The organism is Prochlorococcus marinus str. MIT 9312, assembly GCF_000012645.1.
Lineage (GTDB): Bacteria > Cyanobacteriota > Cyanobacteriia > PCC-6307 > Cyanobiaceae > Prochlorococcus_A > Prochlorococcus_A marinus_L.
In genome coordinates, this window is record NC_007577.1 from 1,018,487 (window position 1) to 1,076,157 (window position 57,671).

General features: G+C 31.4%; 62 protein-coding genes and 2 tRNA genes (1 of these 64 cut by a window edge). 22 read left to right on the forward strand and 42 right to left on the reverse strand.

What is annotated here, in order from left to right:
- The 3 genes in view from bioB to PMT9312_RS05695 are tightly spaced (at most 11 nt apart) and all read left to right on the forward strand, a layout consistent with a single transcriptional unit that may run on beyond the window.
- Positions 1-175 carry the end of a biotin synthase BioB gene (bioB, locus tag PMT9312_RS05685; protein WP_011376654.1) on the forward strand. 833 nt of this gene lie to the left of the window's left edge, so 175 of the gene's 1,008 nt are visible here — the last part of the coding sequence; its start codon lies beyond the left edge, outside the window; it ends in the stop codon at positions 173-175.
- A complete protein-coding gene (locus PMT9312_RS05690) occupies positions 172-1,104 on the forward strand; it encodes a rhodanese-related sulfurtransferase (RefSeq protein WP_011376655.1) in 933 nt (310 codons plus the stop codon). The genes bioB and PMT9312_RS05690 overlap by 4 nt, the downstream gene beginning before the upstream one ends.
- A gap of 11 nt (positions 1,105-1,115) precedes the next feature.
- Entirely contained in the window at positions 1,116-1,616 is a 501-nt protein-coding gene (locus PMT9312_RS05695) for a hypothetical protein (protein ID WP_011376656.1), read from the forward strand.
- Here the strand turns inward: PMT9312_RS05695 and lipA are convergent.
- Both lipA and recR read right to left on the reverse strand, forming a co-directional pair.
- Positions 1,613-2,512, reverse strand: coding sequence for a lipoyl synthase (gene lipA, locus PMT9312_RS05700; RefSeq protein ID WP_011376657.1), 900 nt, complete (start codon positions 2,510-2,512; stop codon positions 1,613-1,615). The genes PMT9312_RS05695 and lipA overlap by 4 nt on opposite strands.
- 3 nt (positions 2,513-2,515) lie before the next feature.
- Positions 2,516-3,115, reverse strand: coding sequence for a recombination mediator RecR (gene recR, locus PMT9312_RS05705; RefSeq protein ID WP_011376658.1), 600 nt, complete (start codon positions 3,113-3,115; stop codon positions 2,516-2,518).
- 103 nt (positions 3,116-3,218) lie between these two features.
- Between recR and psbP the strand changes: the two genes are divergently transcribed.
- The gene (gene psbP / locus PMT9312_RS05710; RefSeq protein ID WP_011376659.1) at positions 3,219-3,776 is read left to right on the forward strand and encodes a photosystem II reaction center PsbP; all 558 of its coding nucleotides are present in this window, start codon (positions 3,219-3,221) and stop codon (positions 3,774-3,776) included.
- A gap of 15 nt (positions 3,777-3,791) precedes the next feature.
- Here the strand turns inward: psbP and PMT9312_RS05715 are convergent, their stop codons facing one another.
- From PMT9312_RS05715 to PMT9312_RS05755, 9 genes are all read right to left on the reverse strand, one after another.
- Positions 3,792-5,564 (reverse strand): ABC transporter ATP-binding protein, encoded by a 1,773-nt coding sequence (locus tag PMT9312_RS05715; RefSeq protein WP_011376660.1) that lies wholly within the window; start codon positions 5,562-5,564, stop codon positions 3,792-3,794.
- 10 nt (positions 5,565-5,574) lie between these two features.
- Positions 5,575-5,865, reverse strand: coding sequence for a hypothetical protein (locus PMT9312_RS05720; RefSeq protein WP_011376661.1), 291 nt, complete (start codon positions 5,863-5,865; stop codon positions 5,575-5,577).
- 9 nt (positions 5,866-5,874) lie between these two features.
- Positions 5,875-7,656: a DEAD/DEAH box helicase gene (locus tag PMT9312_RS05725; protein ID WP_011376662.1), complete on the reverse strand. Its 1,782-nt coding sequence runs from the start codon at positions 7,654-7,656 to the stop codon at positions 5,875-5,877.
- 138 nt (positions 7,657-7,794) lie between these two features.
- Positions 7,795-9,495 (reverse strand): AAA family ATPase, encoded by a 1,701-nt coding sequence (locus PMT9312_RS05730; protein WP_011376663.1) that lies wholly within the window; start codon positions 9,493-9,495, stop codon positions 7,795-7,797.
- Between the two features lies 1 nt (position 9,496).
- Positions 9,497-13,123, reverse strand: coding sequence for a UvrD-helicase domain-containing protein (locus PMT9312_RS05735; protein ID WP_011376664.1), 3,627 nt, complete (start codon positions 13,121-13,123; stop codon positions 9,497-9,499).
- Between the two features lie 12 nt (positions 13,124-13,135).
- Positions 13,136-13,609, reverse strand: a complete 474-nt coding sequence (locus tag PMT9312_RS05740) for a methyltransferase family protein (protein WP_011376665.1) — start codon at positions 13,607-13,609, stop codon at positions 13,136-13,138.
- A gap of 3 nt (positions 13,610-13,612) precedes the next feature.
- Positions 13,613-16,795, reverse strand: coding sequence for an exodeoxyribonuclease V subunit gamma (locus PMT9312_RS05745; protein WP_011376666.1), 3,183 nt, complete (start codon positions 16,793-16,795; stop codon positions 13,613-13,615).
- Positions 16,796-16,812: 17 nt separating this feature from the next.
- On the reverse strand, positions 16,813-17,130 hold the full coding sequence (locus tag PMT9312_RS05750; RefSeq protein WP_011376667.1) for an MgPME-cyclase complex family protein: 318 nt from the start codon (positions 17,128-17,130) through the stop codon (positions 16,813-16,815).
- Positions 17,131-17,138: 8 nt separating this feature from the next.
- Positions 17,139-17,855 (reverse strand): pyridoxine 5'-phosphate synthase, encoded by a 717-nt coding sequence (locus PMT9312_RS05755; protein ID WP_011376668.1) that lies wholly within the window; start codon positions 17,853-17,855, stop codon positions 17,139-17,141.
- Between the two features lie 160 nt (positions 17,856-18,015).
- Here PMT9312_RS05755 and PMT9312_RS05760 point away from each other — a divergent pair, with 160 nt between their 5' ends.
- From PMT9312_RS05760 to grxD, 4 genes are read left to right on the forward strand one after another with little or no spacing between them, the layout of a single operon-like run.
- Positions 18,016-18,630, forward strand: a complete 615-nt coding sequence (locus PMT9312_RS05760) for a lysophospholipid acyltransferase family protein (RefSeq protein WP_036923956.1) — start codon at positions 18,016-18,018, stop codon at positions 18,628-18,630.
- Positions 18,631-18,673: 43 nt separating this feature from the next.
- The gene (locus PMT9312_RS05765) at positions 18,674-19,189 is read left to right on the forward strand and encodes a hypothetical protein (RefSeq protein ID WP_011376670.1); all 516 of its coding nucleotides are present in this window, start codon (positions 18,674-18,676) and stop codon (positions 19,187-19,189) included.
- Between the two features lie 12 nt (positions 19,190-19,201).
- Entirely contained in the window at positions 19,202-19,432 is a 231-nt protein-coding gene (locus tag PMT9312_RS05770) for a BolA family protein (RefSeq protein WP_011376671.1), read from the forward strand.
- Between the two features lie 3 nt (positions 19,433-19,435).
- The gene (gene grxD / locus PMT9312_RS05775; RefSeq protein WP_011376672.1) at positions 19,436-19,759 is read left to right on the forward strand and encodes a Grx4 family monothiol glutaredoxin; all 324 of its coding nucleotides are present in this window, start codon (positions 19,436-19,438) and stop codon (positions 19,757-19,759) included.
- 48 nt (positions 19,760-19,807) lie between these two features.
- Here grxD and PMT9312_RS05780 read toward each other — a convergent pair whose 3' ends face one another.
- Entirely contained in the window at positions 19,808-20,077 is a 270-nt protein-coding gene (locus tag PMT9312_RS05780) for a DUF6761 family protein (protein ID WP_011376673.1), read from the reverse strand.
- Between the two features lie 86 nt (positions 20,078-20,163).
- Between PMT9312_RS05780 and PMT9312_RS05785 the strand changes: the two genes are divergently transcribed.
- Entirely contained in the window at positions 20,164-20,901 is a 738-nt protein-coding gene (locus tag PMT9312_RS05785) for a response regulator transcription factor (RefSeq protein ID WP_011376674.1), read from the forward strand.
- Here the strand turns inward: PMT9312_RS05785 and PMT9312_RS05790 are convergent.
- Genes PMT9312_RS05790 through PMT9312_RS05805 form a run of 4 tightly spaced genes read right to left on the reverse strand, consistent with a single transcriptional unit; the run spans position 20,898 to position 24,522 of the window.
- On the reverse strand, positions 20,898-21,404 hold the full coding sequence (locus PMT9312_RS05790) for a hypothetical protein (RefSeq protein ID WP_011376675.1): 507 nt from the start codon (positions 21,402-21,404) through the stop codon (positions 20,898-20,900). The two genes, PMT9312_RS05785 and PMT9312_RS05790, sit on opposite strands and share 4 nt — an antisense overlap.
- A gap of 11 nt (positions 21,405-21,415) precedes the next feature.
- Complete coding sequence (crtH, locus tag PMT9312_RS05795; protein WP_011376676.1) at positions 21,416-22,960, reverse strand: carotenoid isomerase; 1,545 nt, start codon at positions 22,958-22,960, stop codon at positions 21,416-21,418.
- 24 nt (positions 22,961-22,984) lie between these two features.
- The gene (trmFO, locus tag PMT9312_RS05800; RefSeq protein WP_011376677.1) at positions 22,985-24,397 is read right to left on the reverse strand and encodes a methylenetetrahydrofolate--tRNA-(uracil(54)-C(5))-methyltransferase (FADH(2)-oxidizing) TrmFO; all 1,413 of its coding nucleotides are present in this window, start codon (positions 24,395-24,397) and stop codon (positions 22,985-22,987) included.
- Positions 24,398-24,408: 11 nt separating this feature from the next.
- Positions 24,409-24,522: a photosystem II protein Y gene (locus tag PMT9312_RS05805; RefSeq protein WP_011376678.1), complete on the reverse strand. Its 114-nt coding sequence runs from the start codon at positions 24,520-24,522 to the stop codon at positions 24,409-24,411.
- Positions 24,523-24,698: 176 nt separating this feature from the next.
- On the opposite strand from PMT9312_RS05805, the gene PMT9312_RS05810 reads away from it, so the two are divergent.
- Both PMT9312_RS05810 and PMT9312_RS05815 read left to right on the forward strand, forming a co-directional pair.
- Positions 24,699-24,770: transfer RNA gene (locus PMT9312_RS05810), tRNA-Lys, on the forward strand.
- Between the two features lie 522 nt (positions 24,771-25,292).
- Complete coding sequence (locus tag PMT9312_RS05815) at positions 25,293-25,400, forward strand: high light inducible protein (RefSeq protein WP_011132751.1); 108 nt, start codon at positions 25,293-25,295, stop codon at positions 25,398-25,400.
- Between the two features lie 388 nt (positions 25,401-25,788).
- Here the strand turns inward: PMT9312_RS05815 and PMT9312_RS10035 are convergent, their stop codons facing one another.
- The 7 genes from PMT9312_RS10035 to PMT9312_RS05845 form a co-directional block, all read right to left on the reverse strand.
- Positions 25,789-25,923: a hypothetical protein gene (locus tag PMT9312_RS10035; protein WP_263890796.1), complete on the reverse strand. Its 135-nt coding sequence runs from the start codon at positions 25,921-25,923 to the stop codon at positions 25,789-25,791.
- 130 nt (positions 25,924-26,053) lie between these two features.
- On the reverse strand, positions 26,054-27,208 hold the full coding sequence (locus PMT9312_RS05825; RefSeq protein ID WP_011376680.1) for a porin: 1,155 nt from the start codon (positions 27,206-27,208) through the stop codon (positions 26,054-26,056).
- Between the two features lie 165 nt (positions 27,209-27,373).
- Complete coding sequence (locus tag PMT9312_RS05830) at positions 27,374-28,489, reverse strand: carbohydrate porin (RefSeq protein WP_011376681.1); 1,116 nt, start codon at positions 28,487-28,489, stop codon at positions 27,374-27,376.
- 206 nt (positions 28,490-28,695) lie between these two features.
- Positions 28,696-28,860, reverse strand: coding sequence for a hypothetical protein (locus PMT9312_RS09805; protein WP_193741829.1), 165 nt, complete (start codon positions 28,858-28,860; stop codon positions 28,696-28,698).
- 441 nt (positions 28,861-29,301) lie between these two features.
- Positions 29,302-29,991, reverse strand: coding sequence for a hypothetical protein (locus PMT9312_RS05835; RefSeq protein ID WP_011376682.1), 690 nt, complete (start codon positions 29,989-29,991; stop codon positions 29,302-29,304).
- Between the two features lie 141 nt (positions 29,992-30,132).
- Positions 30,133-30,645, reverse strand: a complete 513-nt coding sequence (locus tag PMT9312_RS05840) for an adenine phosphoribosyltransferase (RefSeq protein ID WP_011376683.1) — start codon at positions 30,643-30,645, stop codon at positions 30,133-30,135.
- A 451-nt stretch (positions 30,646-31,096) separates the two neighbouring features.
- Positions 31,097-32,776, reverse strand: coding sequence for a hypothetical protein (locus PMT9312_RS05845; protein ID WP_011376684.1), 1,680 nt, complete (start codon positions 32,774-32,776; stop codon positions 31,097-31,099).
- Positions 32,777-33,069: 293 nt separating this feature from the next.
- On the opposite strand from PMT9312_RS05845, the gene PMT9312_RS05850 reads away from it, so the two are divergent.
- Positions 33,070-34,035: a hypothetical protein gene (locus PMT9312_RS05850; RefSeq protein ID WP_011376685.1), complete on the forward strand. Its 966-nt coding sequence runs from the start codon at positions 33,070-33,072 to the stop codon at positions 34,033-34,035.
- 139 nt (positions 34,036-34,174) lie between these two features.
- Positions 34,175-34,251: transfer RNA gene (locus PMT9312_RS05855), tRNA-Pro, on the forward strand.
- A gap of 156 nt (positions 34,252-34,407) precedes the next feature.
- Here PMT9312_RS05855 and PMT9312_RS05860 read toward each other — a convergent pair.
- Entirely contained in the window at positions 34,408-34,722 is a 315-nt protein-coding gene (locus PMT9312_RS05860; RefSeq protein ID WP_011376686.1) for a hypothetical protein, read from the reverse strand.
- A gap of 203 nt (positions 34,723-34,925) precedes the next feature.
- Between PMT9312_RS05860 and PMT9312_RS05865 the strand changes: the two genes are divergently transcribed.
- Positions 34,926-35,312 carry a hypothetical protein gene (locus tag PMT9312_RS05865; RefSeq protein ID WP_011376687.1) on the forward strand — a complete coding sequence of 129 codons (387 nt, stop codon included), beginning with the start codon at positions 34,926-34,928 and terminating at the stop codon, positions 35,310-35,312.
- 95 nt (positions 35,313-35,407) lie between these two features.
- Here PMT9312_RS05865 and PMT9312_RS10105 read toward each other — a convergent pair whose 3' ends face one another.
- The 7 genes from PMT9312_RS10105 to PMT9312_RS05895 form a co-directional block, all read right to left on the reverse strand.
- Positions 35,408-35,929, reverse strand: a complete 522-nt coding sequence (locus PMT9312_RS10105) for a J domain-containing protein (protein WP_011376688.1) — start codon at positions 35,927-35,929, stop codon at positions 35,408-35,410.
- Between the two features lie 520 nt (positions 35,930-36,449).
- The gene (locus tag PMT9312_RS05875; RefSeq protein ID WP_011376689.1) at positions 36,450-36,809 is read right to left on the reverse strand and encodes a hypothetical protein; all 360 of its coding nucleotides are present in this window, start codon (positions 36,807-36,809) and stop codon (positions 36,450-36,452) included.
- A gap of 1 nt (position 36,810) precedes the next feature.
- Positions 36,811-36,993, reverse strand: a complete 183-nt coding sequence (locus tag PMT9312_RS05880; protein ID WP_036924236.1) for a hypothetical protein — start codon at positions 36,991-36,993, stop codon at positions 36,811-36,813.
- Positions 36,994-37,056: 63 nt separating this feature from the next.
- Positions 37,057-37,536, reverse strand: a complete 480-nt coding sequence (locus tag PMT9312_RS05885; RefSeq protein ID WP_011376690.1) for a hypothetical protein — start codon at positions 37,534-37,536, stop codon at positions 37,057-37,059.
- On the reverse strand, positions 37,533-38,399 hold the full coding sequence (locus tag PMT9312_RS05890; protein WP_011376691.1) for a hypothetical protein: 867 nt from the start codon (positions 38,397-38,399) through the stop codon (positions 37,533-37,535). Before PMT9312_RS05890 ends, PMT9312_RS05885 begins: the two co-directional genes overlap by 4 nt.
- Positions 38,400-39,000: 601 nt before the next feature.
- Entirely contained in the window at positions 39,001-39,126 is a 126-nt protein-coding gene (locus PMT9312_RS09595; protein WP_011376692.1) for a DUF1651 domain-containing protein, read from the reverse strand.
- 167 nt (positions 39,127-39,293) lie between these two features.
- Positions 39,294-39,428, reverse strand: a complete 135-nt coding sequence (locus tag PMT9312_RS05895) for a high light inducible protein (RefSeq protein ID WP_011376693.1) — start codon at positions 39,426-39,428, stop codon at positions 39,294-39,296.
- 324 nt (positions 39,429-39,752) lie between these two features.
- On the opposite strand from PMT9312_RS05895, the gene psbA reads away from it, so the two are divergent.
- On the forward strand, positions 39,753-40,835 hold the full coding sequence (gene psbA, locus PMT9312_RS05900; protein WP_011375791.1) for a photosystem II q(b) protein: 1,083 nt from the start codon (positions 39,753-39,755) through the stop codon (positions 40,833-40,835).
- Between the two features lie 111 nt (positions 40,836-40,946).
- Here the strand turns inward: psbA and PMT9312_RS05905 are convergent, their stop codons facing one another.
- Genes PMT9312_RS05905 through PMT9312_RS05925 form a run of 5 tightly spaced genes read right to left on the reverse strand, consistent with a single transcriptional unit; the run spans position 40,947 to position 43,851 of the window.
- Positions 40,947-41,735 carry a hypothetical protein gene (locus tag PMT9312_RS05905; RefSeq protein ID WP_011376694.1) on the reverse strand — a complete coding sequence of 263 codons (789 nt, stop codon included), beginning with the start codon at positions 41,733-41,735 and terminating at the stop codon, positions 40,947-40,949.
- 4 nt (positions 41,736-41,739) lie between these two features.
- Positions 41,740-41,958: a hypothetical protein gene (locus tag PMT9312_RS05910; RefSeq protein WP_036923971.1), complete on the reverse strand. Its 219-nt coding sequence runs from the start codon at positions 41,956-41,958 to the stop codon at positions 41,740-41,742.
- Between the two features lie 3 nt (positions 41,959-41,961).
- Positions 41,962-42,738, reverse strand: a complete 777-nt coding sequence (locus PMT9312_RS05915; RefSeq protein ID WP_011376695.1) for a hypothetical protein — start codon at positions 42,736-42,738, stop codon at positions 41,962-41,964.
- Positions 42,739-42,741: 3 nt separating this feature from the next.
- Complete coding sequence (locus PMT9312_RS05920) at positions 42,742-43,326, reverse strand: N-acetyltransferase (protein ID WP_011376696.1); 585 nt, start codon at positions 43,324-43,326, stop codon at positions 42,742-42,744.
- A 15-nt stretch (positions 43,327-43,341) separates the two neighbouring features.
- Complete coding sequence (locus PMT9312_RS05925) at positions 43,342-43,851, reverse strand: hypothetical protein (RefSeq protein ID WP_011376697.1); 510 nt, start codon at positions 43,849-43,851, stop codon at positions 43,342-43,344.
- A gap of 399 nt (positions 43,852-44,250) precedes the next feature.
- On the opposite strand from PMT9312_RS05925, the gene PMT9312_RS05930 reads away from it, so the two are divergent.
- From PMT9312_RS05930 to PMT9312_RS05945, 4 genes are read left to right on the forward strand one after another with little or no spacing between them, the layout of a single operon-like run.
- Positions 44,251-47,223: a hypothetical protein gene (locus PMT9312_RS05930; RefSeq protein WP_011376698.1), complete on the forward strand. Its 2,973-nt coding sequence runs from the start codon at positions 44,251-44,253 to the stop codon at positions 47,221-47,223.
- A complete protein-coding gene (locus PMT9312_RS05935) occupies positions 47,220-48,860 on the forward strand; it encodes a hypothetical protein (protein ID WP_011376699.1) in 1,641 nt (546 codons plus the stop codon). The genes PMT9312_RS05930 and PMT9312_RS05935 overlap by 4 nt, the downstream gene beginning before the upstream one ends.
- 1 nt (position 48,861) lies before the next feature.
- Entirely contained in the window at positions 48,862-50,310 is a 1,449-nt protein-coding gene (locus PMT9312_RS05940; RefSeq protein WP_011376700.1) for a reverse transcriptase family protein, read from the forward strand.
- A 10-nt stretch (positions 50,311-50,320) separates the two neighbouring features.
- Positions 50,321-50,884, forward strand: coding sequence for a hypothetical protein (locus tag PMT9312_RS05945; RefSeq protein ID WP_011376701.1), 564 nt, complete (start codon positions 50,321-50,323; stop codon positions 50,882-50,884).
- Between the two features lie 53 nt (positions 50,885-50,937).
- Here the strand turns inward: PMT9312_RS05945 and PMT9312_RS05950 are convergent, their stop codons facing one another.
- The 5 genes from PMT9312_RS05950 to PMT9312_RS05970 form a co-directional block, all read right to left on the reverse strand.
- Positions 50,938-51,360: a hypothetical protein gene (locus PMT9312_RS05950; RefSeq protein WP_011376702.1), complete on the reverse strand. Its 423-nt coding sequence runs from the start codon at positions 51,358-51,360 to the stop codon at positions 50,938-50,940.
- Between the two features lie 13 nt (positions 51,361-51,373).
- Positions 51,374-52,561 (reverse strand): hypothetical protein, encoded by a 1,188-nt coding sequence (locus PMT9312_RS05955; protein ID WP_011376703.1) that lies wholly within the window; start codon positions 52,559-52,561, stop codon positions 51,374-51,376.
- Between the two features lie 50 nt (positions 52,562-52,611).
- Positions 52,612-53,706, reverse strand: a complete 1,095-nt coding sequence (locus PMT9312_RS05960) for a WGR domain-containing protein (RefSeq protein ID WP_011376704.1) — start codon at positions 53,704-53,706, stop codon at positions 52,612-52,614.
- A gap of 114 nt (positions 53,707-53,820) precedes the next feature.
- Positions 53,821-54,426, reverse strand: a complete 606-nt coding sequence (locus PMT9312_RS05965) for a hypothetical protein (RefSeq protein WP_036923975.1) — start codon at positions 54,424-54,426, stop codon at positions 53,821-53,823.
- 139 nt (positions 54,427-54,565) lie between these two features.
- Complete coding sequence (locus PMT9312_RS05970) at positions 54,566-54,988, reverse strand: hypothetical protein (RefSeq protein ID WP_011376706.1); 423 nt, start codon at positions 54,986-54,988, stop codon at positions 54,566-54,568.
- A gap of 435 nt (positions 54,989-55,423) precedes the next feature.
- Between PMT9312_RS05970 and PMT9312_RS05980 the strand changes: the two genes are divergently transcribed.
- The 3 genes from PMT9312_RS05980 (at position 55,424) to PMT9312_RS05985 (ending at position 56,410) form a co-directional block, all read left to right on the forward strand.
- Complete coding sequence (locus PMT9312_RS05980) at positions 55,424-55,717, forward strand: hypothetical protein (protein WP_011376707.1); 294 nt, start codon at positions 55,424-55,426, stop codon at positions 55,715-55,717.
- A gap of 307 nt (positions 55,718-56,024) precedes the next feature.
- Positions 56,025-56,210 (forward strand): hypothetical protein, encoded by a 186-nt coding sequence (locus PMT9312_RS09480; RefSeq protein WP_011376708.1) that lies wholly within the window; start codon positions 56,025-56,027, stop codon positions 56,208-56,210.
- An 11-nt stretch (positions 56,211-56,221) separates the two neighbouring features.
- Complete coding sequence (locus PMT9312_RS05985) at positions 56,222-56,410, forward strand: hypothetical protein (protein ID WP_011376709.1); 189 nt, start codon at positions 56,222-56,224, stop codon at positions 56,408-56,410.
- A gap of 312 nt (positions 56,411-56,722) precedes the next feature.
- On the opposite strand, the gene PMT9312_RS05990 is transcribed toward PMT9312_RS05985, so the two are convergent.
- On the reverse strand, positions 56,723-56,977 hold the full coding sequence (locus tag PMT9312_RS05990) for a hypothetical protein (RefSeq protein ID WP_011376710.1): 255 nt from the start codon (positions 56,975-56,977) through the stop codon (positions 56,723-56,725).
- Positions 56,978-57,671: the final 694 nt, after the last annotated feature.

Here is a 57,671-nt window from a genome sequence, read left to right on the forward strand (position 1 = left end):
AAAAGAAGCCCAAATTTTATGTTTTCAATGTGGGGCAAATTCAATTTTCTATGGAGATGAGTTACTCACAACTTCAAATCCATCATTTCAATCAGACAGAAAACTTCTTAAAGAGGTAGGAGTATCATTTAACAAAGATTTTGAAACTCGTGAAAAAACATTATTTTCTTTATGAAAGGCAAAAATTATAAAATAGTTTCTCTTTACTCTTTCTTCCCATTTCAAGAAAACTTAATTATTGATCTAAAAAGTAAATTATTAGAAATCGGATATGAAAACGATCTTTCAGGATTATTAATTTTTGCAAGTGAGGGCATTAATGGAACTATTTGTGCTGAGAAAAATGTAATTGATATTGTGATCAATTTACTTAATAAATATGCAGATAATAGAAATTTAAATATTAAAGTAAACTTTTCAAAAAAGAAAGTCTTCAAAAAATTAAAAATAAAAATCAAGAAAGAAATAGTTACCATGGGTGTCCCTGAAATAAACCCTTCAGAAAATAATGGGACCTATATTGACTCAGCTAATTGGAATAAGTTAATTAAAAATCAAAATACAATAGTCATTGATACTAGAAATCATTATGAGGTTTCTGTAGGTACATTTCAGAACTCTATAAACCCAAATACAAGAAACTTTAGCGAATTCCCCAAGTGGGTAGATGATCAATTAGATACCCATTTAGAAAATAAAGAGTCTACAAATATAGCAATGTTTTGTACCGGAGGAATAAGATGTGAAAAAGCTACTAGTTTGCTTAAAAAGAAAGGTTATAAAAATATTTATCACCTACAAGGGGGCATCCTTCAATACCTAGATGATATACCAAAAGAAAAAAACTTATTTGAAGGTGAATGTTATGTTTTTGATAAAAGAGTTGCTTTAGATCAAGAATTAGAAAAAGGCTCCTACTCAATTTGTCATGCATGTGGAATGCCAGTTTCAATTCAAGATCAAGAAAGAAAAGAATATAGAAAGGGTATCCAATGTCATTTCTGCATAGACCAATTCAGTGATGATGATAGGAAAAGATTTGAAGAAAGACAAAAACAAATCGATAGATTAAAAGTGGGAAATCATAAAATCTTTAAGGACTAATTTTCAAAATCATGAAAGTTGAAGAATTAGAAAAATTAGCAGGTAACATTGGATTATTAATTAAAATTCAAGTTAGAGAAACTCTGGGATTATGTTTCTTTAGAATCGTTATAGCAGAACAGAAAGATAACATAATTAAGATTTGGGCAGAAATGAAAGGTTGGACTTATTTAAATAAACAAGGTATTCAGCTTGATACATTAAGAATCCTTAGTAAGGCTCCTGCTTTTGTTTCGGAATTAATATGGGCAACAACAATGGCTTGGGCAATTGAAAAAAAATCAAGCAACAAAGTAAGACTTTTAGCTATTTTTGATAGTGAAGGATATAGTAAAAAACTTGTAAGATATTTCAAGTTAATAGGATTCAAAATTGTAAAAGAAGTTGGTTCTAGCCCAGTAGATCTTTTATTAAGATTGGTTTGGGGAGGTGCAGGTACACTTATGAACGGGGAATGTATTTCCATATTGAAAAAATTTGAAAAGAAACTCTCTTTAATTGAAAAAAGTTAACCCGCATGATAACTGCTTCTAACTAAAGGGCCAGAAGATACTTTTTTGAATCCTAATTCCTTAGAGAAGCGATATAAATATTCAAACTCTGATGGATCCCAATATTTCTTAACTTCCAAATGATTGAATGAGGGCCTTAAATATTGGCCAATTGTAATTTGATCACAATCTATTTTTTTAAGATCATGAATTGTATTTTTTATTTCATCCAATGTTTCACCAAGACCTAACATAATGCCTGATTTAGTTTGAATATGAGGAGCAATATCTTTTGACTTTTTTAGTAAACTAAGGGATTTTTTGTAATTTGCACCCCTCCTAACTTCTTTTTGCAGTCTTTCAACAGTTTCAAGGTTATGATTAAAGCATATTGGATCTTTTTCTAAAATCATCTTCAATCTCTCAGTCTGAAGGTTATTAGTTTCATCAAAATTTTTGCCCCCACCCCATAAATCAGGAGTTAAAACCTCTATTTTAATTGTTGAATCAATTTTTCTGATCTCATCAATTGTAGATATAAATAAATTTGCACCATGATCAGGGAGATCGTCTCTAGCTACAGATGTCAAAACAACATATTTTAAATTTAGTACTTTCACTGCTTCAGCGACTTGAGTACATTCATCAATATTGACAGAACTAGGTCTACCTTTATTTACCTGACAAAAAGCACATGAACGAGAACATATCGATCCACCCAGTAAGAAAGTGGCTGTTCCTGAGGCATAACATTCTGCTCTATTAGGACATCTTGCTTCTTCACAAATAGTATGAAAATTTGATTTTTTGATGAGTGTTTGTATTTTTTCGAATTCTGAAGCTTTACTAATAGGAAATTTAATCCAAGAGGGAAGTCTTAAGATTTTTTCTTTCTTGATTAGATTATTGTCTCTCATTGTCTAATTAAGTTTTGTTCTTCCTTCTAACGCCCTTGCAAGTGTAACTTCATCTACATATTCAAGTTCACTGCCCATTGGTAGGCCATATGCAATCCTCGTAACTTTAGTAAAAGGAGCTAACAATTTTCCAATATAAAGACTTGTTGTATCTCCCTCAACACTGGGGGTCAATGCCAATATGATCTCATCTATTTCAGATTTACTAACTCTTTCTACCAAACTTCTTATTTCTAAGAGTTCGGGACCAACAGAATCCATTGGAGATATTAAACCACCAATAACATGGTAAACACCTTTAAATTCTCTGGCGCGCTCCAAAGCAAGCAAATCTTTAGTTTCTGCTACTACACAGATTAGTTTTTGATTTCTTTCAGTATTTTTACAAATTTCACATTCATCTTCTGAAGTAAAATTGAAACATTTTTTGCAACGACCAACATTACTATGTGCTTCTAACAGAGCCTTTGAAAAATCTCTTATTGTACTTTCAGGTTGTTTTAAAACAAACAGGGCTAATCGTTGCGCTGTTCTTGGACCAATCCCTGGGAATTTCTCAAAATGACCAATTAATTTTGAAAGCGGTTTGGTATAAGTAATCAAAATTAAACTATTTCTAGGGATAATTTAGACGCAAAATTATGAATTGCCATAATTGTTTGCTTTTAATGTCTTATTATGTTTTTAATTAGTAATTTCAAACAAAATGAAAAATATTAAATTTAACCCTTTCAAATATTTATTTTTGATTTTTTTGTGTTTAACACTTAGTGCTTGTAGTGGCGGACTCAATGCGGGATTAGAAGCTTATCAAAGTCCAGATGGAAGATATGCCTTTTTGTATCCAACAGGATGGACGAGAGTAAAAGTCGATGGAGGACCTGAAATTATTTATCATGACTTAATAAATAGTAATGAGACCTTAAGTTTAGTTATTTCTGATGTAAATAAAGAGGTTCAATTAGAGCAATTAGGAAGCCCAAGTGAAGTAGGTCAAACATTAATTGATAAAGTAATTGCTCCCGAAGGTTCAGGTAGAAATGTAAAACTTATAAATGCCAATCAGAGGGAGGCATCCAATCATATTTTCTATGATTTAGAGTATGAATTAAATTTAAATGAAAAGGCCAGACACGAATTAGCTACTGTCGTAATTGATAGAGGAACACTTTACACTTTTGCTGTGGGAACAAATGAAGAGAGATGGAATAAAGTTGACGGCATGTTTAGTAATGTAATTGAGTCATTTAAATTTTTAATATAGTTTAGAAATTCTATACTAGATTCCTAATTGAACAATCCACAAATCAGCATATATTTTGTTCTGATCTAATAGTTTTTCATGTTTTCCACTTTCAACTATTTTACCCTTATCAATAACAATAATATTATCCGCATTTTTTATAGTGCTTAATCTATGAGCTATTACTATAGTGGTTCTTTCTTTTGTAATTTTAGATAATGATTTTTGAATTAAAGCCTCTGTTTCATTATCAACTGAGGCCGTAGCCTCATCTAATATTAATATTGGAGCATCCTTTAAAACAGCTCTAGCCAAGGCAATTCTTTGGCGTTGACCTCCTGAGAGCCTTTGCCCCCTTTCTCCTACTATAGTTTTATAACCATCTGGCAATTGTTCAATAAATTTATGAGCTTCAGCAATCTTTGACGCTTTAATGATATCTTTAAAACTTGGGTTAATTGAGCCATAAGCAATATTTTCTTGTACGCTGCCATGAAATAAATAAGTTTCTTGACTTACTAAAGATATGCACTTTCTTAAATTCCTCAAATTTATTTCTTTAATAGAAATGTCATCCAAGGTTATTGAGCCATTATTACTATCATAAATCCTAAGAAGAAGTTTTATTATTGTACTTTTCCCAGAACCTGTTAAACCAACAATTCCTAATGTTGAGTTTTTTTCAATTTTGAAATTTATGTTTTTTAAAGTTAAATCTCGTCCAGGATAATTAAAATTTACATTATTAAAAATAATTTCTCCTTTAATATCTTTAGGTTCAATTTTTATTTTCCCATCTTTTATTTTTATAGGTGTATCTATGAGATCAATTACTCTATCTATTGATGCCATAGATCTCTGAAAATCATCTAAAACATGTCCCAAAGTAGTTAGAGGCCATAATAGTCTTTGTGTAATAAATACTAAGAAACTATAAGTACCTACATTAAGTGTCTTATTCCAAGTTTGGAAACCTCCAATTAGTAGAATTGCTATAAAGGCAAATAATATTGCAAATCTTATAAGAGGGATAAAAGCTGAAGATAATTTTATCGCAGCCTTATTACTTCTTTGATAAGCGAGACTTTCTTTATTTAATCTATTTAGTTCCCATTTTTCCTTAGTAAAACTTTTAATGGTCAGAATTCCACTTAAATTATTATTAAGTCTTGATGCCAACAGCCCAGCTTTATTTCTTACATCTCTGTATTTTGGAGCGAGCTTCCTTTGAAATTTAATTGATCCTAAAAATATGATTGGAATAGGAAAGAAAGCAAACAAAGCAATTTTTGGGGCAACAAAAATCATAGTGCCCCCAATTATTAACACAGTTATAAATAACTGAATAATCTGATTAGCCCCTTGGTCTAGAAATCTCTCGAGTTGATTTATATCATCATTCAAAATAGATAATAGTCTTCCAGTATTATCATTTTCAAAAAAATCCATATCTAATTCCTGTATATGCTCATAAGCTTTTATTCTTAGTTTATGTTGCGATAGCTGAGCCAAATTTCTCCATAAAATCGAATATAAATATTCAAAAGAAGATTCACCAGACCAAACTATTCCTGATGCAAATGCAAGAAAAATTAATTGTGCTGGAACTGCTTTTATCCCAAAACCAGAAATCCATGAATTCTGTTCTTTTACAACGATATCCACTGCAAGACCAATTATTACAGGGGGGGCTAAATCTAATATTTTATTAATTATGGAACTAAAAAAAGCAAAAAATAGTAATCTTCTTTCTTCAATAAGATTCAAATAAAGTCTAATTATTGGATTTTGATTGTTCTTAGACCTCATAAGATCGCAATTAAATTTTCCTATTATGATTTAAACTTTCTTTAGTTTCTAATTTACATTTTGTTTTTGCATCTTGATGACTTGCAGTTTGCGTGAATTCTTTGTAGTAACATTCACAAGTTTCATTTGCAATTTCTTCACTATATACCATTTCTGCTTTCATCATCTCCTCTTTAACACTCTGAATACAAAATAATTTGATGATTGAATTATTTTTTGTTTGAGCCAAATATTGATTAAAAGAGTTGAATAAAATCATTAAATTCAACAAAATAAAGAATTTATATTTGCTTGCTTTCATTATCTATTATTAGTTTCTTACTTTAATTTTTTTTAATTTATTTTTAGTTTCTCTATGCAGATCTCTAGGTAAATCAACCAAACTATAATCATTAAAAATCTGTATCTTACCTATGGATCTACCATTTATATTAGTTGAATTACAGATTGAGGATATAATATTTGCTACTCTAACACCATCAAATTTACCAAAGTCAAATTTGTAGGTTTCAAAAGAATCATTTTGAAAATTATTTCTTCTATTTGAATTTCTCATACGATTATTACCATTTCTATTTGATCTATTTCTATCAGTATTATTTTGTTTATGAATCCAAGAATCATCTTCATTAACAAAAAATGCTTTATTACCTATTACTAAATTAATCGCAGCCATTGCAATATTTGAGTCATCCATAGAGTGTTTTTCTTTTAAATTATCTAGTACATCAATAATCAAAGCTTTATTTTCTTCATTATCTTCTTTAGCTAAAGAACTCTCATTAACGTTCTCTATAAGTTTCTCCATCCTTTTTTCATTTATTATTTTATTGCTTGGTATATTAATTTCTTCAATCTTAGTTCTTGTTGAGTTTTCTAAGTTTCTTAGAAAATGTTTTTCTCTATGATTAACGAATAAAATTGCCTCTCCGGATCTGCCTGCCCTTCCAGTCCTTCCAATTCTATGAGTATATGTTTCCTTATCAAAAGGAAAATCGTAATTAACAACTAGTTTTATCCTCTCTACATCTAATCCTCTAGCTGCAACATCAGTTGCAACAAGAATATCAATAAATCCTTTTTTTAATCTATCTACAGTATTTTCTCTTTGATTTTGAGGAATATCTCCATTAAGCACTGCCACACTATGACCTAAATTTTCTAAAGCTTCTGCTATTGAAGTAGTAAGTAGTTTTGTCCTTACAAAAATTATTACTCCCTCGTTATTAAGTTCTAATATTCTTTTTAAAGCATCTAATTTATGATGCCTTTGGACGTAAAGAAATTTTTGCGAAATTAATTGGGTTTCTTTTTTGACACTTTTGATTAATATTTCGGCGGGATCATTTAGATATTTTTTTGCTATGTTTCTAATCTCATTAGGCATTGTTGCTGAAAACAATACCATCTGCTTATTTTTAGGTAGTTGATCTATTATCCATTCAATATCTTCAAGAAAACCCATATTTAACATTTCATCGGCCTCATCTAAAACAAGACAATTTATGCTATTAACTTTAAAGGTTCCCTGCCTTATATGATCCATTATTCGGCCAGGGGTTCCAACTACTACGTCAACTTTTCTTTTTAACGCATAAATTTGATTTCGATAGTCGGTGCCTCCATATATTGCAATTGTCTTAAAATTAGTAGATTCAGAACTATAACTTTTAAAAGATTCTGCAACTTGAGTTGCCAACTCTCTAGTAGGGGTCATAACTAAAACCTTGGCATTTAATTCTTTATTATCTGCAAGTTTTTCTATTAATGGTAATGCGAAAGCTGCAGTCTTTCCTGTTCCAGTTTGAGCTTGGCCTAATAAATCTCTGCCTAACATTAGTTCCGGAATTGCAGCTTTTTGGATAGGAGTTGGATTTTTATATCCTTTATTGCTTAACGAATTTAAGATCGATTGATTAAACCCAAAATCGAGAAACCCATTCTCATTATCATTTCCTATTGATATTTCCAATGGTTGAGATTTAATATCTGTTTTGTTTTCTAAGTTCTTTATCTCGAGAAGGGACGCGTCATCATGCTGAGATTTTTCCTGCCCATTATCAACTGAGTTGCCATCTTTTTTTAAAGCCATTTTAAATGCCCAATGATCTTCTGATTAGGCACTCAACAAATATCTAAATTTACTTAAATTGTTGACTAGCCTTGCAGAGCCGAGTCATTAATCTAACATCTTGAGGTTAAAATCTTACTAATTTCTCAAAAATAAGATTTAATTTAAATAATATATATTTAGAAACTTTTTCGCTCTTGTAACAGCAGTATAAAGTAACCTTCTTTCAAAATTATCTCTGCAAAAGATATTTTCATTATCTTTCTTTTCTTTTACAGCATATTGATTTCTTCTATATTTTTGTGACCACAAAATGCTTACTTTCTCAGATTCACTTCCTTGAGATTTATGAATAGTAATGGCTATTGCTGGCACAACATTTTCTAAATTAGATGGATCAATTAATGCGACAATTTCTTCGTTATTATCATTAAATTTTCTAAAAAGATATTTTCTTTTATTTTTTAAACCTATAATTACTCCGATATCACCATTTGACAATCCAAGTTCAATATTATTTTTTGTACACATTATCGGAACACCCTCGTTAAGAGTTTTAAGGTCATATGGTTTTTTTTGACCAAAAACAATTTCATTCAAATATTCAACACTCCATATTCCAGAATTTTTTTCACATAAAATCAAGTAACTTTGTAAATCCAGAAATATCTTATCTACTAAATCTTTTTCATTAAGCAATAAATTATCAATACCCTCATCAAATATATATTTTTTTTTACTTAAATTTGAAGTTGAAAGATTTAACTTATTTAGATGACTTGTAATAGAAAAAAATAGATCTTTTGGAATATCTTTTTCTGTACTTTTTGAAATAGTAACTTCTTTTGAATTGTTATCTTTTTCTAATTCTTTTATCTTTTGATTAAGTAAGGAACAATCATTATTAAATATTAAACTACTAATTAATGCTATATCTCCAATATTTCTATAAGTTTTTTCTAAATTTACTACAGATGATTTAATTGAACTATTTTCACCATATTCAAACAAATAATTCCAGATAGAACAGTTATTTACTGGAGACAATTGATTTTTATCTCCAACTAAAATAATTTTACAGTCCTTTGCTAGCAAACTTAAAACTGATTCAATCAAATCAATATTAACCATTGACATTTCATCAATTATAAAAATATCAAGTTCTTTTAGTTTAAATTTCAACTTAAGAGATTTATTTTGAGAATTTAAAATCCATCTATGTAAAGTTTGAAATTCTATTTGGTCTAGAAATTTGCTAAAGGAAATATTTTTATCATTAAGAGCTTCTTTTAGACGAGCTGTAGCTTTACCTGTTGGAGCAGACAAACCAATATTTAAAAAGTTATCCATTCGAAGGAGTTCTAGTATTAAGTTTATTATTAAAGTGGTTTTACCCGTACCTGGTCCTCCTTGAAGGAAAACTAAGTTTGAATATTTAAATATATTTTTAATTTGATCAATTTTATTATCATCTTTATAAATTATCGGGTTCATTAAATTATCGGTATCTATTTTTTTTAAAAATAAATTCATAACTCTTTCTATCTTTTTTGACCATTTTGATAGGGATAATTTTCTATTTACTAATACGAATGGAGAATTAAGGGAACCTATCAAGCCTATATTTTTTAGAACATCTATATGTTTATTAGGCCAGCCATCTTCAAAAAATTCAAAGATTATTAAACTATTATCTACATCAATAATAGTTTCACCATTTTTTTCAACCTCTAATAAAATTCTTATTGCATCTTTTACGAAATTTCCATATTTTTTTTCATTGAATTTGAAAATACCTAAGATTAAATTAAATATATGATAATATTCGAACTTTTCAATATCCGTAGTAGTTTTAGTCATTCTAAAAAAGGTTATCTAAATAATTAATTCTCTTTAAAGGTGCTTTGCCAATAAAAATACCTGGCGATATATCTTTCGACTTAGATTTTTCAAATAATTCAAAATCTGGCAATCCCTTTAAAAACAAATAAATATATCCTCCTAGATGTATATGTGGTTGATAATTTTTAAGTCGCCACTTTAATAATCTATGCAATGCTAATAAATAAAGGTGAGATTGCAATGGATAATGATGTTTAATCATTTCATTTCTCATATTTTCATAGTTATAGTTTCTTGGTAAACAATCACTATTATCAATTCCAGAAATAAAATTACTTTTCCAATCAATTACCCACCATTTACTATCTTCTAATTTATTACCTACAGGGAAAACACAATCAATACATCCTGAATGAAAGCCTTTATTCATGATTTGAAGATCATTTATTTTGTTTGCATATTCTTCACCAAATTCATATTCCTGATCTAAAAGAAAGCATTTTGATATATCATAAGAATTAATATTTCTACCTTCATAAGATAGAGTTAAATCATATTTAAGCTCCTTAATTAAGTAATCATTTGGAATATCCACTAGTTTCTTGTTTTGTAATTCACTTCCTAAAGATAAATTTATAATTCTCAAAATCGCATCTTTTACTTTAAAAGCCAAAGAAGTATCGATTTGATGAAAGTTCAATTCCTCAATAATTAAATCAATTAATTCTTGATTATTATTATTTCTAAATTCAAATCTTTCTATTATTTTGTGCAGACAAGTCCCAGCAATAGTTCCTTTTGGGAATTCACTTAAGGGATTTGGATAAGAAAAATAATTAGGATAATTCATTGATTTCCTAAGATTAGACTCTTTGATAATTGATATATTATCTTCATAATCCTTATATTGATTAATGACTGCATCAATATTTTTATCTTTACTTATCCAAGAAGAATAACTTGAATAAGAAATAAATTGATCAGAATTAAATTCTTTAGATATCTTTTTATTAAAGTTATGGATTTTCCAAAGATTATTATTCAATCTCTTGGTTTGGAACTTAGCAAAAATTTCTTTTATTTTCTCTTTTTCTATCCTATCTTCAAAAGTAGACTTATAATTATTAATATTTTCTAAATTATTAAGTAAATCGATATTTAAAATATTATTTGTATCTTCCAAATCATTAAAAACTATAAGTTTATATTTGCTCCTTGTAAGTGCCACATAAATTAACCTTTCACTCTCTTTAAATAAATCTTCTTCTTCTATTAATTTAAATTTTTCAACCTTCGCGTAATTATTAGAAATATTAATGTATATGTTTCTATCAATATTTGATTTCCAAAGAGGGCCTTTAATTTTATTTGACTTATTTGAAATAATTGATAGATATGGACATAGGACTATTTCAAATTCTAGGCCTTTACTACTATGAATGGTAGAAAGATTTATTCCATTTTGAAGATTATAATCTTTCGTCAAAAAATCTTCTCCACTACAAATTCTTAGAATATGATCTAACTGATTTTTATACCAGTTAAAAACTTTATTGAGATTAAAATCATTATTCATTAATTCTATTTCAACAATTTCTGAAAGTTGAAATAAATTTGAATTTAAATCTAGATCTTGAATAATCGAGGATGAATTGTAATTTATAAGGAGTTCATTAACAATATTTAAAAAACCTTTTTCTTTTAGTTCCTGGGACCAAGTAATGCATTTATTAATTAAAATTTCTAAATTATTACTAATTCCATCATCAAGTAATTCTTCTAATTCTATTTCTATAAACTTTGAAGCAGCAAGTAAAGTTATATTTTTTAAAAACCTCGGATTTAATAAACATTCAATGAATAAAAATAGTAGAGAACTTGCTTCTGTATCAAAAATATTTTGTTTATTTTGAATTTTGCATGGGAGGTTAAACTGATTTAATTTTTTTTTTAAATCTAAGCATTGCGAATTATTTAATGTAAGAATCGCAATTTTATTAATATCAATTTCTTTATTATTTAAAATAAAGTTAACTATGTAATGAGTTACAAGATCCTCTATATCAGTCTCCTTTTTTGAAAATTCTACAATTTCAAATACATCCTTAAATTTAAATTCAGAATTAATATTTTCATTAATTCTAGAGGTTAATTTCCTATAGTTTAGTTTTGATTGTTTAAGTCCATTCTTATAAAGTTTATTAAGAACATCAATTAAATTTTTTGAGGATCTATAGTTATCTGTAAGACTAAAAACTTCGATTGCATTAGATCTTGCATCTAAGTAAGTTTCAATATCTCCACCTCTAAATTTGTAGATCGCTTGTTTTGGATCACCTACACAAAGTAAAAAATGATTTTTAGTATTAAAGAACTTTTTTATTAAATTCCATTGGGTATTATCTGTATCTTGAAACTCATCTACTAAGACACATTTAAAATTTTTTTGAATTTTAGATAGAGTAATACTATTACTAATTTCTGAATCTAGAAATTTATTTTCTACAGTCTTTATAAGATCATTGAAGTTGAAAATAGAAAAACTTTTCTTTAATTCAATTAATTTTATATAAGCTAATTGGGTAAATATTCTTACAAATTCGGTATAGAAACCTTCTTTTATTTTATAAATTTTATCTTGTAATAAATTAAATTTAGTAAAATCTAATTTTAGATTATATTTATTAATTTCTTTAGATATATTTTCATTGTAAAAATATTTAGATAAAAGATCATCTTTAGAAATATCATATACAAAATCAATCACATTTTTAGAATTAAGCCTTTTGTTAATATTTTCAATCCAACAATTTATTTGATTAAACTTATCATTTCTTGGTTTTGCTGCATATATTTGACTTTTACCACCACTCTCCTTAATTAATTTTCCCAACTCTATGAGTTGTAAAAATAATTCCTTACCTTTCTTATTCCATTCAACACAAAACTCGTTCCAATTTAAATAAAAAAAATCATTAAAATAGTTATTTAAATCAATAATCTGATATTTATTATTTATTTCAAATTTATAGATATTTTCTTGATCTATATTTTTTAAAATTCCTACAAAAAATGACTTATTGATCCTACTGCCAAATCTAGAACTTATTTTTTTTTGGTTAACTGCCGAAATAAGCTCATGATTAAGATTAAGAAAAGAATCAATCCACAAATTATCTATTACATCTTTATACAAATTATCTATATTATTCTCAATGTATGGATCTTGAGTTACACCTATTTCAATACTATATTCATTAATAATATTATTACAAAAAGAATGGAATGTAGTTACTTGTAACTTGTAAATTTCATTAACAAAATTATCAATTTCGGATATAATTTTTTTCTTGGATTTTTCCTTCTCCTTAAATTTTAGATACCAATCCTTAAGGGTATTATCTATCTTACTTTCATTATGATTTTGCAAATATAATTTTAAATCCTGAAATCTCAAAAGTATTTTATCTCGTAATTCAGAACACGTATTTTTTGTAAAACTTAATAAGAGTATCTCATCTGGTTTAATTTTTTTCTCCAAAACATTTCTTAAAACCAGGTGAGCTAAAGTGAAACTTTTGCCAGTTCCTGCACTTGCTTCTACTAATTTAAATTTGTTATCTAAATTAATTTGATTAATATCCATATCTTTATTTAATTAATATTTGACCTCATTTTTATAAAGTAAGTAATTCTTATATTTATTGTTTAAATATTGTTCTTCTAAATCAATCTTAAATTTAATTATTAAAACCAGACTTATTGATAAAAATAAGTAATAAATAGATAGCTTGGTTATAAAAACGCCAAAGGAAATAAATATTAAAGAATAGTACATAGGATGACGCGTAAATCGATAAATACCTGTAGTTACAAGATCACTATTGTTTAAAGGTCTTGGGAAAGGGGATAAATTTTTACCTAAGTCTTTAATTGCAACTAACAATATTATGAAAGCGATTATGATAATTAAAAACCCCACTAAATAAGATAAAGGACTAACTTGAATTATTTGTTTTTGTGGAATAAATTCCCATTGAAAAAAATGGAGACTAATAATAAAGAACTGTAAAAAAACAAGGATTATTTGATAAGCACCTTTATGAAAAATTTTCAAATTAAATATAGTCATTTTTTATTTCTTTAATGCATTAATAAGAGGAGCATATAATCTTAACGATAATTTATCAAAATTATTATTTCCCAAAAAGAAATCTTGTTCTTTTTCATTGCCAAAACATAATTTCATTTCGATATTATCTCTTTCTCCTTTAGAAAAAAATTTATTACCAATCCATCTATCCGTAAAAGCTTTTTTCTCATTTTTTGATTTTATTTTAGCTTCTACGTATTTATAAGAACTTTCTGGAGGGAGAGGAAAACATTTTTCAGAATAATTTTTAAAAATATTTATGTATTCCTCCAAAATTAAATTTGACTCAATTAATCCAGGTGATTGAATAATTTGCGATTTATAATAATTTTCTGTTCTAAAAATTACTTTAGTCTTTTTTATATTCTTCTTTAAAGAAGAAATGAAGAGTGTTTTTATCCAAGCCTCTGTCAAACGACTAAAACTTAGTTTCGAATGAATTAATTCAATTACGGTATCGTCAGCAATGAAATATTCTTCTTTATTTGCATTTGACTTAACATAAATTCTATTAATCTTATTATGTTCACTCAAACTTATTGATAGACTTTCTAATAAATCTTTGATTTCTTTTTCTTTTATAAAAATACTATTTTTAGGCATAATAATCCCATTTTCAACCAATTGAGCATTGATATTCAGATTTTTTAAATCATCAATAACATTATGATTATCAATCTCTAATTCCTGGATTATTTTTGTAATTAGTTGCGACTTCTGCAGATTACTTACATACTCCTCATCTGGATGATGAATAAATATTTCCTTGGGAGAAATATTTTTTTTATTTAGCCAATATTTTTGTGGAGTCTTGAACCAATAAATCAGTTCTGATAATTTATAATTTTTAATATCAGATTTTTTTTCATTCCAATCTATATCTTCTACTAAAGAATAATTACTTTTAATTATCTCAGAACTATCAAGATCAATTATTTCTTTTTTATTTAAATCAGAATATTTAATTATTAGTTCTCTTTGGGCTTGGTTTAAAAAACTATCAAAAAAAGAAATCAACTCTTTTATAGGAAAAGAAACATCTAATTTTTTATTGTTTTTGTCATTCCTTACCCAAGTAACTATAAATTTATCTCTACAGGAAATTAACAACTCAAGAAATGAATATTTCTCTCTTTCAAAAACGGATGGATCGCCAAGGTGATATTTATTATTTAATAAATTAATATTTTCATTCTTTGATAATTTTGGATAATAAACACTATTCATATCTATTAAGAAGATAACCTTGTGTGGAATATGCCTTGAACTTTCAATATCACTTACAAGGATCTTGTTGATACGTGATTTGCTTTGATATTTAGCTTCATTTATACAAGAAATTAATATCTCTCTAAAAACATTTAACAAAATAAGATCATCAGGTATTAAAGGTATTGCGTGATTATCAAGAATTCTAATTATTTCAGTTATTTTTAAATTGAAATTTGCATTAGAATTAGAAATGCTTTTTAATATAAACTTTATCTTTTCAACCCAACTTGAGTAAGAAAAAGATCCTCTTAGCAAATTAATATATTTTTTAAAATCAAGTAATAATTTAACCCATTTATTCAAATCCAAACTTATATTTTTTAAGCTAAATGGTTTTAAATTAAAAGTACCTAAATTGACTTCTTTTTCATAAATTAGGCCTAAAGTAATTCTATTTATACACCAGTCTAGAGTATTTTTTTCTTCGCCTAATCTTTCATTAGCATCTAATCCCCAATGAAAACCAACTTGGGTAAGTAAGAAAATAATTTCATCCTTTTCAGTAATATCAAAATCAAAAATGTTCTGAGTTACTTTTTTTGAAAGAATATAATCTATTTTTTCAAGTGTAATTTTCTCATTTGCTATTTCAGTGATGTCAATTAAAAATTTATAAATGTCTGGAAAATCATAATTATCATCATCAATAAAAAAATAAGGTATCTTCTCACCATTAATTAATTCATTATTAAAGATATACTTTAGATATGGTTTGATTAGATTAATTTGTGGAGATAAAACAGCAATATCACTATATTTAATATTCTCACAAGAATTTATTATTTCTATAATTTTATTTCTTATATATTCTAATTGACTATTCTGATTGAAATGCTCACGAAGTAATATTGAATCATCCCTTTCATTTACTATAAAATCATTGTTATTATTATCAATTAGTCTTTTTTGTATTTGATTAAGAAGAGGAATATCTTTCTTCTTATTAAAATTAGTTGTTGGATCAATATATATTAAATTATTTTTTAAATTTATACCTTCTTTATTAATATTTTCCTCAATTAATTTCTGAAAATTTGCTCCATACTTACCAAATATTTTCTCTATATTTGTATTTTTTAAATTCAAATTACTTTCAAAATTATCAAATTCCAACTCACCTTCAAGATAATTAATTCTATTCCATAAATCATCTCCTGCAGATAATAAATATAAATTTACATTAGTAAATTTTGAAAGTTCTGAATAAAAGTTAATATGCAGTTTAGATAAGTTATTATCGGAAATAATATAAATTTGATTTGGGACTTTAATTTGAAGTTTTTTAACTTTTCTTAAATTCTTTATTAATTGAATCATGTATAAACATGAGGGCTTTTCAGATACCTTTTTCTCTAATAATTTATATAAAATGGGTTGCCAAAATTGATCTGAATTCAAATTCTTAAATAGATTAATTGAATTAATTTCATATCTATTCCATTCAGCAATCATTTCAGGTCTAAAAATTAGATAATCAATAAAATTATTCGCGATCTTTTTTGTCAGATTATATATGTCTCCATCAATTGTTTTTTCATTATCCAAATATTTATTAATCCAATTTCTAAGCGGAAATGATTCTTTAAAGCTATTTAATTCTTCTAATGAATCAATAATGCCCCATTTAATTGACTCAAAATTCCATAAACCCATATCAATTCCAGGGAAAAAATTTGTCAATAATGATTCGGTGTAACTTGATATTGTCTTGAATTCATAAAGTGCACTTATTTTGTTTCTTATAGTTATTTGTTCACTTAACCACTTCCCCAAAAAATAATTAGGAACAGCTATTTCTAAATTATCAGTTATAAGAGGAGGACATATTTTTAATTCTTCTGCCAAAAGCTCACTAATTACTTCAATTTTGTTTGACTTATATAGATTGAGCAATTTAATGATTGGTTATATTACTCAACTTTAAATGGATCAGTTATTTCTGCATTAGGAAATTCGAATTCCCCAACAGCAACAAATTCTAAACGCAGCTTTAAGAAAGTTATAAATTTTTTATCCGTCGATAAAATAGCTGCTGGGGGTGATGGAATCTTTGCTTTTAGATCAATAAATTGGTTGGTTTGCAAAAAGGATGGATTTTTTAAAAGCCAAAAATCTATTTCTTTATTATTTTCTTTATAGTTCCTCATCCTCTCTTTCAAAATCTCCTCAATTGGTTCTTCAACAGTTAAAAACTTTTCACTTGCCGCGACGAAAAAGTATGTTGTCATTTTGAAATTTAATTTGATGTAATAAGGGACTTCATTTCACGTACAGACTTTTCTAATCCTATCGCTAAAGCCCTTGCAACAATACTATGACCTATGTTCAACTCGTTCATATTGTTAATTGATGCAATTTTTTTAACATTATTGTAGTTAAGGCCATGACCAGCATTAACAACTAATCCAAGATCATTTGCTAAATGTGTAGACTCTATAATCCTTTGGAGCTCTTTATACTGTTCAGATCCTGATAGTTCAGCATATTTTCCAGTATGTAATTCTATAAAATCAAACCCTATTTCTTTGGAATAATTTATCTGTTCACCAAGAGGATCAATGAATGCACTTACTTCTATATTTGAATGCTTTAAATTTTCAACAAAATTCTTAAGGTATTGCGCATTACTTTTTAAATCCAACCCGCCTTCAGTAGTAACTTCCTCTCTTTTCTCGGGTACAAGTGTTACATAATCGGGTAGAGTTTTTTTAGCAATTTCTAACATTTCTTCTGTAGCAGCCATCTCTAAATTGAGTTTTGTTTTTATAGTCTCCTTCAGAAGGAATACGTCTCTATCTTGTATATGTCTTCTATCTTCTCTTAGATGAACTGTTATGGAGTCTGCACCTCCTAATTCAGCTAAAAAAGCAAATTGCACAGGGTCAGGCTCCACAGTTTTCCTTGCTTGCCTTACATTTGCAATATGATCAATGTTTACTCCTAAAGTTGCCATAATTTTGAAAATCTTAGTTTCTAGACAATCTAGTAACCGCCCAATAATAGCTAATAAAAAAAGGCAAACACTTAAATTATTAATATATAGTAAATAGAACTTGAAGAAGAATTCCTTAGATATTTGGCATAAAATCAACCCTCTATTGGGATTTATTGCAATGTTCGTTACCCAGGACGTTGTTTTGAGATTCTTTTTTAGAAAAAAGAAAATATTAAAAAATGGTTTTTCGATTCCTATGAATTCCTCTATTATTTTGGCTCCAACCCACAGATCAAGATGGGACGGCTTAATACTCACCATGGCAATGGGTAGAAGGGTAACAAAAAAGGATTGTAGATTTATGGTTACTAAATCTGAAATGAGAGGAATACAAGGTTGGTTTTTAAAAAGACTTGGATGTTTTTCGATAAATCAATTTTCGCCATCTCTCTCAGCGTTAAGATATGCGATTGATCTTATAGAGAAAAGAGAACAACTTGTAATTTTTCCCGAAGGTAAAATCAATAAATATGGGAAAAAATTAATTCTAAAAGAAGGACTATACAGATTAGCTCGATTAGCTACAAAAAAGACAGAATCTATTATTATCATTCCAATCGGAATTGCCTATAGCAAAATATCTCCAAATTTTAGGAGCGAATTTTGTTTATCCTTTGGACAACCAATAGCAATGAATGATTACTTAAACTTTACCATCAAGGAATTTAATAAATTTCTAAATGAGAAAATGCTCAAAGAGGAAGAAATAGCATTAAAAAATGTAGGTAGATGAATCCGTAATAAGTTACTATTAATTTTAATAATTTAATGAAAATATGAAATTTTTAAAATTAATCTCAATTTTTTTAATATTTTTTGGAAATTTTTCTTATAAAAATTTAGTTCACGCAGAAATTAAGAATGCAAAAGACTATAAGGTACTTTCAAAACTTAGTAATCAGCTCTCCATATCAAACGTAGACTATTATCTAAAACAGGGCGATAAATCTATAAAAAATGGTGATTTTGACAAAGCTAAGGATTTCTATCTAGATGCAAGAAATTTAGCAAAGCAACTGGCTTCGTTTTATTCCGATCTTAATACTTCGTTCAAAGGAATTGATGCAAGGATACCAAATGAAATGCAGAGGAAAGGTAAGCAAACATTACAAATTTTGGCAGAATCAAATGAAAGATTAGCTTCTTTATATATAAAAACTGAAAAACCTGATGTTGCAGTACCCTTACTTGTAGAAACAATTAGAATAATGTCTCCTAATAGCCAAGAAGGTAAAGAAGCTTATGAAAGATTGATCCAACTAGGATTTGTTGAAACTAAATACAAAGGTTAATTTAAATTAATTATGATCACGAAAAAAGAAGTTATTAATTTAATTACAAAGAAATTACCAAGTTCCCAAGTTTTTGTTGAGAACCTTAAGGGAAATGATCATTTGCAGGTAACTGTAATTGCAACTCAATTCAATGGATTATCATTAGTTAAACAACATCAGCTAGTCTATTCTGCATTAAAGGAAGAATTAGCTTCAGAGGCTATCCATGCACTGGCATTAAAAACAGAAACACCTAATTGAATTATGGACAACTTAACAAAAGATAAAATACAAAAACTGATTGACTCTAATCCAGTTATGGTATTCATGAAAGGGACTAAATTAATGCCTCAATGCGGTTTCTCCAACAATGTAGTTCAAATACTTAATTCCCTAGGTATTGAATTTGGTACTTTTGATGTTTTAAGCGATTTCGAAGTACGAGAAGGTATTAAAAAATATTCCGATTGGCCAACAATTCCTCAAGTTTATTTAAAAGGAGAATTTCTTGGTGGATCAGACATTCTTATCGAAATGTACAACTCAGGAGCTCTGAAAGAAAAAATAGAAATTGAATTAGCGTCTTAACACATTTAATAAGTATAAATACTGATTTGATTAATAAAAATTAATATTTTAAATCCTTTTTTTATCAAAAAAACCCTTATTTTCGTCTCCTTCTGGATCAATAAAACTTGATGGATCTAAAATCCATCTTTCAATTAATCTTTCTAATTTCTCTTGATCTCTTTGCTCTAAACCACTGCAATTCCTTAATGCTTGGAGATAACCATCACTATATAATTTAAGATCAGATGGGGTATGAAAACGAGTAACCAAGTCTTGGCAACTATCGCAAATTGATTGAAAATGACGAATTGCTTTAGGATTTTCAAATGATGTCATAATTCGATAAGTTCCGATTTTTATTTAGCATTTGTTATACCTTATTAAGGATGATAAAAAATTGCCTGGTCAAACAGTAATTAAGAATGCAATCAACTGAGCAAATCTTAGCTTCAACTCCTGGCAGTTCACAATTGCCTGCGAGCTCTCAAACCCCCTCAAGAGTTCTTGTTGTTGAACCACACCCCACACTTAGAACGGTCCTTGTACAAAGGCTTCGTCAAGATGGCCATCTAGCTGCTGCAGTCGGATCAGCAGCAGAAGCTGTTGACCTATGTAGAGAACAATCACCTGACCTACTAGTTAGTGCTGAAATCCTTGAGCAGAACACTGCAATGAGACTTGCCCAACAGTTGGGTTCTTCAGTAATAGTACTAACAGCAAGATCAGGTGTTGAAGCATTAGTTAATCTATTAGACGAAGGGGCAGATGATGTTCTTAGAAAACCGTTTGGATTAGAAGAGCTTGCAGCAAGATGTAGAACGCTTTTAAAAAGAGGGAGAATAGGGTTACAAGAAAAAGTTGAGGTTGGGCCTCTAGAAGTTCATCTTCTTTTAAGGCAAGTAACTCTTAGTGAGAAGCCTGTAGAATTAAGTCCTAGGGAGTTTGCACTGCTTTGCGCTCTTCTGATGCCGCCAGGCATGGTTAGAAGTCGTCAAGAGCTCCTAAGGATGGCATGGCCCCCTTTCAGCGGAGGGCCAAGATCTGTAGATACTCAAGTGCTAACATTGCGAAGAAAATTAGAGCAAGCAGGCCTGGGAGAAGGTGGTGGAATAACTACTGTTAGACAACAAGGATATCGATTTAGTATCGACAATATTTAATTCAAAAAAGCAAAAAGCTCACCAATAATCATCGTAACCGAGAGTAAAGTCAATAACTTATAAGTCCAAAGAGGGGATATATAAGATAATTCATTAATAGCAATACCAGTATTTTTGGAAACAATTGAAAGGAATTTTTCAAGATTTTCTAACCTTTGTGGAATAAGAAAATGATTACCTCTATTCGTATTAAAGTAATAAACTTTACTACCCTGACTGGTGGGTAGAGATTTTATTAAATTAATATCTTTCCAAGGAATTTCCCAATTTTTTCTCCCTAGGGCTTTAGAAATAAAGCTAGTTTTATATGAAATTTTATTATTACAAGTTTCTACATAATCACTTGTGATATTAAAGATCAAAAAAAGGCCTAAGACAAATGCAGCAATAGAAGGGATTCTTAATTTATCAATTGCTATAAACGGAATAGGAATTGTAAGCGCTAGATATAAAGCAATTAACGAACTTTTTACAAAAAAAAGAGTTTTAAACTTTTCTTTCATTTAAGAATCCTTTAATTTGGTAATTTAAAACTATTTATATTTAATTTTGCACCTATTTTATGTGCGCAAGCGTACCCACTAAAAGCTACAGCATTTAGGCCTTGACCTGGAAAGCACGAATCGCCTACGCAATAAAGATTTTTAATTTTTGTCGTATTAAAAGGCATTGGCAAAAGCCCAAGTAACTTTTTGCTAGGAATTGGTCCATAACTACCTTCATATCTTCCAAGAAACTTTTTATGGGTTTTTGGAGTGCCAATTTCTTTGTGATCAATATTTTGTTCAAGGTTAGGCAAAATAATTGAAATCTTGTCAATAAGAAATGAAAAATATTTTTCTTTCTTTTGCAGATATTCTTTCCTTGATAATCCTTCCCATTCACTCATTGATGAAGGAGTAAATGCATGGACGATATGTTTACCTTCAGGAGCTAAAGATGAGTCCAGCAAAGTAGGTATAGAAACAAAAATGACTCCTTTTTCACTTTCTAATTCATCCCAATTCTCGACAATTATGTGATGACAGTTAAAGGTATTGCTTATTAGATTTTTTTCTACCCCGAGGTGAATAGACACAAAAGAAGGGGAAGGTTGATATGTCTCAGACCACTTATATTCACTTTTTGGCACATTTTTACTTGAAATTAATCCTTTCTTCTTATCTTTAAGTCCAAATGTATCCCATCTTGTGGAATTAGATACGATAATATTTGAGTAAATTTCTTCCCCATTTGAAAGCTTAACTCCTACCGCTTTCTCATCCTTTAAAATTATTTCAGTAACATTGGCTTTATAACGAATTTGACTTCCTAATTTTTCGATACCAGCAACTAACTTCTCTGCTATTGTTCCTACTCCTCCTTTTGGATAATTTATACCCCCTGCATGCCTATCTGTAAAAACCATTCCCGCATTAATCATAGGAGTTTTGAGAGCTGGCATTACTGACCAGCAAAAACATTCGATATCTATAAATTTTAAAAGTTCAGGATCTTTTATAAACTTTCTGGCAACATCTCCTGCATTTACTGGCAACCATCTAGCCAAACCTAAACAGGAAAATGGAGCTTTAAAGAAAACTTTAAAAAGATAACTTGGATCCTCAATGGATAAAAGAGGCATTGAATCTAAACATTTAAATACACTTGCACAAGTATCGTAGAATTTCTTGATACCTTCTTTTTCCTTCGGGAAACTAGCTGATAATTTACTGATAAATTGTTCGTAATTTTTATCTACAGAAATATGAAAGTTATTTGGAAGGTGATATTCCAGTTGCACCGGATCAGGAATAGTTTCACATTTCTCATTTACATCTTTTAGAGCACGAGTTAATAAATTGGTATAACCTTCCTTTCCAAATCCAAAAATCATTGAAGCGCCCACATCAAAGGTATAACCTTTTCTTTTAAAGGATCCTCCACTTCCTCCTGGAATAATATATTTTTCAAGAACTAAAACTTGAGCTCCTTTAGCTGCTAATTGTGATGCAGTTACTAACCCCCCAATTCCTGAGCCGATAATAATTGCATCGAAATTTCTATTATTTGATTTCATTTTCTATTATGCAAGTAGCTTATTTTAATTAATTTTGACAAGTGTGTGATCTTTATTAAAAATATAATCTAATTTTCTTTTAAAAATATTTAGTACGTCAACAGATCTCTGTTGATAAGCAATATACCTTGATCTTTTATCTTTTATTCGTTTAGTTAATTCTGGAACCAAGCCAAATGAAGCAGGGATAGGTTGAAATTTGTTTTTTTTCTGACTAGACATTATTTTATTTCTATTACTTATAAAGTTCATAAGAGAGCCAATCATTGATTCATCAGGAAAAGTTACAGCTATTTCACCCTTAGCAATTAAAGATGCATTAATACCTGCTAACAGTCCTCCTGCCGCTGCTGCTGCATAACCCTCAGTACCCGTTATTTGACCAGCTGCGAAAAGACTTTCCCTTTTCATAAATTGTAATGTTGGCAAAAGCAATTTTGGAGACTCTAAAAAGGTATTTCTATGCATTACTCCAAAACGAACAAATTCAGCCTTTTCTAAACCAGGAATAATCCTAAATATTCTTTTCTGCTCTGACCACTTAAGGTTTGTTTGAAAGCCTACCATATTAAGTAATTTCCCCTCTAAATCTTCTTTCCTCAATTGAACAATTGCATGGGGTCTTTTTTTTAATCTATTATCCCTATCAAATAGATCTCCCCATTTTGGATTCCACAACCCAATAGATTTCAAAGGTCCATATCTCATGGTGTCAATTCCTCTTCTGGCAATTTCTTCTATTGGCAAACAAGCTTCAAAGAAATTAGCAGATTCTTTTTCAAAATCTTTTAAATTAGCTTGCTCTCCTTCAATTAATTGGTTTCTGAAATTGGTGTACTCATATTTATCCATAGGGCAATTCAAATATGCCGGATCTCCTTTATCATATCTACTTGCTTTGAAGACAATCTCGTGATCAATAGAATCTCCATAAATAATTGGACTAGCCGCATCAAAAAAATGACAGTCATCAATACCTGTAAAATCTTGAATTTTATATGCCAAATCATCTGAAGTTAATGGACCAGTAGCGAGGATGGTTATATTTTCTTTGCTAGGGAGATCAAGTTGTTCAATTCTTTTTATATTAATTAAAGGATGATTAGATAAAGTTTCAGTCAAAGCATTACTAAATTTAGATCTATCTACAGCCAAGGCACCTCCAGCTGGAACCGCAAATTTATCTGCTGTTTGAACTATTAATGAATTAAAAATTCTTAATTCTTTTTGCAATAAACCTGCAGCTCTATCCGCACTTATTGCACCAAAACTATTACTACAAACCAATTCTCCAAATTCACCAGTATGATGAGCTGGAGTTGATTTGTAAGGCCTCATTTCAACTAGTTTAACTGGTACTCCAGCATTTGCTATCTGCCAAGCAGCCTCAGAACCTGCAAGACCTGCTCCTATTACAATTACCTCTTTATCTATCAATTAATTAATTTTTATTTCTCTCCGAATTGTCTATCCCATTGCTCTCTTGCTGGTTTTTGAATATTGAAAACAACCCATGCAACTGCAGCAATTATTGGGGCAAAAACGACAATAGCTCTTAACATCTGAAAAAATTCTGTTATTTAAAAATATCTTACCTATTAACTTCAAATAAAGAGAGAATTCTTAATTTTTTAGTTAATAAGTTAAGAAATGTATTTCAATTGTTCAAGTTACGATAATAAGTTGTTTTTTTTACCTTAAAAAGGGATAATTTCATATGTACTCAATTTTACAAAATGGGTCGCTAGCTCAGTGGTAGAGCATCCGGCTTTTAACCGGCTGGTCCTGAGTTCGAATCTCAGGCGACCCACATTTCATATATTTGAGTTCTTTTTTTAATTAACCTATAAAAATAAATTCAAACTTTTACAAAACTGGAACTTATTACTTCCTGCAAATATACAAAATAAATTGATCTATAAAAAAGATTTGATCTGTTTATTTGCTCCACAAGAATTTATAAAAATTGAAAAAGGCAAAACAATCAATTTATTAAGGCATAGCTCTAAAATACAATACATCGCTAATTCCAATTAAATGGAAAAGGAATCATTATAGACAAGGCAATAAATATAAAAAAAGCGATAAACCTCAACCATAAATAGAAAGATACTTATCTTATTTCATTTAATACAAAAAATGCTCTAACAAATGAAGAGTTTTAATAAATTCTTCTGATGATTAGAACAGTGGCACATTTATGTGTCAATATTGCTATATTCCAGGGCTTTCGACAAATTAAAATAAATACTTATAAGAATGAAACTGCAAAATACTTTACAAAGCTTCATAAATGCTGTTACAATCATTTACAAATATTATTTTTTTCATCATGACTCCAGAAGCAGAACGTTTTAATGGTTGGGCAGCAATGTTAGGTTTTGTAGCAGCTGTTGGTGCTTACGTAACAACTGGCCAAATCATCCCTGGCTGGTTCTAAATCATAAGGACATTAGTCGTTTAAATTGATAGATTACAAAAAAATAAATATTTGTAGTCTATCAATTATTTTGAATAATCTAAAAAAGGTGAATAGATAATGTTTTAACAAACCCTATCCTTTCCCTATGTTTAGATTTTTTTTTATTTTAATTTACTCGAAGATAATTTATTAACAATACTGGTCTTTTTTTTAACTTAAGAAGAGTTTACTAATAACTTTCAAATTATTTTTTTTTAACTTAAGAAGAGTTTACTAATAACTTTCAAATTATTTTTTAATCTAATAATTTAATAAGTTCACTTTTTGTAATTTTCTCTTATCAAATATCTCTCTATATTTATAAGGTTGGATTATTTTTAGACAAACAAAATTAAGATAAATTAGATTATTCTTTTCCATATTTTTCATGCATTTGATCTAAACAAGTCGAACATAACAAATGTCCCTTTTTATTCCAATATGATTTAGTAGATCTTTCTATATCTTTCCTACAAATTAAACATCTAAATATAGGAGACATGTAACAAACTTTTCTATAAACATTAATAATAATAGCAATTATATGCCTAGATATTTTTTGAAAAATAAAAAAGACCTGCATAAGCAGGTCTTTTCTGTGTATTGGAGGTTTCTAAATTAAACTAATAAATTTAGAATTTGAATGATGTCTTGACCATCATTCCAGTTGTGTCATCTAAATCACCCGCAGCATCTTGAGTATAGATTAATGGAGTAATTGTCATACTATCGTTTACTGGGTAAGCATAGTATGCTTCGTACTGATACAACTCATCAGCACTTTCATTAGTATTACTGTGACCAGCAGCAATTCCAGCAGATCCTGGACCTACTTCAGCCCATGTTAAACCAACAAAGAAGCTTGACTGTTCATCAGCACCATCTGCTGCTCCACCTATGTCTCCGAATTCATAACCAACACTTATTGAAGGAAGATTACCATCAGGAGTGTAGTAAGCCTGCAGTGCTGTGAATTTATTCTCGTCTGTTAGAGCGGCATTTTCATCAACACCATAGGTTACTGAAAGAGCGTACTTATCAGCTGTATAAGCTGCGTTAATTGCGTATTGATCATCACCCTCTTCAGTGAATACATTAGCTTGTACTGTTTGAGCTCCGGCAGCCATTGTAAAGCCATTACCGAAGTCATAAGAACCTCCAAGACCTACTGCACCACCAGTGATTCCAGCATTTACGTTTCCGCAATCATCTAGCAAGTCACTTGGTCCACCGTATACACAAGCTTGAGTAAATAGCTTGTTACCATCAGTATTTTGACCGAAGAAAGCTGTTGCTTTGTCGCCAACTGGGAAAGTGTAAGTTACGCCATCAACAGTAAGGCCATCGCCAGCTGAGTTTAAGTCTAATAGATCGTTAATACTGCCAGCACCTGGGTTACCAGCGTCTATAGCGATGTCAAGTGAATCTTCACCTGTAAAACTTGTATTTAGATCGATCTGGAAAGCGTAACCAGCTTGGACAGCATCGTCTGTATCAACACCTGCGTCATCGTCATCGTTAGAACCAATGGCGAAGTCAACAGAGAAAGATGCTGATGTTGTTTCTGAAAACCCACCGTCATGACTATGATCATCAACTAATCCTTCTCCACCAGCAAGTAGTGTATTGTTTGAATCTTCATTGCCAAACGAATTAGCAAACTCAATACTCTCAAGATTAGAGTAGTTTGAAATTTCACTGAGATTTACTTCACTAGCGCTTACAGAAAAAGGTGATAATAGGCCTAAAGTTGCAGGAGCTACTAGTAAGCTCTTAAAAAGTTTCATAAAAATTCCTCACACAGAAATTAAATATACTTAAAGTTAAATGATAAATAAAATAATAACAAGTAGTTATAGACAAAAAGAAATTTGTCCCTTTGAAGACAAAAAAAGACCTGCATAAGCAGGTCTTTTCTGTGTATTGGAGGTTTCTAAATTAAACTAATAAATTTAGAATTTGAATGATGTCTTGACCATCATTCCAGTTGTGTCATCTAAATCACCCGCAGCATCTTGAGTATAGATTAATGGAGTAATTGTCATACTATCGTTTACTGGGTAAGCATAGTATGCTTCGTACTGATACAACTCATCAGCACTTTCATTAGTATTACTGTGACCAGCAGCAATTCCAGCAGATCCTGGACCTACTTCAGCCCATGTTAAACCAACAAAGAAGCTTGACTGTTCATCAGCACCATCTGCTGCTCCACCTATGTCTCCGAATTCATAACCAACACTTATTGAAGGAAGATTACCATCAGGAGTGTAGTAAGCCTGCAGTGCTGTGAATTTATTCTCGTCTGTTAGAGCGGCATTTTCATCAACACCATAGGTTACTGAAAGAGCGTACTTATCAGCTGTATAAGCTGCGTTAATTGCGTATTGATCATCACCCTCTTCAGTGAATACATTAGCTTGTACTGTTTGAGCTCCGGCAGCCATTGTAAAGCCATTACCGAAGTCATAAGAACCTCCAAGACCTACTGCACCACCAGTGATTCCAGCATTTACGTTTCCGCAATCATCTAGCAAGTCACTTGGTCCACCGTATACACAAGCTTGAGTAAATAGCTTGTTACCATCAGTATTTTGACCGAAGAAAGCTGTTGCTTTGTCGCCAACTGGGAAAGTGTAAGTTACGCCATCAACAGTAAGGCCATCGCCAGCTGAGTTTAAGTCTAATAGATCGTTAATACTGCCAGCACCTGGGTTACCAGCGTCTATAGCGATGTCAAGTGAATCTTCACCTGTAAAACTTGTATTTAGATCGATCTGGAAAGCGTAACCAGCTTGGACAGCATCGTCTGTATCAACACCTGCGTCATCGTCATCGTTAGAACCAATGGCGAAGTCAACAGAGAAAGATGCTGATGTTGTTTCTGAGAAGCTACCAGCTTCAAAGTTATTAAATCTTGCTTCTAAACCATCTACGCGGCTATTTGTAATAGCAAGTTCTTCAGCAGGGTTAAAGTCATTAATAGTGACTTCGTTTGCTGTAGCAGCCATAGGAGCTAGAAGTCCTAAAGTGGCTGGTGCTACTAGCAAGCTTTTGAAAAGCTTCATAAATTCCTCACACGAAATTTTAGAGTACACCTCAAGATAGTGTATTTGGGCATACAAAATCAAGTATCAAAGACTACATTTTTGAAAGATTTGTGCCAGTTTCTTAAGTTAAACAATCAAAATCTATAAAATTTTTTTTACAGAATGGGGGTATTTATACAAATGTATATGCAGATTTGGATGGTAAATTATTGGAAAAAATTATATTATATTTTTTTTGAAATTTTAAACGAGACTTTTTTTGTTCTATATTTTTTCTTTTTACTATTATCAACTGAATCAACGTACCACCCAGAAGCTAGTCTGGTATCAATCTCTTCATAGCTTGAATTATTAGATAATTTATTTAAGGATTTCTTCTTATAATCCATACGAGATTTTTGATTATTAGAAATATAGCATTTAAAAAGATTTTCAGCAGTAACGTTTATATAAGATTTTTAATTAAGGTTTTTTTAGTTATCTCTGCATTTTTAAGAGTTATTTTTTTGAAATCTTTAGAAAAAAGAAAAAAACTCTTATTTACTCCTCAATAGAAAAAATTATTAGTTATATTTTCAGAAATTCTAAAAACCTGAGGAGCACAAGGTAAAATGACTCAATTTAATTTAATTTTTAATTCATTACCAAGAGATTTACTTGAATTTATTTTTTTTGTTGTTGTAGGTTACACTGCTGGATCAATAGGAATGATTTAATCTATTGAAGTTAGTAATCCTAACCTTATTAATTATTTAAATCAAACTTAGATAAGCTTTAAATAAGCTGATTTATTATCCATATAGAGTAAATGTTAATTTAAACTAACTTTATTAAGTTCTTAGGGTTTTGGTGATTATAACTTTTTTAAAATTTTTTAAACAATGAAAAAAAACTCCGCTTGACAATAAGAACTCAAATATTTCCTGGTCATTTCTTATTTGTTCTGTTGTTGAAGCCCAAGAAATATCAAAATAAAAGTAAAACAATGCGACAAATAAAAAAAATAAAGATAAATCTTTAGAAGGGAAGGCATTAATCCTCTTGAATTTTCTCCACCCAAACCATCCAAGAAATATACAACTTATTTCAAAAATTGGATCTAACAAATAATTATGAAAGAAAGGTAAATTATGAAAATTAGTTTCCCCTTGAACATTTAAATTTGCTATTGAATTAATTCCAATGCCAGTTAATCTTTCACCCCAGCTTATTTCCTCTCCGGCAATTAAAAATGATAAAAAAGCAATCAAAAACCAAATAATACTATTAACTTCTTTCTTTTTTTTTTGTCTAAAGAAAATCAAAAAGGCTAATAAAGATGAAAAAGCATATTCGATAAACTGAATCCACTCAAGCGGGCCATCTTCGCTTCTAAGCCAATCAAACCAACTTATTCCAATATAAAATTTCCCATAAGGAAGGATATATACAAAACAATAAATAAACAGCAAATAATATATAGGAAATAGATTAACTTCTGGAATTATTTTCCCCCAGGGAGTTTTAATTTCTTTAGTCATTCAAAATAAAGAATTGAAATGTAAATTAAATTTATTAGTAAGTTCATATTAGATTTACACTATGTGTTTTTCAAGACTTTTTAAAAACTTCAATATTGATCTTCATGATTAAATTTTTTAAATTGAAAACTTTATTTATTTTCAAAAAAGAATTGATGATTCGACTGGGAAATTAAATCTCGATCTTCCATCAAACTTGCTTAATTCAGCCACTACTAAAAGACCTACAACTTTCTTATTATTATTATTTATTAGCTCAGAAACGCAATTAACTGTTCCCCCAGTTGCTAATAGATCATCAATAATTGCAAAAGAGTTATATTTTTTAAGTGCTTTTTTCTGAATTGAAAGGGAATTCTCGCCATACTCTAAACTATATTTTTTTGTAACTAATTCTCCTGGAAGTTTGCCAGGTTTTCTTGCAACTATCATTGGTTTTGCAGCCTGTATAGATATTGCGGAACCAAAAATAAAACCTCTTGCGTCTATAGAAATTAATGCTTCAGCTTCTTTTATGATTTTACTTTTCGCCATTTCTAAAATTAATTGTCGAAAAATTGAAGGGTGTTGAACAATTTCAATAACATCCTTAAAACTCACCCCGGCTTTTGGATAGTTTTCATAAGTAGAAATCAATTTCTCAAGTTTTTCCATAAATTAATTTGAGAATCTTTATGACCTATCTAATATAAATCTTACTTTCATGTAATTCTAGCGAAAATTATTTTTTCAACCTTAAAAAATAGTGTTGAAATAATTTTATATTTTAATAGAAAAGGTAATCAATTTTTTCAAGAATAGATATTCATACCTAAAAATATCTATAGCAGTTTGGTCTTTTATGGATGATTTTTAAATACAATCATATGAGTCAGGCCTGGCGCAACTTGGTAGCTCGGCTTCTTTGGAAGCATACTTTTTACAAAATAGACTGATTCAAATAAAAACCTTCTTATTTTGTTTACGAGCTATAAAGCGAGAGAAAAAAAACTTTTGTAGCGTGGGTGCCTTTGCTATAAAGTGATATTTATTATTAACACGACTCGAAATACGTTGACTCTGTTGTCCCAACTTTATTTCCAGACTAACTCCGAGGCTTGGAACTCTATTTTGAGGTCCTAAAACGCCAAACCAGATTAGCTTCAAAGATATTGGCATCAAGATTGCCATTTTTAGAAATCACTTTTCCTATGCCAGTTTGCAGGCTGTAGTCCTTAGTTAGTTTGTACTCTAACCCGACACTAGGTTTATACAACAAGGCGCTACCGCTATCAACGCCTCCTCCCCCTCCGGCACCTATTAGCATTTCGCCATAGAGTTGCCAGTTCTTCCAGCTCGGGCTAAGAACACCTACACCCCAGTGTCCCTCTGAATAGCCACCGGCTCCTCCTGCATACGCGCTTAATCCTTGTCCTGTTAAATACCCCCAATCACCTATCATCCAGTCGATTTTACCTCCTAATAGTTGCATATCGCGAGAAGATCCATATCTACGTTGCGCATTAAAATACCATTGGTGCGCAGGGCGAAAACGCCATTTGGTAGTTTGTATAAGTTCTGATTCCGTTAAGGGATCTCCTTTTTGATCCTGAGCAAATGTTTCCATAACATATGCCAAATTGAATCCGGCATATGGTGCTTCATAATTGCCATCTGGAGCGGATAGATAACCGCCATCCATAATTAGACTGAGATGAGGAGAAAATCGGTATTCTAATCCTAGATTTGCTCGGGCAACAAATCCTCCCCCGGTTTCGACCTCCCCGCCACCGGCACCTCCTATGGTTAGGGCGGGAAGTAGAGCTAAACGATCATCTTTAGTTAGCGGGAGGCGATAGCCTAGCCCAGCCAAAAGTTCAGCGTACCCACCCACCCCACCTGATAAGGCACCGGCAGTTTCAAAGGTAGCAAACCAGTTATCATCAAGGAAGTAAGAATACTCTACTCCGACCAGTCCCAATGAATCATCAAGCGATGCACCTGAGGTGGTTCTGCTGCCGCTGGAGGGAGAATAGGTGCGAAAACGGGCGGCTAGATGTGATCGATGGCGGCTTAAATTTCTCCAGTCGGATCCAAAATAATCGACAGCAGTAAGCCCATCATTTTCCCAACTGAATATCGGTGAACTGAAGGGGAAATCGAGCGAAAGAGCAATTGCATCGCTGGAAATGTCTCCGTTAGGGAAGTCTACATAGCTATAATTCAGGCCTAGTAAGCTCCAGATAAAGTCGTACTTGAGACCGATATGGGGTCGGATATGCAACCCTCCTCCTTGCGCTGCGGCGCCCCCGCCGCCGGCACCCACATAGCCTCCGGCATCAAGAATTAAGTTATCAGTTAATTGACTTTCCACACCCAAGGTATAGCCCCCAGTAAAGAACCCGCCACGGCGTCCGCTAGCAGCACCGTAAAGAGTTATGCCACCATACAGCCAAGGGTTGAGACGATCGTAAGCCCCTATACCATACAAACCCATGTGTTCGCCAGCATCGGGCATGTCAATTTCCTCAAAGGAAAACCGCAAGGTACGATCTTGCCAAGTTGGAGGTTCCATCCACGCTCCTTTGCCTCCCATAGACTGAAAATCTTCTTCATTTTTAAAATAATTTTCTTCCCCTTTGTAAGGATTCCAAATAATATCTCCTTCTGGTTTATATTTATTTTTTTTTACCTTTTCCCAATTAATTGAATTAAATTCAGAAGAACCTTTTTTAACTTTTTCTGCAAACACAACCAGAGAGTTTAAAATTTGAGCAATTATGAAGAAATAAAATGCAAACTTCATTTCATAAATCTCTTAATGTTTGATTAATTATCTTTCTATAATATTACTCCTATTACATAGATAAATTTAAAAAAGATGAAAGGATTTCTCAAAATCAAGACCTTTTAGTGAGATTAAAGAAATAAGAAAATATCTTACTGAAGTTTAAAATTACTTAATTCTTATTTATAAAATATTTAGGAACTTGGTCTTTTATAGATGACTCAACCAGTAAAACGTAAGTATGATGTTCTGCTAGAAAGATCAGCAGGTGGGGTTTTCCAGAATAGGGCTAAAGGAGTTTAATTTAATCTATGAACTACTCAAAATTATCAAAAAAATTATTTTTGTCTCTAAGCATCTTAGGACTTCTTTTGAATGCTGAACCCTCTAAATCTAATGAGTGGGAAGAGAATGCCGAAACGGTTTCTTGTACTACTGGACATGCAGACATGAGTAATGCTGCAGTTGGTGCAGATCACTCCCAACCCTTTTCAATTGTTTCCAATGCAGTTAATCCACATAAAGCTTGTCTGCAAACACCAGAAGGTTATGAAATAACTCTATACAAAGTAGGAATGTGCAAAAATAATCCATTTGACGAAACTAATGATAATGTTAATCTCGCCTTTACTGAAGCAAATGGTTGCGTATGGACAATGGAATCCTCTGCGGGGGCAACTGTAGACTTAGCAGCGAGTTTAGGTCAATCATCTGCACTACCATCAGCAAGTAGTAGACCACCTTCAGGTACTTATAAATATTTTCTTATTGTAATGAATCCAAATATCAAATTAAAAGGATCTTTTATAACTACAGACGCTACTAACGGGGGGACTTTCCATACAAAACCAGGGACTTCAGAGGTTGATACAGAGGGAGAATTTGATAGCAGCTTATCTTCATCTCAATTTTTTACAGCTGATTTTAGTGATGCGCTTGGATTCAATAATAGAGATGAATGTAGGTATTCCTATCAAAGAACAGTTTCAACTGGTTCTAATCAAGGAGTGATACAAGCTGTTTTAACAAATGATCTGTTTGAAACTGCAACCACTTGTAGTGGGATAACTAAATTAGTTGGTCAATTTAAAGCTACAACTCCAGTTGTGATTAGTGATGAAACTAATGGATTAGAAATTGCATTTAGTATTTCAGGAGCAGGACTTTGGGTTGAAGGCGGCGGTGGCGGTGGCGGTGCAGGTCATCCAAGAAGCTTACATAATCAGCCAATATATGCTTACGCAGGTGACTTTGTACCCAAATTCAAAAAGTTTTAGTAAAAAGCGACAAATCACTAACTTTTCAAACGACAAAATAGCTGCAAAAATAGTTTTCTAGCCTTAAAAGTGATTTTTTATAAAATATTTAGCAATTTGGTCTTTTATAGATGTCTTTTATGAACTAAGATCTTATGAGCGGGGCGTGGCGCAGCTTGGTAGCGCGGGTGCTTTGGGAGCACTAGGTCGCAGGTTCGAATCCTGTCGCCCCGACCATTTAAAAACCAAGTCATACAAGAGAGTTTCCCAGACTCTCTTTTTTATTGCCAAGTATAAGAAAAATAAGACTTAGCGATTATATAGCGATTATTTGCTATACCTTGCATAACCTTGCCGACTTAATCGCTCATACTTGTGCAAGTAGTAAGCGTTTCATTTGTTTTCTTCAATATATTGTTCGATTTTCTTAATAACCCTTTTTAATATTTCTTTATTTTCTTCTGTATAGTTTTCATATTCAGATTTCCCAGGAGAAAGATTCAGCCTCCAATCTGTCTGAGCCTTGATTCTTTGTATTTCCTCTTCTGCATTTGGGTGTACCAAAATGGCGTCGGCATATCTAGCTATTAAAAACTTAACTTGGTTCTCAAGTTTTTCTTGTGGAACTTTTACAAATCCATCCCAAAGAAATTTAATTACAAAACCAATTAATGCAAGTTTTAAAAGAGCATCTAAAAAAGGACTCATAAAAAAGAGGGTTTTATCCCTCTATTTTAGATCGACTGTCAATTAATAACTCTTAGCGGTGCAAGTAGTAAGCGTTTCATGTTTTTAAAAATCAAGAAATATAAAAATACTTTAAACGCTTATAACTATTGACTTAACAATACTAAAAAATAAAACTTATTTTGGTAATTTTATTAGATTAGTTAATTTAATAAAAGATTGATATGGCTAGGAGAAGTTTTAGTTTTGGTGCATCAGAAGAACTTAAATGTTTAGATGGTTTGAAAAGATTTGAAATTGAAACTGATTCTGGAGCAGTAGATGTTTGCTATGCAGCAAGAGTTGTGACCGATTCTATTTTTCTTCCTTGGCGAATTTATGTGAAGGATTACGTGTTTTCGAAAGATGGTGATACATACTATGTTCCTTCTGAAGATAATATTAATTATTTTCAAGCTAATGGTGAACTTCCAAATACTATTCCTGAATATTCACTAACTAAGGTTGATATAGTTTCAGGAAATTTTCTTTGGATTGGATTAGGATTCTTATTGTTATATGTAGGAATTAGTAGCTTTTTTGAAAAGGACGAAACTAAAGATAAAGATTAGACAACAACAGCAGTAGTTAAAGCTTGAGCTGCTAGTAGTGCTAGAAGTAAGCGTTTTGTTTCTTATTCAGTTTTTGTAATATTCACAAAAAACTCTTATCCTTTTTTATTTATGCTTTCCTTAAAAAAACAATATACCGCTGCATCCTTGACACCTAGTTTTTTAGCTGCCTCTTTATCACTAAGATCAGACGTTGCCCATGCATAACAAATATTTCTTTTGCTTGCTCGAGTAATTATGGCGAATAGAAGAATTAATGCCACAGAAACATACACAACTAAACTCATCAAAGCAACTTGATCTTTTCCTTTAGCCTTTTCTTTCCTTGAATTCTTATTTTGTGAACTAACGCTATCATCATTTCTCTTGGTTGATTTTTTGTTTATATCGTTGACACTAATATTTTCAACTTTAGTAAATTCTTGTTTTTTATAACCACTTAGAAATTCATATGCATCATTTATTAGCTTTAACCTTTCTTCGGCATTAACATCATTTTTATTTAAATCAGGATGCCATTTCTTAGCCTCTTTTCTATATGCTTGCTTTAGTTCATTCTCGTCAAAATCGGATTGTAAACCTAAAATCAATAAATAATAAGCTATGTCTTTTGTCAAATAATTCCTAAAAAGAAAGTTTTTATCCCTCTATGTTAGATCGACTGTCAACTTGAACCACTGTAAAAAGATGAGACCTGGTACCTATGTAGCACTAGGTTGCAGCTTAGCGATTATTTAGCGATTATTTGCACATCTATGCTAAACATTGCTGCAGATTGGAGCAATATTGAGACTCAAGTAAATCCTAGTATTACCAACTCATAAGCTATAGCCTCACTTGTTTCTTATGGGTACTGTCGCAAATTGCGTACTGGGTGCTTTGGGAGCACTAGGTCGCAGGTTCGAATCCTGTCGCCCCGACTCTTAAAAACCAAGTCATGCTAGCGAGTTACCCAGACTCGCTTTTTTATTGGAAATTATGTCGGTTACTTCAGCCGACAAAAAGCCGACAATTGCATGATTTTTCTTAGTTGTTCATAGGTGTACTCAGTTATTCAATCCGACAGTTATGAACTAAAAATACATTTATAAGTTTTGGTGCTACTTTACCCCTCTAATATAGATCGGCTGTCAACAGTTAAAAAGATATTTGGTTCTTTTTCCATTCGTTAAACCATTTCATAGCTAATCTAGCTTTTTCTTTTTCAGTCCTTTCCTCTGGTGGCCATTGCCACGGAACTAAACCACCTAATGCAGCAATATTTCTATCGGTGTCTTTAAAAAATGCAGCGTCACATTTACGGCAGCCCCAAGTTCTATGAATTGGCATATCTGGTTGGCATCCCGCAATATGCCATTTTCCAGAATGAGCAGCTTCAGCAGTTGGCATCCCAAACATTGAAGGCCTAACTTCTCTAGTCTTGCAAAGTGGACAGACTATGGGTTTTCTTGAACAGATAAACCAATCTTGTCTTTCTGGTATTGGATTGCAAGTCATATTACATAAAGTCGTTAAGAATATAGTTCCAATCAACTACACCACCTTGAGCTTTGGTTTCTTTATCCATTCTTCTAAGCTCCTTTCTATACTTTTGTCTTATTGGGCTATAGTTTTTATCCAAGCTCTCATCAGGGTGGCTTAGATAGTCCATAATGTTTCTTTTAGTCCATAAGTTTTTCATGCGTAAATAATTTCTCTTACAAGTTTGTAACCATTGATGGTATTAGCTTAGAACTTATATAATTTAAATCTTTAATTTTTTTAGATCAAATTTTACAGCCTTTTTAGCAGTTGAATATGGACTCCATCCAAAAACTAAGGATTCATGATTTCTCATGTTTTTTATAAATGATTTATGAAATTTAAGCTCATTATCAGTTACGCGTGGGTATGGAAAGTATGCAGTTCCATCAACTGAATAATTCCAATATGCAATTTTCGGTTCATTTTTATCCCACCTTAATTGAACCTCTAAATTATCAGCATTGTATGTTGGAGTTTTTATATAAGTATTCAATTTATTTCCATTACAACGTATTCCTATTCTTGCTTGTGCTTCTTGGCCTATGGAATTTAATACAGTCGTCTCTGATAAAAGATCAATATTCACTTTGGTGATATCTGTCATAAGATCTTCCTTCGTACTATAAAAAATATTTTTTTCAGCATTAACTGCAGCTGGTAAAGCAAGAGCAGCTAGTAGTAGGAGTAGTAAGCGTTTCATTTTTTATTATTTGTACAAGCATTAGCCCAACAAATGTCTAAAACGCCAATTATATATTCACAATCAATTGATTCTAAAAATGATTCTGCATCTGGATAATCACATTCTTCACTATTTCCAATTTTTAAGAATTTATCTAAATATCCCATCTCTTCGTATAAATCAATTTTTTCATTGATCCACTCTAAAAGATCATCTTTATTTGATAGGAGATTATAGTTATTTATTACAGACTCAATATGATCAAAGTCTTCTTCCCATGTCTCAGGATCTACCTGACTTGCAATCTCGGCCAGAGTCCAGAAATTAGCAGATATTATTACCGCCCCATTCTCCTTTAAAAAGTCTTTAATAGAATCACTAAATGCCCTATCTGAGTTAGGTTTTGAATCCTCAAGTGATTCTTTATCTTCATCTTCTTTGTTTGCGATGGACTGTAGTTCACCTTCTAATTCCTCAATCCATTCTTCATCTTCTTCTGCATCTTCATCTTCTTCACTTAAGATTGGCGGAAAATCCTCCCTTATTTGCTCAATTCTTTTTTCGTAAATATTTTCATGTTTAGATTTAAAAGGAATATCAAGATAATTTTCCCCTTTAAATTCTTCATCCTTTAAATTTTCCTCATATTTTTGGAATAAAACTTCCAGAATTTCTTTATACATCTTTTCTTCATTAGAAGGTGGCTGTCCAGGATAAATCCGATCCACTTTCTTTTTTAAATAGACAAAGGCATCTTTATATCTCTCTACCCATAATTCTCTAGCAAATGGATCCATTTTGAATAAAATTTCCGAACACATATCAATAGCCTTATCTGATTTCCATTTCTCGTTTAAGAGTCTTTTTTCACTTTCTGACATAACCTCTAGAGATTTGCCCCTTATTTTAGATCGACTGTCAATCAATGATATTTTACAGCTCCTAAAGCAATAGGTCTTTGGTTAGCGATTATTTAGCGATTAATTGTATATCTAAGGATAATTTTGTATAACTTTGGCCTATTTTTAAGACTCGTAATTTTGTAGATATAGCAACTAACAAGCTATAGCCTCACTTGTTTATTTAACCTACTGTCTCAAATTGGAGGGCGGGTGCTTTGGGAGCACTAGGTCGCAGGTTCGAATCCTGTCGCCCCGACTCTTAAAAACCAAGTCATACTAGCGAGTTACCCAGACTCGCTTTTTTATTGGAAATTATGTCGGTTAATTCAGCCGACAAATCGCCGACAAATAATGCAGGATTTGTCATGTCAAATCCTGCAATATCCCGCAACTATTTAGTCATGGTCTGTAGACATAGTGCCCAAATGGGCTTGTTAAGTGCTTTGGGAGCACTAGGTCGCAGGTTCGAATCCTGTCGCCCCGATTGACTTCTCACGATTCCTAAATACTCTCTGGGCGATCTCTGGGCGATCATTTGCTATACCTTGCTGCACTTTGCATGGTGCATCGCCCGCAATAACTAAAAATAAGAATTAAAAATTGAGGTCTTTTTCCAACCCTCATCTAGTAGTTGTTTATATTCTTTTCTTGCAGCCTCAACAGTTTCTACCCTGCTGCCTTTCCTAGCAGTCAGTCCATAAACCATTAAAAAAGTCAGCCCATATCCCTACTAGCTGACTTTCATGACGATGTAAGTTTTGAAAACTATACGAATGTATTTGTTGTTGTGATGCTTAAAACAACAGCAACAAAGAATATGTAAGGAACCAACTTAAGGGGTACATATCCTTGTTTTTTAGATATAAAATCCATTTATACAAACCCCGGAATAATTTGTCCTGTTGTTAGATATGCGCCAATAAGGGCAATAAAGCCAATCATCGCAAATCTACCATTGAGCTTCTCAGCTACAATTTTTTCCTTCTCAACTGTTTTTGTTTCGTTCATTTGTTTGGTTGGTTGTTTAGCTAAGACGCTTCCTAATGCAATCTTGAAATGAATCTAGTAAAAGGAAATTACAAGTGTGAGTACAATTACTTACCCTCATACCCCCTATAAGTTGAACTTATTAAAAGTATTTCGATTTTAATTGAGCAATTATTCAATAAAAATAAGATTTAAATAATGCATTTAATTGATAAGCATAATTTATCAATGGCATAAGATTTATTCCGCTCATTTATTGAATTTTTGGACTATGCTTACTAGGACGGAATATTTAATCCGTTCTTACTTAAACGTCTCATATAGAGGCAATAACATAACGAACTCATGACAACTATTCAGCAGCAGCGTTCTTCGCTGTTAAAGGGTTGGCCACAGTTTTGTGAGTGGGTAACATCAACTAACAACAGAATTTATGTTGGTTGGTTCGGCGTCTTAATGATCCCATGCCTACTTGCAGCAGCGGCTTGCTTCATCGTTGCATTCATCGCAGCACCACCAGTAGACATCGACGGAATTAGAGAGCCAGTTGCTGGTTCATTCCTATATGGAAACAACATCATCTCAGGTGCAGTTGTTCCTTCATCCAACGCTATTGGTCTACACTTCTACCCAATTTGGGAAGCAGCTACTGTAGATGAGTGGTTATACAACGGTGGTCCTTACCAGCTTGTAATTTTCCACTTCCTAATCGGTATCTCAGCATACATGGGAAGACAGTGGGAGCTTTCATACCGTTTAGGTATGCGTCCTTGGATCTGTGTTGCATACTCTGCACCAGTTTCAGCAGCTTTCGCAGTATTTCTTGTATATCCATTCGGTCAAGGTTCATTCTCTGACGGAATGCCTTTAGGTATCTCTGGAACATTCAACTTCATGTTTGTTTTCCAGGCAGAGCACAACATTCTTATGCACCCATTCCACATGGCTGGTGTTGCTGGTATGTTCGGAGGATCTCTATTCTCAGCTATGCACGGTTCACTTGTTACTTCATCTCTAATCAGAGAAACAACTGAGACAGAGTCTCAGAACTATGGTTACAAGTTCGGACAAGAAGAAGAAACATATAACATCGTTGCAGCTCATGGCTACTTCGGTCGTTTGATCTTCCAATATGCAAGTTTCAACAACAGCAGAAGTCTTCACTTCTTCCTAGCTGTATTCCCAGTTGTTTGTGTATGGTTAACTTCAATGGGTATCTGCACAATGGCATTCAACCTTAACGGTTTCAACTTCAACCAGTCAGTTGTTGATGCAAACGGTAAGATTGTTCCTACATGGGGTGACGTTCTTAACAGAGCAAACCTAGGTATGGAAGTAATGCACGAGCGTAACGCTCACAACTTCCCACTTGATCTAGCAGCAGCTGAGTCTACAACAGTAGCTCTTTCAGCTCCAGCTATCGGTTAAGATTAAAGTTCTTAATTTTACAAGCCCCCTTTTTGGGGGCTTTTTTTTGTTTAATTTTCAATTGGGTATGCATATTTATTACTGAGAACCAAATCGTGAGAAAGAAAGAACCTAATTTAGATCTACATTAAAAGCTTTTAGAACGATCTCATCTGTTAATTTGATACTTTCATTTCCTCCAAGTTTGCAGTCGTTAAGAAAGTAATTCTCAAACCCAATCATTGAAGAATGCAGTAATAGCATTTGTATCTTTGTGGATAAAACTTCTCCAATTGAATTTGTAGCCGCAAAATATTCTGACAACATTTCCGTAACAAATTCTTTTCCCCTTGATTCATACTCATCGATGCAGGATGCCGTTAATGCTGCTGCACATTGATATTCCCAATCTTCGACTTCTTTAGGATTCCACCAATATTCATCTGGCTTAGCTTCGTAATGTCCATATGTTCGTTTTTTTGTCATTTCTACTAACTGATTTAGCCATCCTTGAGCCTCACCTTTAAATCTATTCTGTGCAAATTCTTTTAAACTTTGAAGCTTTTCTAAACTTTGCTGATGAGATTCATCAGGCATAAAATATGGATCTAAACTTCTAATGTATTTTTTATGTAGACCAAACCATTTCTTAATAAAGTCATTGCCCTCATCATAATCAAAATCCAAAGGTAATTTATGAAAAATCATAATAACTGATTCTTCAGACTGATCAGAAACTGTTGGAAAATATTCTCCAATTCTTGACATGTCTAATAAAGTTGAGGTGTTTATTTTGTAGCCAAGGTTATCAAGTTTATCTCTTACTTCCATAGAATCAAATAATTCAATCCCAAGAGATTGTTCCTCATCAAACTGTCCTTCAAATTCTGAATAAAAACTTTCCCAACTAACAGGTTTCATTTAATTAATATTTAAATCTTTTCTTTACCTTAAAATAATCCTTTAACCCGAGGACTTGATTTGTTTCTTTATCATATTTACAACTTAAAGATTTTTTATTACTTTGCCAATCTCTACAAGCAAAGTAAGCTTCTCTGCTAGAACCATATTTTCCAAACCAATTAGCTTCAACAGTAGTAGGCAGAGCGAGAGCAGCTAGTAGTGGGAGTAGTAATCGTTTCATTTGTTAAGAACCATACCCAAAACTTTTAATCCATTCCTCTTTTAAGCCAAGTAATTCACAAATTTGTTTTGCCTTAGGTAAGCTCAATACCTGATCATCTCCTTCAGAATATTCATAATCAACCATCCAATCCATCCATCCATAAGGAAGCGTATGCCAAAAAACAAGAACATCTGATCTCGAATCTATATATTCCCTTCTATGAAATTCGCCAGTAGTGCAATATTCAAAATCTTTATTAGGTTCATCTATCTTTTCTTTATATCCAAGAGCGATTAGTTCTTTTTCATATTTGGGATATATCCAAACTTCTATCTCATGATCATCATAAATTGTGTCCCATTCATCTTTAGGATCTTTAAGAGAGGTATAGCAAGCATCATAGTATTTATCCCAACTATTACTCTTGCAGGCTCTAACCCAATATTTCTTGATTTCTTTAATAGTATTTTTGCAATTTAAATCTTGCAAGAAACTTTGTATATCTGGATATTTACAATATCCAGTATCCCCGATTTGAAATAATTCAACTAGAGATTGCTTATCAAAGGTTTCTTTTATTTTCTCGAATATGAAATTTTTTAAACCTTCAGGACTAGATACTTGATTATAAAAATCTTCTATAAAATTCAGATAATTTGTATCTTCCTGCCATGATTCTCTTTTAATGTGGAAAGCAATTTGAGAGATAGTATGAATATCTGCTCGATTTGATCCAGACCAAGTTCCAGAATGTTCTTTAAGTAGTCTATAAAATTTAATTTTTGATTTCGGTATCATTTATTATTCAAAAATACTCGTATACATAGAATTGAATTTAGATGAATATTTCATTCCCTTATCTAGACCAAGCCAAAACTTTATAAGTCTTTCAGGTTCATTTCCATTCTCTTTACCAAGATCAGGTTGAACCACTACACACTCACCTTTTGCTGCTGCGCTATAAAGAATTTTTCTGGCAAGAAATTTCCCTAATCCTTTATTCCTATATTTTTCTTTAACTTCGAATTTTTCTAAGATTATTATTCTTGTAGAGCAGGTTTTTATCTCTTCATCTAAGCTCTCACTATCCCAATCAAGTAATTCACAAAGCAATGCTCCTGCACTGTTGAAATCATCAGAATGATTATCTAACCATAACTCTATTGTTTGGGGAGAATAGCCTTGATGCAATACTGAGGCAACTTTAGCTTCAGCTATTACTTCTACAGTATCAAAATCATCTTCTTCAAAATTTGGATACCAAGTGGCCGTCGATTTACCTTCTAAAAATGCTCCATGTTCTAGTTCAGAACAGTCACTTATGCTAAAAGTTGTCACGGCGTCTGATAAATAATCACTTTCAAGGATCTCAAGAATTTGGCTCATATTACTTTAATTTTTTTAAGTTTCCTCCTCTCCGAGGGCCTTTCTAAGAAGATCTTGATCAATATCTTTATATTTCTGCATCAATGAATAAATATCTTTTTCTTTTTCAGTTTTAATTTCTTTTTCTTCTAAAAATTTTGTAGAAAAAGCTTCTAATCCTTGCTTCTCTTCTGGTGCATAAAGAATAGCTTCTAATTCTTCTGCTAATTTCATACCATCATAAGTTAACTCTAGAGTTAATCTTTTTCTATTTAAAGGATCAACAACTTTCCTTAGCAGTGCAAAACCTTTCTTTTTTAATCTATGTGTTGGACTTAAAAAATCAGTATTTCTTGAACCTGAAGCTGAGGATGTATTGAGATCTTCCTCGAGAGCTTTTTTATGACATCTATTATGAGTAGCAACATATAGATAAGTACTAATTACCTGAGCAGGAATCTCCTTATCAAATTTCATAAATAATTTAATAACTTCTAAAAGAGCCAATAACTTTCTATTTGTAATAGCCCTTTTTAAAGGATCCATGCAATTAAAATTAAAATTATACTTTCTATATTTATATATATTTTATAGAAATCTAACAATTAACTTACTAGAGAAAAAAATAAAGACGCAAAGATAGTTTTACGCTGTAGAAAACATATTATTTACTATTTCTATAAATTTGCTACTTTTCTAGAAGTACTTGATTTCTAGCAATTAAACCCTGGTGTTTCGCCTGGGTAGCAGTAAAGTCACTCAAACGGCATCGGATACCAATGTCTCTCAGCGAAGAATAGGCCTTAGGCCATATATCTTTGGCACTGGGACGACTACAGGTAGTCATGCCACGATTTATGGCCTAAGGCCTATTCTTCGCCTACAGTGATCGGCACCGATCTCTGAAGGATAGTAGAAATCAGGTACAACCTATTTTCTGAAAAAATGAAGGACTTTAATAATTCAAAGATAAGATTTGCTACTTCTCTTGTCTCAACTAATGATCAAAGCGCAGGTGGTTACCACTATCAACTTGATACAACCATAAATATATTGGTAGTTAACGATATTGTTGAGAAAGAGAATGGCTTTGAAAGATCAGATAATTTGGTTTTTAGCGTATTTCACAAGGATTATTATGCTGAAAAAAAGCTAATTTATCTTTATGCAGGACCGACTAATTCAAATATTAAGAGAGGGGCTGATTCTTTTTCTCTCGTTAGTGATGATTTTGAAAGTCTTCAAAATGTGCCTTTACTTTTAAATGCAATTAAAGATGTTATTAAATCTAATCATAAATGTGTTTATTTAGATAAAGGTAAGGACGAAACATATGATCCAGTTCCATTTCTTGCAAGGATTGATTCATTATCTAAGACATCATCTATTGTCAGGTTTACTAAGGGGCTTGATGCAATAAATAATGAAGAACCAAATAATGAATTAAATCTTATTTCTGCTCAAAAATTAAGTGATAAGTTCAAAGATTCAAAAGTGCTAGATAAAAATGATATTGAACTTGTAAAAATAATATTTACTACAACCCCACTTACTTTCGGATATTGGGGTACTTTTAAAGCATTGATGAAGAAATTTGATCCCGAACTTTTGCCAATTGAATTTGGGAAAGCTCTAGCACGTTTATCTGTTCATCCAGGAGCTAAATCGCATGATTCATATCATTACCCCAACTTTAATTTTGAGAATTTGATCTGGTTAAAAGATATTGTTCCTCTTCCAAATAGAAGAACTATTGATTATCTCGCCCGACGTATGCGAAGAGAATTAAAAAAAATAGGAGATACTAAACCAGCATTATATACTTCAGTCGTATCCACAATGCTCATTGAATTTGACTCATGGGATTCACAAATTACAAATAAATCTTTTATTCCTGCTTATGTATTGTCAGGAAAATATCTTGAGCTTGATGGTTATAGAAAAAGTAGAGTCGTTTATTTACCTCTTTTTCAGCAAAAGCGTTCTGACCCGCATTCAGAGGCATGGAATAAAAATATCTCTAAAGTTATAGATATTTTTAATAACGTTAGGAATTCTTCCGAGATATTTAATTTTAGTTATCAAATATTGAAAGATAATAATCAAATAATTACAGATCTCACAAAGAATAATGTTTTATTGGCCTTATCTTCTAATTTTGATGAACTTGTATTAATTGCCCTTAAAACAATTCCAAGGTTTTTCAAGGATTTATTTAATCAAATATCTGCAGATAATTGGATGATGTTCTTTGAAAGAAGTGATATGAAATCATTTGGGATTTTTATTGATGAGGTGCGTTGTGTTGGGACCGGAATGGGTAATATCTATCTTTTTAATGCTCTAGAAAAATATTTTTCTGCAAATGTCAAAGATAATATTGAGCGAGCAGCTCCTCTTGCTGGAATGTATTTAAGGTTTCTTCCTAGATATGTATATAGTGCCGAAAAATTTAGAAAAGTATTAGAACTTGTCACTTCCTTTTATTCATTTAGTAAATCATCAGAAATATGGAGAATTTCATTAGATAAAATTCCCTTCAACCTTTTGTTGGCATTTTATTTTGAAATAATTACAAATAAAAATTTTGTTGAAGGTAATTTGGAAATAATAGAGGAAGTAATTCTTAGTAAATGTAAATCAAATAAGAGTTATCTTTATGGGTATGGCTATGGTTACAACGATATTTTTATAGAGAGCATAATAAAATGTTTTATTTCTGGCGAGAAAAAAGTTGAGGAATTTGGTTGGTTACTATTAAACAAATATCAAGATTCTTCAGATTTAGATCAAAGAAAAATTCAAATAGAAAGAATTTTCCAGTGGTTGAAAGATACACATTTAGATCCAATAAAAATTCAAATAGAGCCTATGATTCAATGGTTGAAAAATACACATCCATCTTCATATTTTTTGGGAGAAAAATGGGAGACTCGCAGAATTGATCTAATAGGTATTCTTCTTGAAAAATATCCTTATTTAAGCGATGAAAAAATTGTAGATATTCTGACTGATAATGGATGGTCTCTTACCTCATCAGGAAAGTTATATTTTCTCATAAAAAATGCAAGCCCAATGAAATCTCGAATAATTTGGAATGCACTTGCAAATGATAATTCTAATGAAATTAAAGATCTTGTTCTGATAGATAAATCTTTTCTTAAAGTGTTTGGTGATTCAATTAATATTGAGGATCTTTCAAAATGCGGAAATATCCAACATGAAGTTTTAAAAAAATATATTGAAAATAACCCATCAAGGATAAAAAATGATATTTCTTTTGGTTTGGCTCTCGCAGCAGTTCCTAATCCAGCATTGCAGGATATTGCAATCGATCAACTCTTAAAAATAAATGCCTTGCAATCTAAATGGCTTTTACTTGCCGAGATTGGATTACCAAAACCAATTCTTGCAGCCCGTAAATTTATAGAATCATTATCTGATAAGGAAGAATTAAGTAATTGTATTCTTGCCTCTATCGATAGTTCAGTTTTCACAGTAAGAGATATGGGATTGGAACTATTGGATAAAAATTCAGAAATAATTAATAATGAAAAATTACTTGCTTCATTATCAACCTCTGATGATCATAAAGTTCAGGGAAGAGTAGCAGAAGAACTGCTTATAAGAGAAAGTGATAATCCAGTTTTTGAAGACTTTGATAATCGAATACTTATCACAAGAAGAAGGAATAGAAAGGCTAAGGAAAAAATTAAGGATCGACTTGATTCGGATTCAAAAATAAAAAATCAAGAAATACTTTCTCCAAAAAGGATAGAGGCATTATTGAATTTAGCTAAAGGTAAAAATATTAGAGATAGAGAATGGGCTCTGAATCGGATCGCTTCCCTCAGTATCAAGGGAGTTAGATTTGATGGAATTGAAATAGAAAAGACTAATACAAGGAGAAATAAATGACTACATTTACTGGAAATTTTACAAGATCAATTTCAGGATCTTCCCCTAATGATAGTTCTGTAACTTTTGGTGTTGATTTAGATCAAGCTCCTGTTTATCTGAATGTTGATGTTATCCCAAGTTATGCATTTGCTCGATTAATGCTTGTTTTAGGAAATGTAGTAAGAATGCAAGATGCAGGAATTGAAAAGGATCATTCTACTTATCAAGAATGGGTTAGAGGAGAATATTTGAAAGAATTAAATGATGAAATTAAAGAGAAAAAAGCAAAATTACCAGCTTTATTAGAAAAGAAAAATAAAATTACAAAGCTATTAAAATCGATTAAAGAAAAGGGTGAAAAGTATGATTCAAAGAATTTTCTTAAGGAAAGAAACACTTTTTGGAAATGGCTTTATACCCATAATCGACAAGCTTGGTATGTTCTCGACCCTATCGTAAGCGTCCAGCCTGATGCAACTTTTTTTGAAGCATTTTCATTAGATGAATCTACATATGCGCGGGTATCGCTTCCTCATTCGGCAACAAAATCTAATAAAAAACCATCATGTGGAACTACTAATATAGATTTCAGTGTCTCGCTTGAAAGGGAACTTGCAAGGACTAGAAACTATAGACCTTTGCATCTTACTGTAGGTTCAGATTCAGTTGGAGTCGATACTGGAGTTTCTTCTACTGTTGAGAAGAAAATAGATCTCCCAGAATCATGGGTAAGAGGATTGGTTGAGGTGCAGGCAGCTTTATCTTTAGCACCAGTTGAGCTGACTTTATCTTCTTCTTATCTTGCTGATATTCTTGCAAGATTAGAATCAGAAAGAGAAAGGGAAGGTCCAAGAGCATTAGTATTTAATATGAAACCCGGAGAAAAGCCTGAAATAGAAATACAACCTTGGGGAGAAATTCATAAAGTATCTGACAAACTTTATACAGGTGAAGAGAATCGAAAAATTAAAGTCTGGGGAAGACGCAGACTTCGTGTTTTGAGTAATTTATTATCGATTGTTCCAGAATTGAAAGTCAGATTAATAGATTCGGGGATGCCATCTTTTTGGAGTATTGAGATAGAGGATGTAGTTTTAACAATTGGTATATCTGGATGGACTTCACAAGACTGGGCAGGGAGAGCAAGGTTTTCTGCTATTACTCCTGCATCTGATTTATCTCCAAATATCATTGAAAATGCATCAACTCTTCTGAAGAAAAAAAATGCTTTATCCGTGGATGAATTAGCAAATAAAATTAATCAGAGCCCTGGAGATTGTCGTCGAATTCTTCAGAGTTTGTGTATTAAGGGATTAGCCATGTTCGATCCTGAAAATGGAAAATATCGTTGGCGGGCTCTTTTCCCATCTCTAAATCTTGAAAGTCAATCTGAAGCTGGAGTAGAGGAAAGAAAAGGTTTAGAGATATTCAAGTCAAATAAAATCAAGATAATTTCAGACCAGATAACTTCCAAGGGTCGTGAACTTAAAGGTCTCGTAGAGTCACATGAAAAAATAAATCAACCTTCCATTATCAAAGATTTGGATGGCCGAGTCATTAATGCGCAATGCGACTGTTCTCATTTTCGATTTCATAAACTTAGACAAGGACCTTGTAGACATATTGTTTGCTTAAGCTTGAAGGGAGGTGGATAAGATGTCAGAACAAGATGCGGACCAAAGTAATTCTTTGAATAATCAATGGAAAAAAAGATTACAAGAGATAGGGCAGGGGGCTTTTGAATTTGAAGAAATGCTCCGTTTAGGCTTCATTGATTTGGATACTATTAAGCGTTTCGATAAAGAAATGACTATTGAGGAATCTAAAGAAGTTTTTGAACAGTTAACTAAAACCAGTGCAATATTAAGTGAAGTTGATAAAGAAATAAATTCCATTAATCGTATAGAGGAACTTCTCGCAGAAATAAGATCTCGAAGAATAAAAAGAGTTAAGGAGGCTGCTAAAGAAAAGAAAATTAAGAAGCAAGAGGAAAAGATTAAACGGTCGAAAGAAATTAAAGAACGAAAAATTAATTCCCCAACATTTTTGGGGAGAGGGGTTTCAAATAGACTTAGTTTTGAAAAAGTTAAAAAGGTAGATTTTAAATCCAATAAAATTCCTGAACTTAATTCTTTTGTTGATGTAGCTAATGCTTTAGAGGTAACTCCATCCAAATTGCAATGGCTTATTTATGAAAGAGGTGCAAGTAATATTGATCATTATTTAAGATATGAGATACCAAAAAAATCAGGAGGTAAGAGATTAATTTCCAGTCCAAAGAAAGATATGAAAAAAGCTCAGAAATGGATCTTGGAAAATATTTTAATTAACCTTGATGTTGATAAAGCGGCTATGGCTTTTCAAAAAGGTTTATCAATTATTGATAATGCATCCTTACATGTCAAATCAAAAATTATAGTCCGTATAGATATAAAAGACTTTTTCCCTACTATCACTTTTCCCCGTGTAAGAGGTTTTTTCGAATCTTTAGGTTATAACCCTGGTGTTGCAACTGTCTTTGCATTGATTTGTACGGATAGTCCTAAAGTAATACTTAAGCAGGAAGCGATAGATGGAGACAAAAACAATAAAGATTATCCTCATTTTATAGCTATTAGTGAGAGGTCACTGCCTCAAGGTGCGTGTACTTCACCATCATTAGCTAATCTTATTTGCAGAAAAATTGACTCACGTCTTAATGGATATTCTTCAAAATCTGGATGGAAATATTCTAGATATGCAGATGATTTAATTTTTTCTACTACCTCTGAAGACAGCTATCCTCATAGATTAATAAAATCAATTTCATCGATAATATCTGAAGAAGGTTTTAAGGTAAATCAATCAAAAACAAGATTGATGCGCGCACCTAATCGACAAACTGTTACTGGTTTAGTTGTTAATAATGAAGTAACTCTTAGCAGAAGAGATTTAAAACGAATGCGTGCATTTTTTCATCAATGTTCTTCTAAAGGTTTAGATTTCATGAGTGAGAAAATTGGTAAAGATGCATTATCTGTAGCGCGTGGATATATCTCATATGTCGAAATGGTTTCACCTACAATTGCAGAAAAATTTCTTTCAACCAATTCCTGGATAAAATAATTCAAAATAAATGTCTAAAAAATTCCCAATATTATTTCCCGAATTGCTTGCTGATTTTGAATTAATTAAAGGTTCAAGTGATGATCCTGATGAAACTGATTATGAATGGAATGAAGGGAATTTAAATTTCAAAGTTAAAGAATATTCGCCTGATGACTATATTCCTTCTGAATATAATGTTTTGAAGTATAAAAATAAATTCTATAAATGTGCATTTGATGGTCACGTAATCGATGGGTATTTATCAGAAGAACTTTTTGATGAATATGAAGAAACTTACTTTGATGAAGAAGATACTTGTGCAGGTGAATGGATAAAGATTTATAAAAATTCAAGCAGAGAAGATATTCCTGAAGGCTCTTATTTATTTGAAATACCTTCTATAGAAGAAATTATTGACGGTGGGGAAAAAGAAATAAATGAATACATATCAGAAGATCATGAAATTGTTACTGAATGGGTTGATGAGATAGATGAAGAGGATTTCAAAAATATTCTTTATGGCGTTTACGGATTTGGAAGAGAAGTTTTATTTGATGATGAATTTGTAATTAAAAAAAGATATAACGGTTAGAAATTATTATTACCATCTAAGTACCAGTCGTCGGCATATCCTTTATCAGAGCCTTAATGCGTTTGAGTAAATTCTTCCTGTTCTTTGACAGAATCAATTAAACAATCATAAAAAAAACTCTCATCGTAAACTTTATTTACTAGAAATAACAATGCTCTTGAATATTCCTCATCCTCTAGGTCGTCTATAAATTCAAATATCAATTCTCTCTTTTTATGCCTATCTTCAGGTTCTTGATTTTCAATTTCTTTATACTCTTCTGGATAAAATTCAGATACATATTCATTCCATATTTCAGGCAAACCTAAATCGCCTGTGTCATGATCATATAAAACTCTTTCAATCCAAGTCATTCCTAAATCATCTGGCCACAAGTCTTCCCATATATAAGAAATCTTTTCATCATCATTCAAGGATTTAAACTCTGCATCAGTCCTCACCCTAACTTCATCAGATCCTATTTTAAAGATAAACATTTTTTATGATCCCTTAATAATCTGCATAAACATGAAAATCTCCAAGTTTTAAAGTGTCATAACAGTCATAATAAATACATTCAAAATCCTCTTCAAATAAATATGAATTAATATTTGCTTCCCTGTTAATGTATTCATCATCAACCTTTATACATATTAAACAATTAGAACTTTGAAAATATCTTCCTCCTTTATCATCTTGAAAAGAACTTTCATCAATCATTGGCAAAATGTATAAAAAACTAGAACCATCTGATTTCTTTTTTAATCCGCATAAATAAAAATCTTGTGAATTATTATCTTTTTTAGATTTATAAATGTCTAATTTTTTATTTTCATTATCATTTAAATCTTCTATATATATAGGTAAGCCTAAATCTTCATCAACTTCATCAAATGATTTAAATCTTTCAAGAGCTTTCAATTCATCTACTAAATTTTTATCTGCTATAGGAAGACATTTAGATAAATCACCAATAATATATTTTCCTTTACTTAATTTCCCTATCTTTTGAGCAGATGGGAAAAGATGATCCTTGATTGATTGACCATTATTTTTTGCAGTCTCTAATGCATTTCTATGTTCTTTTAAAAATTCATCAAGGTTTGCTATTTCTTCACCATTTTTATTAAGGGAAATATATCCATATTTTTTGATGTTTTCATATTTTGGAAGAATATCTGATTTAATTTTTTTGAGCAATTCATCTCCTCTAAGTTTTTTGTTTTTTGAATAATCTATTTTATATTCAGGAAAATCTTTTGGTAATTGCCTTCCATTTGGATATTCATTTTTGCATGATCTCTCCCAACACTTTTTAAAAATTTTTAGGATCATCTCTATATCAAGTTCGGACTTAAATTCTTCATAGCTTTTATAAGGGCAACTATATGTATCACCTATATAAAAAAGCCATGTTTCATTATCACCCTCTAATGGGTCGGCAACAGCTTCTTGATATCTGGTCTCTAAATAATCTAGAACTCCTTCATAAGTGCTGACCCAATCAAATAGAGAAGAAAATTCTTCATCTAAAAAAGTTTCATCTACTCCATAAGCATCAGGATCGGAATCATTTAGAAAAATTGAGATTGCTGAATATGTCGCAGATGAAATTCTTTTTTCATGAAAATATGTACAAATTTCACTTTCATATGCCTTCAAATGAATATAGAAAGAGTATATGGAAACTGGTTTCATTTTTAAAAATATCTAGTCAGATTAATCCGGTTCTAATTAAAAAAAATCATTTAATCTTTTTTATATTTAAGCTGAGAAATTACAGCTGCAGTTTCATCTAGATCATTACGCTTTCCTTTATAAATAGGTTGAAAAAGAGCACCATCTTTAATGGCATATAGATAATCCACTTCAATTAATTCGCCTGGATTTGGAATATCTTGATTAGCAGGAACCGTACACTTACCTACAGATATCCAAATTCCATTATCATTTATTTCGATAGATACAGAACGCTTACCTTCCGTAATTGAAGAGACACGCAGCGTGGCACTTTCTACAAATTTAAGCTTAAGAGCGTTTCCTCCAGAACTTGGTCTGCCTTCGTTGTATGTTGCATCTCCATTTTTAAAAACAACTCCCTCTTCATTTTTTGATTTTGCGCTTTCTACAAAATCTTTAACTTTTTCTAAGCTATCTGCAATGGTTGGGTAATCAACTTTTAAAGCATTATCAAGTTTTTTTGATTTGATTTCTTCTCCAAGTTTCTCAAGATAAGTAACACGATCGCTAAATGAATTTTCTTTAGTTTCCAAGCCTTTGAACTTGAGAACATCAAAGATAACTAAATGATCCCCCATGTCTTCAGAATCTATTTCTGTATCTATAAACCCTCCGTCTTTTAGTTTTTCCAGTGCATCCTGAATAGGTTTCTGCAAACCTACTCGCAAACCTTTGCGGTTAGATGCAATGATTTCTGAGTTATTAATACTTGCGCCCCTACGTTCTCCATCATGTTTTGTCTGCATATAAACTCTAGAAAAATTATTGAAAAGTTCTTCAAGATTTTCATTATTAATCGGGTTTAATAATTGAGGTTTAAAGTCAGTAGATTCTCCAGCTTTTTCTGTCTCTGCATACTCAACTGAACTATCTTCAGGTGCATATCCCTTTGAGGTTTTTGATAGTACTAACTTGTCATATATTTTTTTCGCATCATCATAAGTAGCAGGAGTTTTTGTTTTTGTCCCACTTTGGAGGGGTTTTCCTCTTCGACCATATTGAAAGGTCACATTAAAACCACCATCAACTTCCTTTAGTTCTGCTTGATAAACTTTGTCAGATGAACCCTCTGTGAAAGATAAAGATATTTTTTCGTTTTTCATGTTAAAGATTTAAAAATCCTAGAACTTTAAACTTCTAGCAGTATAAATATAAAAATTATAGAAATCTATAAATATCTATAAATGAACTATTTATATTAAAAATCTAAATTTGAACTATTTTATTTCTATTGAATCAACAAGGTCAGAACCCTTATCACAGATGATCTGCTGAGTGGGGAAGTCATTACATCCTGACCACTCTCTAAGGGCACTGTATATGGGACAAGGGCATTTATTTCCTAAGCAAAGTTCATTTAATTCATCTCCTGTCCATGGATCTGGATCATCAATTAACATTACCTCTTTTAACCTTAAGGTATAGAAATGATTCCATTGACTAAATTTCTCAACTAGAGGGATAAAATCTTTCCAGCATTGATTGATTTTTGTGTAATTGCGTTCCTGAAATATTTTATTAAATAAGCCTTTCATAAATAGAGTACAGTTTTTAGCCTCTTGATCAGTAAATGCAGTTCCCTTTAAAGAATTTATATTATTTCCCAAAAATACTTTTTCTAAATTTGTAAGTCTCTTATTAATATCTTCAATAACGCTGCTCTTTACTCCTTCATCAATGAAGTCAACCTCAGCAGATTGTTTAAGGATTGAGTTAATATACTTCTCCATCGTCTTGTCACTATTTTGCGCAAGAAATTTTAATTTGCTATGTAGTTCCTTGCTAACTTTTATATTCAATTGAGCAAGATCCTTTTCTTTCAACTTCCTTCAATTTTTTCATTTATCATAACTAGAATTATCTTATTAATTAGACAAATAGTTAAATAAATAATAAAGTCTTTCTAAAACGAAGTAGATATTCATTATTTAATAAGCGGTGCAAGTAATAAGGGTTTGATTTTTACCAAATAAACTTATCCCACCTACCTTTATTTGTAAATCTATAAGTTCTATTGTTCCACTTTAATTTATTTAAACCTTTTTCTGAACGAGCAACATTATCAAGATAATTTATATGAATTTCAACTAAATACAAAGTGTAATAGCTATATTGAGTTGCTTCACTTCCTCCCCACCAAATAGGTTTTAGAGATTTTTTACTTTCTAATGCTTTTATCCTTCTCCCTTCAAATATGACTGAAGAGTCTCCATCATTAGTCTCTATAAATTTATAGCATTTGTAGTTAGAAGAAGGTGCTTTTGGCTTGGATCCTCTTGAACACCAACCATTGCTGCTCATTTTCTCGTAAACAACACTTGCTTTCATTGCAGTAGGTAAAGCTAGTGCAGCTAGTAGTGGGAGTAGTAAGCGTTTTACTTTCATCGGCTTTTTGTGTTTTGTGCAATAGACCCTAAAACAATTAGGCTAAGCCCAAATCCGAAACCTAGTATTTCATAAATCTGATGTATGGAAGTAGTACCCTGTCCGTAAATTGAAATAGTGTTGGCTAAAATTATGATTCCCGATACATACCCGATAATTGCTCCGAAAGAAAAGTTATTCACAAAAAAATTAGCTAATTGCCCCTTATTTTAGATCGACTGTCAATCATAGAAGTGTTATTTTGGCTTTTTTTGCGTTTATATCGCACTATGTGAATGTATATATTTATAACTTCTATGATTAATTTCCCTGTATTTGTAGAAAGTTTGCTGATTCCTTTAGTATTTTTAGGATTTTTTGCGGTTTATAAGAGATCAAAAAGAAAGAAAAGACAGTTTCATGCACCGCCTACACATCAACTACCTAGTTAATTGAATGAAAGTTCTCGAAAATATTGCATCCGATTTAGAACAAAGAATTACTGAAGCTTCAATTGGGAATTCTTCTAGACCAACTATTTTATTTTGTGGCTGCGATCCTCGACTGAAAAAGGATTTGCATAAACGTGCTAAGCGTATTGGCTTTACTCCCTCTTACTCAATAAAACATCCATCTATTAAAGTTGAATTGCAGAATTTTGGTAATAGAAAAATAGAAACAGATAGATTTAAAACAATAACTATGGACTACGAAAACTTTGAATTTATTTGTAGATATTTAGAGAGTTAAGCAGATTGAAAAACAAAGGTTTTAATGTAACTCAGGGCATGGCTTTACTACTATTGAAGCCTTTAAGTCTACCTGCAAATCTAGTCCTTAAATTAATTATTTTTATTACTGATCCCAAAAATAAAATAGGAAGTTAATTAGAAAAGAACCTATTCTCACTTTTGATTATTCCTAAGGATTTTATCCATTTTCATATTTGATTGTTGGTCCTCTATCCGTATATATCTGTACCTTAAACCGTACATCTTTTTTAGTCGGTTGGTGAGTCTGTCTAGTTAGAACGTAGTAGTAGCAGCCATGAGTTCAAATGTCTTCAACACCAATCAGATCTTGTAAAAAATATGTACTAAGTTACAAAGATTCATCAAACAGTACACATCAAATAGGGTTCTACGCTCGCGATGCATATGACTGCCTGATGCTTGCTAGAGAATTTAATTCTTATGTACATGACCATCCAAATTCTGTAACTAGAATCCAACAAAAATTTTGAGGTAATTAATTATGAACTTAAAAAGATCACCATTCGCAATTCAAGATAAGAACTCAAGAGATCTTGATAATGCAAATGAATATTCAACTCTCAAGGAATTAATCCAAGAGCAAGAGATTTCAACAGATTTATCAGATTACTGGGATAAGGAATGTGAATTAAATCCATCCAACCCACGTTGTCTGGTCTATGAAGATTAATGATCCTTTTTTTGGCACACCCACATTCTTGCTATTAATTAAGTAGAAACTTTTTTATTAATGCCATTAGACGTATTTCTAATGAATATGTGTGTTGTGGTAATTGGTTTACTAGTCAGAAGAGAGATCAAACTTAAGAAGGCTAGATAGATTATGAAGACACAAATTTTCAAAGAGCAGTTCATTCCAAATGTTCATGCTATTACTCTTTTACTAATGCTGCTTCTATGTTTGTGGTTGCCGCTAGCACTCCGATTCTTATTAATCTTCTAGAACCTAAGTTAGATCTCGGAAAAATGTATCCTTATAAAACTAGATCTTATTTATTCGTAGCTTATAACCAAACTCAATCATTTTGTTATATGTAGATTTTGTTTGTACAAGGTTAAGAGAAAGACGTTTTTCTTCATTCTTTTGTAAATAAAAAAAACCTTTGTTCTTTACGTTTTTCTCAATAGTTACATATTCCTTTCCTTTATTTAAAATCCAAGGTTCTTTTTGGAAATTCTCATCTCCAATTTGATAATCCCATGGAAAAATACTATTAGTTTGATTTTGAAGTGACAAATTGAATATTTAACCTTTATTTTTTTTACTCTAGTACTTTGTGATGTCTATTAAGAGTATCTATATAGAATGTTTTATATTGCTGCCTGAATCATTCACGTTTTGGTTTTTTTTAGGCAAAAAAAAAAGACCCTTGCGAGCCTAGGTGATGGGGACCTCTATCATGGCAAATAAAACATCAATAAACAACACCACCTAAAGCAAGAAATATTACAGTCAAACACCATATGTAGTGCTATTATATTAGAAAGGCTGGGTGATGGGGATGATCTAGCTTTTAAATTTGGTATAGCTAACGCCCTTTTTTTATGGATATAATTCAGCTAATCAATAAGTTTAAACATCTTACGATCTAGTTCTCATAGGGCACTAGGTTGCTTCTGAGCGAGATTTGAGCGAGATTTTGCTTATTTATGCACCACCTTGCTACATCTTTCTACTTTTTAAGACTCATAAATTTTCTTTTAATGCCAACTAATAAGCTATAGCCTCACTTGTTTATTTAGCCTACTGTCGCAATTTGCGTAGCGGGTGCTTTGGGAGCACTAGGTCGCAGGTTCGAATCCTGTCGCTCCGACTCAATCAAATCCAAGTCATACTAGCGATTTACCCAGACTCGCTTTTTTAATGGGAAAGTTGACATCGCTCTCTTGATGTCAGTTTGATGTCAAAACTAAATTGGCATAATATATAT

What these genes read in the sequence shown, in the direction of transcription:
- PMT9312_RS05690 (WP_011376655.1), top strand. Translation starts at nt 172, where the DNA reads ATGAAAGGCAAAAATTATAAAATAGTTTCTCTTTACTCTTTCTTCCCA.
- PMT9312_RS05695 (WP_011376656.1), top strand. Translation starts at nt 1,116, where the DNA reads ATGAAAGTTGAAGAATTAGAAAAATTAGCAGGTAACATTGGATTATTA.
- lipA (WP_011376657.1), bottom strand. Translation starts at nt 2,512, where the DNA reads ATGAGAGACAATAATCTAATCAAGAAAGAAAAAATCTTAAGACTTCCC.
- psbP (WP_011376659.1), top strand. Translation starts at nt 3,219, where the DNA reads ATGAAAAATATTAAATTTAACCCTTTCAAATATTTATTTTTGATTTTT.
- PMT9312_RS05715 (WP_011376660.1), bottom strand. Translation starts at nt 5,564, where the DNA reads ATGAGGTCTAAGAACAATCAAAATCCAATAATTAGACTTTATTTGAAT.
- PMT9312_RS05720 (WP_011376661.1), bottom strand. Translation starts at nt 5,865, where the DNA reads ATGAAAGCAAGCAAATATAAATTCTTTATTTTGTTGAATTTAATGATT.
- PMT9312_RS05725 (WP_011376662.1), bottom strand. Translation starts at nt 7,656, where the DNA reads ATGGCTTTAAAAAAAGATGGCAACTCAGTTGATAATGGGCAGGAAAAA.
- PMT9312_RS05730 (WP_011376663.1), bottom strand. Translation starts at nt 9,495, where the DNA reads ATGACTAAAACTACTACGGATATTGAAAAGTTCGAATATTATCATATA.
- PMT9312_RS05735 (WP_011376664.1), bottom strand. Translation starts at nt 13,123, where the DNA reads ATGGATATTAATCAAATTAATTTAGATAACAAATTTAAATTAGTAGAA.
- PMT9312_RS05740 (WP_011376665.1), bottom strand. Translation starts at nt 13,609, where the DNA reads ATGACTATATTTAATTTGAAAATTTTTCATAAAGGTGCTTATCAAATA.
- PMT9312_RS05750 (WP_011376667.1), bottom strand. Translation starts at nt 17,130, where the DNA reads ATGACAACATACTTTTTCGTCGCGGCAAGTGAAAAGTTTTTAACTGTT.
- PMT9312_RS05755 (WP_011376668.1), bottom strand. Translation starts at nt 17,855, where the DNA reads ATGGCAACTTTAGGAGTAAACATTGATCATATTGCAAATGTAAGGCAA.
- PMT9312_RS05760 (WP_036923956.1), top strand. Translation starts at nt 18,016, where the DNA reads ATGTTCGTTACCCAGGACGTTGTTTTGAGATTCTTTTTTAGAAAAAAG.
- PMT9312_RS05765 (WP_011376670.1), top strand. Translation starts at nt 18,674, where the DNA reads ATGAAATTTTTAAAATTAATCTCAATTTTTTTAATATTTTTTGGAAAT.
- PMT9312_RS05770 (WP_011376671.1), top strand. Translation starts at nt 19,202, where the DNA reads ATGATCACGAAAAAAGAAGTTATTAATTTAATTACAAAGAAATTACCA.
- grxD (WP_011376672.1), top strand. Translation starts at nt 19,436, where the DNA reads ATGGACAACTTAACAAAAGATAAAATACAAAAACTGATTGACTCTAAT.
- PMT9312_RS05780 (WP_011376673.1), bottom strand. Translation starts at nt 20,077, where the DNA reads ATGACATCATTTGAAAATCCTAAAGCAATTCGTCATTTTCAATCAATT.
- PMT9312_RS05785 (WP_011376674.1), top strand. Translation starts at nt 20,164, where the DNA reads ATGCAATCAACTGAGCAAATCTTAGCTTCAACTCCTGGCAGTTCACAA.
- PMT9312_RS05790 (WP_011376675.1), bottom strand. Translation starts at nt 21,404, where the DNA reads ATGAAAGAAAAGTTTAAAACTCTTTTTTTTGTAAAAAGTTCGTTAATT.
- crtH (WP_011376676.1), bottom strand. Translation starts at nt 22,960, where the DNA reads ATGAAATCAAATAATAGAAATTTCGATGCAATTATTATCGGCTCAGGA.
- PMT9312_RS05805 (WP_011376678.1), bottom strand. Translation starts at nt 24,522, where the DNA reads ATGTTAAGAGCTATTGTCGTTTTTGCCCCAATAATTGCTGCAGTTGCA.
- PMT9312_RS05815 (WP_011132751.1), top strand. Translation starts at nt 25,293, where the DNA reads ATGACTCCAGAAGCAGAACGTTTTAATGGTTGGGCAGCAATGTTAGGT.
- PMT9312_RS10035 (WP_263890796.1), bottom strand. Translation starts at nt 25,923, where the DNA reads ATGTCTCCTATATTTAGATGTTTAATTTGTAGGAAAGATATAGAAAGA.
- PMT9312_RS05825 (WP_011376680.1), bottom strand. Translation starts at nt 27,208, where the DNA reads ATGAAACTTTTTAAGAGCTTACTAGTAGCTCCTGCAACTTTAGGCCTA.
- PMT9312_RS05830 (WP_011376681.1), bottom strand. Translation starts at nt 28,489, where the DNA reads ATGAAGCTTTTCAAAAGCTTGCTAGTAGCACCAGCCACTTTAGGACTT.
- PMT9312_RS09805 (WP_193741829.1), bottom strand. Translation starts at nt 28,860, where the DNA reads ATGGATTATAAGAAGAAATCCTTAAATAAATTATCTAATAATTCAAGC.
- PMT9312_RS05835 (WP_011376682.1), bottom strand. Translation starts at nt 29,991, where the DNA reads ATGACTAAAGAAATTAAAACTCCCTGGGGGAAAATAATTCCAGAAGTT.
- PMT9312_RS05840 (WP_011376683.1), bottom strand. Translation starts at nt 30,645, where the DNA reads ATGGAAAAACTTGAGAAATTGATTTCTACTTATGAAAACTATCCAAAA.
- PMT9312_RS05845 (WP_011376684.1), bottom strand. Translation starts at nt 32,776, where the DNA reads ATGAAGTTTGCATTTTATTTCTTCATAATTGCTCAAATTTTAAACTCT.
- PMT9312_RS05850 (WP_011376685.1), top strand. Translation starts at nt 33,070, where the DNA reads ATGAACTACTCAAAATTATCAAAAAAATTATTTTTGTCTCTAAGCATC.
- PMT9312_RS05860 (WP_011376686.1), bottom strand. Translation starts at nt 34,722, where the DNA reads ATGAGTCCTTTTTTAGATGCTCTTTTAAAACTTGCATTAATTGGTTTT.
- PMT9312_RS05865 (WP_011376687.1), top strand. Translation starts at nt 34,926, where the DNA reads ATGGCTAGGAGAAGTTTTAGTTTTGGTGCATCAGAAGAACTTAAATGT.
- PMT9312_RS05875 (WP_011376689.1), bottom strand. Translation starts at nt 36,809, where the DNA reads ATGACTTGCAATCCAATACCAGAAAGACAAGATTGGTTTATCTGTTCA.
- PMT9312_RS05880 (WP_036924236.1), bottom strand. Translation starts at nt 36,993, where the DNA reads ATGAAAAACTTATGGACTAAAAGAAACATTATGGACTATCTAAGCCAC.
- PMT9312_RS05885 (WP_011376690.1), bottom strand. Translation starts at nt 37,536, where the DNA reads ATGAAACGCTTACTACTCCTACTACTAGCTGCTCTTGCTTTACCAGCT.
- PMT9312_RS05890 (WP_011376691.1), bottom strand. Translation starts at nt 38,399, where the DNA reads ATGTCAGAAAGTGAAAAAAGACTCTTAAACGAGAAATGGAAATCAGAT.
- PMT9312_RS09595 (WP_011376692.1), bottom strand. Translation starts at nt 39,126, where the DNA reads ATGGTTTATGGACTGACTGCTAGGAAAGGCAGCAGGGTAGAAACTGTT.
- PMT9312_RS05895 (WP_011376693.1), bottom strand. Translation starts at nt 39,428, where the DNA reads ATGAACGAAACAAAAACAGTTGAGAAGGAAAAAATTGTAGCTGAGAAG.
- psbA (WP_011375791.1), top strand. Translation starts at nt 39,753, where the DNA reads ATGACAACTATTCAGCAGCAGCGTTCTTCGCTGTTAAAGGGTTGGCCA.
- PMT9312_RS05905 (WP_011376694.1), bottom strand. Translation starts at nt 41,735, where the DNA reads ATGAAACCTGTTAGTTGGGAAAGTTTTTATTCAGAATTTGAAGGACAG.
- PMT9312_RS05910 (WP_036923971.1), bottom strand. Translation starts at nt 41,958, where the DNA reads ATGAAACGATTACTACTCCCACTACTAGCTGCTCTCGCTCTGCCTACT.
- PMT9312_RS05915 (WP_011376695.1), bottom strand. Translation starts at nt 42,738, where the DNA reads ATGATACCGAAATCAAAAATTAAATTTTATAGACTACTTAAAGAACAT.
- PMT9312_RS05920 (WP_011376696.1), bottom strand. Translation starts at nt 43,326, where the DNA reads ATGAGCCAAATTCTTGAGATCCTTGAAAGTGATTATTTATCAGACGCC.
- PMT9312_RS05925 (WP_011376697.1), bottom strand. Translation starts at nt 43,851, where the DNA reads ATGGATCCTTTAAAAAGGGCTATTACAAATAGAAAGTTATTGGCTCTT.
- PMT9312_RS05930 (WP_011376698.1), top strand. Translation starts at nt 44,251, where the DNA reads ATGAAGGACTTTAATAATTCAAAGATAAGATTTGCTACTTCTCTTGTC.
- PMT9312_RS05935 (WP_011376699.1), top strand. Translation starts at nt 47,220, where the DNA reads ATGACTACATTTACTGGAAATTTTACAAGATCAATTTCAGGATCTTCC.
- PMT9312_RS05940 (WP_011376700.1), top strand. Translation starts at nt 48,862, where the DNA reads ATGTCAGAACAAGATGCGGACCAAAGTAATTCTTTGAATAATCAATGG.
- PMT9312_RS05945 (WP_011376701.1), top strand. Translation starts at nt 50,321, where the DNA reads ATGTCTAAAAAATTCCCAATATTATTTCCCGAATTGCTTGCTGATTTT.
- PMT9312_RS05950 (WP_011376702.1), bottom strand. Translation starts at nt 51,360, where the DNA reads ATGTTTATCTTTAAAATAGGATCTGATGAAGTTAGGGTGAGGACTGAT.
- PMT9312_RS05955 (WP_011376703.1), bottom strand. Translation starts at nt 52,561, where the DNA reads ATGAAACCAGTTTCCATATACTCTTTCTATATTCATTTGAAGGCATAT.
- PMT9312_RS05960 (WP_011376704.1), bottom strand. Translation starts at nt 53,706, where the DNA reads ATGAAAAACGAAAAAATATCTTTATCTTTCACAGAGGGTTCATCTGAC.
- PMT9312_RS05970 (WP_011376706.1), bottom strand. Translation starts at nt 54,988, where the DNA reads ATGAAAGTAAAACGCTTACTACTCCCACTACTAGCTGCACTAGCTTTA.
- PMT9312_RS05980 (WP_011376707.1), top strand. Translation starts at nt 55,424, where the DNA reads ATGAAAGTTCTCGAAAATATTGCATCCGATTTAGAACAAAGAATTACT.
- PMT9312_RS09480 (WP_011376708.1), top strand. Translation starts at nt 56,025, where the DNA reads ATGTCTTCAACACCAATCAGATCTTGTAAAAAATATGTACTAAGTTAC.
- PMT9312_RS05985 (WP_011376709.1), top strand. Translation starts at nt 56,222, where the DNA reads ATGAACTTAAAAAGATCACCATTCGCAATTCAAGATAAGAACTCAAGA.